Below are 57,671 nucleotides of genomic sequence, written 5' to 3' on the forward strand. Positions count from 1 at the left end.
GGCGCAGCACCGGACGCCATCCGATCTCGGAAACATTGCTGCGGCGCGAGGTCTCCCATGACCTCGAAACGCTCCTCAATACGATCGCTCTGGAATCAACGCTGGACATGACCGGCCGGGATTGCGTGCGAATGTCGATCCTGAACTATGGCTTTCCCGATATTGCCAATCGTTCGATCGACGAGGTCACGGACGATGAACTCAGCGACGCGCTGCGCGAGACCCTGACGACTTTTGAGCCGAGGCTCGATCGCAAAACAATCCGCGTCCGCCGCGACGGCTCGGTCGGCCCTGAGCAGCTCAAGCTGCGCTTCATCGTTCACGCCGACATGAAAGCCGAACCGCTCAACGTTCCCGTGGAATTCGTCGCCGACGTCGAACTCGACAGCGGCGATATCCAGATCAACCGACTTTAGCATGAACCGCGAATTTCTGGACTTCTACAATCGTGAACTGTCACTGCTGTACGAGCAGGCGGGAGACTTCGCCGAAGAATTCCCCGGGATCGCGGAACGCCTCGGCGGCCTGATCCGGGATCGCTCGGATCCGATGATCACCGGCCTGCTGGAGGGCGCCGCGTTTCTCGCCGCCCGCGTCCAGCTGAAGCTCAAGCACGAATTTCCGGAATTCACGGCAAACCTGCTCGAACAGCTGGTTCCGAACTATCTTGCCCCGACTCCGTCGGCCATGCTGGTCGCGGCGCGGCCACCCTATGCCGACCCGGCGCTGCGCGACGGCAAGAAGATCGCGCGCGGCGCGTATTTCGACGCCACGTACCGCGAGAGAGAACGAAGCCTCGCCTGCCGATTTCGACTTTGCCGCGATATCGTGCTCTGGCCGTTCGACCTCAGCGGCGCCGAATACTTTTCGACAGCCGGCGCACTGCAGGCACTCGGGATACCGGTCGGCGGCGATGTCATAGCGGGACTGAGACTGTCGTTGACCCACCGTACCGCGGCCCGGCTCGATGAGGAACCGCCCGACACCGAGGCCAGGACCAAACCGGAAACCTGGTTTGCAGGCTGCCGCGTGAGCGAACTCCCGATCTACCTCTCCGGCGCGGAGTCGGATTCCATCGCGCTTTACGAGCAATTGATCTCGAATTGCAGGGGTGTCTACTTCCGCCATCTCGACGACTTCGGCGATCCCGTGGTGACGCGTGCGCCGCTCGACTGCGTTCAACAGATCGGCTTCGATGAGAACGAGTCGCTGTTTCCCAACGATAATCGGATCTTCCGAGGCTCGGAGCTGCTGCGGGAGTATTTCGTATTTCCACGCAAGTTCCTTGGGGTCAACCTGACCGGGCTTCGCAGCGTGATGCCGCGCCTGCGCAGCAAGTCGATCGACATCGTCTTCGCTTTCGATGAACACAATTCGCGGCTTGCCGCCGCGGTGCGTCCCGACACCTTCAAGCTCTATACTGCGCCGGCGATCAATCTGTTCGAGAAGACGAGCGATCGCATCCCCGTCAAATCGAATACCCACGAATACCACGTGGTGCCCGATCGTAGTCGCTATCTCGAATACGAACCGCACCAAGTGATCGAAGTCTACGCGCATCTTCCGGCGGAGAAGGACAAGCGGCTGGTGCGCCCGCTGTATTCGGCTGTCGTCGACCCGACCAGCGGATCGGTCGAGAATCTCTATTTCACCGTCCGCCGCCTGCCTCGACGCCGCACGGTGGAGGAGAAGACGTATGGCTCATCGTCCGACTACACCGGGACCGACATGTTCCTGTCACTGCTCGAGCCCGGTGAGCTGAGCGGAGAAAACCCCGTTGCCGAACTCAGCGTCCGGGCGCTGTGCTCCAATCGGCACCTCACGGAGCACCTGCCGGTTGGCCACGGCGGCGCCGACTTCCGCCTGCTGGATGATACGTCCCTCGATCTGGTGTGCGTCGCCGGTCCCACACGTCCACGGGAGCCGGTGGTGGCTCAGTTGCGCAGCCGCAGCGAGATCGCCAATAGCGGAGTTGTCAGTTGGCGGCTGATCAACATGCTGAGTCTGAACTACCTTGGCCTTGTCGAGCGTGGTGGCGGCAAGAACGCCGGAGCGCTGCGCGAAATGCTGTCTTTGTTCGCCGACCAGTACGACGACGCCACGGAACGTAAGATCCGCGGCGTGCGCACGATCGAAAGCCGGCCGGTGGTGCGGCGGGTGCGAGAGCGCACGGGCAGCGGCGCAGCGCGCGGGCTGGAGATCACCGTCACACTCGACGAGAAGGCTTTCGAGGGGAGCGGCGTGTTCTTGCTCGGAGCCGTACTGGAGCGATTCTTCGCCGACTATTCGGGTTTCAACACGTTTACCCAGACAGTCATCTCCACACCGGAGCGCGGCGAGATCATGCGGTGGCAACCGCGCATGGGCACGCGGAGACCGTTGTGACGCTGATCGACCAGATGAAGTCCGAACCCTGGCGGTTCGATTTCTTCAATACGCTGCGCCAGCTGGAGCGAGCCAACCGGGATCGACCGCGGATCGGTGACAGCGCCGCGCGCCGCGAGGAGTATGTCGACCTCGGTCAAGTCCCTTATCTGGAGTTCCCCGCCTCCAATCTTGCTGCGGTCGACGACCAGGACGGCCGGCTCAGGATACTCGTCAAGTTTCTGGGTCTGCTCGGGCCGCAGGGCGCGCTGCCGCTTGCCACCACCGATGAAAGTCTCAGCTGGTGGCTGATGCGGGATGACGCTTTCCCGCGATTTCTCGACCTGTTTAACGGGCGCTTCCTGCAGCTGTTCTTTCGCGCCTGGGCCGATGCGCGGCCGATCGCGCAGCACGATCGGCCGGCAGAGGATCGCTTCATCGCTTATGTCGGCTCCTTCGCGGGCCTCGGCTCCGACGTCTTCGCCAATCGGGACACCGTACCGGACATGGCGAAGCTCGGCTTCGCCGGGCTTCTCGCCCCCAGGGCGAAGTGCGCGTCACGACTGACGCGGTTCCTGCAGGGGCTGTTCGATGTCGAAGTCGAGATCGACGAGTTTGTCGGCACCTGGCTCGCATTCGACCCAGATCACTGCAGCCGGATCGGGCAGGCACATGCCAGCCTCGGTCGAGACGCTCTTCTCGGCTCACGGGTGTTCAGCGTCGAGGACAAGATCAGGGTTCGGGTCTTCGTCAAGAATTTTGCTCAATACGAGCAGTTCTTGCCGACCGAAAGCCGCAACTTGTCGGAGCCGCTGGCGGACGCCGTCTTCTTTTATATCGGCGACGAACTGGAGTGGGAGGTTGAACTCGCCATTCCAGCGGGAGAGGTCGCCCCGGTCAGACTCGGCCAGAGCGGACGACTTGGATGGACCACCTGGGTCTCGCCGAACTGGACGTCCACGGAAGAATATCGCCGCGATGCCCGCTTTCAGCTTGGCGAGCGCTTGAGAGCCCGTCGGAGCAGCGCAGCGGATGCCGCGGCGATTTGAACCTATCGGCCGCCCCTGTCGTCCTAACATCATGGGATTCGAGGCAATTCCGCCAGGTGCGAGGCATCCGCGGAGCAATTGAGCAGGAGGGGCCGCCGTGACCGACATCAGCCTTGAAGCGGTAACCGGCAAATTGAACCGGGCTGGCTATGACGCCTTCATACAGGCTCTCCGCCACGCCAAGAGCGCCGGCAACCGCAACGTCGAGCTTGCGCACTGGCTCTTTCATATCCTGCAGCAGGACCGCACCGACCTCAGCCTCTCGGTCGACCATTACAAGCTCGACCGGTCACGGTTGCTGTCGGACCTTGCTGGCGTCATCAACGGCTTCCGCAAGAACGAAACCGATATGCCGGGCGTCGCCAATCCGGTCATCGATCTTCTCGATCGCGGCTGGCACTACGCCACGCTCTTCTTCGGCGAAACCCAGATCCGCACCGGCCATCTGCTGGTGGCCGGGCTCAAGTCGAATGACATCCGTCGCACCCTGAACAACCTCTCCCAGGAATTTGCAAAGGTGAACGTCGACGCATTGGCCGCGGAGCGCCGCGCCGTCTGGGCCGGCTCCGACGAGGAGTCCATGCGTCCGATGGACGGCTCGGGGCTGGTCGGCGCCGGCGCGGAGGGCGCGGATCAGGCGAGTCCCAAGGGGACGACGCCGCTCGACCGGTTCTCGCAGGATCTCACAGCCAAGGCCAAGTCGGGCGAGATGGACCCGATCCTGGGTCGTGACGAAGAGATCCGCCAGCTGATCGACGTTCTGATGCGGCGGCGGCAAAACAATCCGATCCTCACTGGCGAGGCCGGCGTCGGCAAGACGGCCGTGGTGGAGGGATTCGCCCAGCGAATTGCCGCCGGCGACGTGCCGCCACCGCTACGCGGTGTCAGGCTCTGCGCGCTCGACATCGGCCTGATGCAGGCCGGCGCCTCGATGAAGGGCGAATTCGAGCAGCGGCTGCGCTCGGTGATCGATGAGGTGCAGAGTTCACCGACCCCCATCATCCTGTTCATCGATGAAGCCCACACGCTGATCGGCGCCGGCGGCGCAGCCGGCACCGGCGATGCGGCCAACCTCCTGAAGCCTCCCCTCGCCCGTGGCACGCTGCGCACGATCGCCGCCACCACGTGGGCGGAGTATCGTCAGTACATCGAGAAGGATCCCGCGCTCACACGGCGCTTCCAGCCGATCCAGATCGACGAGCCTGACGTCGAGACCTGCTGCGTGATGCTACGGGGCCTTCTCGGCCCGATGGAAAAGCACCACGGTGTTCGCATCTCCGATGCTGCAATCGTTGCAGCCGTCAACCTCTCGCATCGCTACATTCCCTCTAGACAGCTACCGGACAAGGCCGTCAGCCTGCTCGACACCGCTTCGGCCCGCGTGGCGATCAGCCAGAGCGCGACACCGGCCTTGATCGAGGATACGCGCGTCGCGATCACCGCTCGCGAAGCCGAGAAATCGGCGCTGGTCAACGACAGCGACCTCGGCATCGAGGACAGCGAGCGCGTTGCCGCGATCGACAGCGATATCGCAACACTGAAGGACAAGTTGACGAATCTCGAGGCCGACTGGGCCAAGGAGCAGGAGCTGGTCAAGGACATCCGCAGCATTCGTGACATCCTGTCCGAACCCAAGGAAGATCAGGATCCGGCCGCCAAGCGCGCGGAGCTGCGCGGCAAGTTCGAGACGCTGGAGGGCATCAATCCGGAAAAACGGATGGTCTACGCCCATGTGGACCAGCAGTCGGTGGCGTCCGTGGTGTCCGACTGGACCGGCATCCCGGTCGGCCGGATGATGCGGGACGAGATCGAAACCGTGCTGAAGCTGCCGGAGATCCTCAACCGCCGCGTCGTCGGCCAGTCCCATGGCTTGACGATGATCGCCAAGCGAGTTGAGACCAGCCGTGCCAAGCTGGACAACCCGTCGAAACCGATCGGCGTGTTCATGCTGGCCGGACCGTCCGGGGTTGGTAAAACCGAAACCGCCCTGGCGCTCGCCGAAACCCTGTACGGCGGCGAGCAGAACATGATTACGATCAACATGTCGGAGTTCCAGGAGGCGCATACCGTCTCGACCCTCAAGGGAGCGCCTCCCGGCTATGTCGGGTATGGCGAAGGCGGTCGCCTCACGGAGGCTGTCCGGCGCAAGCCCTACAGTGTCATCCTGCTCGACGAAGTGGAGAAGGCCCATCCCGACGTCCACGAGATCTTCTTCCAGGTGTTCGATAAAGGGGTCATGGAGGACGGCAACGGGCGACGGATCGACTTCAAGAACACCTTGATCATTCTGACCACCAACGTCGGCACCGATCTGATCATGGGGCTTTCGCGCGATCCGAAGTATCGCAATGAGCCGGAAGAACTCGCCAAGATGCTGAGGCCGGAATTGCTCAAGGTATTTCCTGCCGCGCTGCTCGGGCGCATCGTCTCGATCCCCTACTTCCCGCTCTCGGACGAGATGCTCGCCGGCATCGCCCGGCTGCAGCTCGATCGCATCGGACGGCGACTGCGCGACAATCACAACGCGGCCTTCAGCTACGACGATGCAGTCGTGGAGCACATCGTGTCACGCTGCAACGATCCGGATTCCGGCGGACGCATGATCGACAACATCATCACCAATACCCTGCTGCCGGAGCTGTCGCGCGAATTCCTCAGCAAATCGCTTGCCAAGGAAGAGATCAGGCAGACACGCGTCTCGATCGCCGACGACAAGTTCGCATATTCGTGGAGCTGAGCACGATGAACATTCAGTCGGAGCATCGCCATCCCGCTACCGGCCCCACACCGTATGACGAGGTCTACTACCCCGGCCACGTCTACGGGCTCACCCACCCCAATCATCTCGCAACGATCGCCACCGTTTACGGCATGCAGCCTGCTCCGGTCGAGCATTGTCGGGTGCTGGAGCTCGGCTGCGGCGTTGGCGGCAACCTGTTGCCGATGGCCTTTCAATATCCGGACAGTGAATTCGTCGGCGTCGACCTGAGCGGCGTGACGATCGAGCGCGGCCAGCAGAATATCGCGACCTTGGGTCTGAGCAACATCAAGCTTCTGCACTGCGACATCATGAATGTCGACACAAGCTTCGGGAAGTTCGACTACATCATTGCGCACGGCGTTTACTCCTGGGTACCGCCGCAGGTGCGCGAGAAAATGATGGCGATCTTCAAGCAGAATCTGGCGCCGCGCGGGATCTGCTATGTCAGCTACAATGCGCACCCGTTCTCGCATCTTCGCGACATGGTCCGCGACATGATGCGGTATCACACCCGCCGCCTCACCGGCATGAAGGAGAAGGTCGGACAGGCCCGCGCGATCCTGAAGTTCCTGAGCGAGGGCTCCAAGGCCAACACGGTGCACGGCGCGATCATGCGGGACCAGTACAATCGTGTCCTCAAGGCTCCGGACGAATTGTTGTTTCACGACGACCTCGACGACGGCGCAACCGCCTTCCTGCTGCACGAGGTCGCCGAGGATGCCGCCGGCCACGGCCTGCAGTATCTCGGCGATGCCCATTTCGCGCGCCGCTATCTCGCCGGCCATTCCGAGGAGGTCCGCGCCACGCTGCAGCGCTTCCCGGAGAGCGAGTTCATGGCGCGCGACCAGTATCAGGACTTTGTCGACGGCAACGGCTTCCGTCGTACCCTGTTCTGCCACGACGACGTCTCCCTCAACCGGCAGATCGATGTGGATTTCGTCAGGCGATACCACCTACTCAGCACAATCAGCCCGCTCGATCCCGAGGCCTGCCTGACCGACGAATCCCCGATGGAGTTCGAGAACCACGACGGCAGCAGGATTACGGTGACCAATCCGATTCTGAAGGCCGCGCATTTGTGCCTCGGCCGGGCTTGGCCGCGGGCGCTGTCATTCAGTGAACTGCTGGATGGTGCGCGCGCGCTGCTAGACGGCCGCCGAGCCGATGATGACGAACGGGCACTGACGGATGCGATGTACATCCTGGCCTGCAGCGGCGAGGTCTCCTTCCTGGTCTCGCCGCCCTTCCTCTTGAAGGAAGTTACCGACCACCCGCAGGCGAGCTTGCTGGCCCGCAAGCAGTCGCAGACAGGTCCGCTGGTCACCAACCTGCTCCACCAAACGGTACAGTTGGAGGATGACCGGACGCGGCATTTCCTGCAACTGCTCGATGGCGCTCGTACCATCGACCAGATCACGGCCGAAATGACCGAAGCATTCGGGTCGACCATCCGGATCGAACAAAAAGACAAGGACGGAAATCCCGCCGAGCCGCTGTTGCTGTCAACCCGAGAGAGCGTCGAACGCTCGCTTGCGATGGTTGGCAAGCTGGGCTTGTTGGTCGCGTGATGCGATAGCGATCCAACTCAAGACGACGGCGCCAGATCACCGCCGTGGACGGCGAGCATTCAAGTGCTCTCCCCGTCCCTAATAGTAGCGCCCCGTTCGGCGATGTTTTCGAACCGGTTTGCGGCCGTCGGCGCAGCTCAGACCGATTACTGCATCAAAGCTAGGCGTGGGTCGTCACGACGGGAGCTGGACCAGTGTCTCGCATGGGATAATTATGTTGTTCAACTGTACGGTCGGGTTCATCAGGAATCCTGTGTTGTTCTTTGTCGTGATGTGGCCCAGACCCAGGGCATGCCCGATCTCATGCGCGGGCACAATATTGGTGTTCACGCTTCCCGGCGTTGCGGGATTGAACCATAGCATCCGATTGCCGGGATCGCCGCGCCCGGCAACGTTCGAGTCTTCGTCATCGATGATCTGTGTTGAAATGAACATGGTGATCGCCGCACGATTAGTGACGAGCGACTTAAGATCGTCAAATCGAAACTCCTGTGCCGTGCTCAGTGGGCCGAAGCCGGAGCGGATGCTGAGTTTCTTGTTCGGATCGATCGGCACTGCCCGGCCTTCGGTGGTCACGGCATCGACGATTCGGCTTGTGCCAGATGTGAACGTCAGGTTTGCCTGATTGTCGTAGATCCGACTGACGACGCTGGCAACGGCGCGCTGTGTAGCGATCATGAGGCCGTTGGCGAGCGTCGCCCGACCGAGATGAACCACGTCGATCGGAATCGATGACGCCTTGCGCACCTGGAGGCGAACCGGGATCGGACCCCTCTGGCCTTCGACGATGACGCTCAAGTCGGCATCACCCTCCAAACGTCCGATTACCGTGACGGTGTCGCTCGTTCGTTCGAGGATCTCCACCTTAGGGCTCTCGAGGGCAAATCCCACCGCGGCGCCGTTTGTCCCTTTCAACTTCAGCTTCCGCGTCTTGCCGATTGGAACCATCTGGCGAACCGGCGCAAGGCCGTCGAATGCCGACCATTCGCCGCCGACCAGCCTGAGCCTTGCGGCACTGAAGCCGCGCGCATCGCATGGCCCGAATATCGGACCGTCCGGCGTAATCGTCACGTTCACGTCGAGCCCGCCGCCCTTGCGACGGTTGAACATCAGACGCATGCGCTTGATCGTATTCTTTTCAGGGTCGACGCGACCGTCGTGCAGCAGACCGGTTTGGGCATTCTGAAACACGAGAATCGCGTCGATCACCGACTCCATGGCTTCCGGCGTGTTGGTCAGATCGTTGATATCGAGCGTTCCATCGGCCCCGCCGTCCTGGGGCGCGATGCCGTTCAACAGCGTCTTGATCACGAAGATATCGTCCGGCTGGTTCGAACCCTTCAGGCCAACGGATTCCGCGATGGAGAAGCCGATCACGTTGATGGGTTTCAGGTTGATCACCATGATCCGCTCCGTCCGATGATCTCCGCGCTTTCCGATGGGTCTCATCGGGGCCAATGAGGTTCAAAGGGCACGGCAGCGATCGCGACGACTTCCCTTTCTATCGTACCTTGCCCGCCTCTGACCAAACTGCGGCATCAAACAGCATCGCATGCTGCCCGAGCCTTCAACTCGGTCCAGTCCAATGGGAAGGATTCGAGACGTACATCTTTCCTCGCGTCACGAAAGCGGACAATTCAAGTCCTACACCCAAAAGCGGCAAGTCAAGCACAATGACGCCCGAGCCCTTGGCTGCCTCGAGTCCTCCGTACAGCGTGTGAAGTGCATTTCTCACGTTCTGAAGTATTCCAACAGCCGTAAAGGCGTTTCGCGCATTTAGCGTGGGCGCCACGTATTTACCGTTCTTCAAGCCATCGATGAAGTACTTGCTGTGATGGATGGATTGTAGTGCCGATTTCGAGATCAGCTTTTCGGTAAATGCGACGTTGACGCCCCAGTCATTCAAGGATTCATGGTCCAACTCATATGGAACCCTGAACCCAAAGCCGATGACAGCAACGGCCCCTCCGCTGCCTCCAAGACCCAGTCCCCACCGACTGCTAACAATCTGGAGATCAAAGGTCTCCAAATCTCCCAGGTTCACGACGTACGCGGTCGTGCTCTCGACGCCGCCGATTAACAACTGCCCGCCTGACTTAACGCCGAAGCCAAGCCAACGCTTGAAGAATTTGCGTTCCGCCGGATAGTATTGAGGTCTCGTTTGAGGCGGCGGTGGGGGCGGTGGCGGCGGTGGGTTTGGTTTATTCCAAACTGAGATGATGACACCACGCCAGGTCTCGTTTTCCACCCCATCCATTTCACCTGCATACATGGCCGCGCGTTCCCCTTTCGCCACCTCGAACGCAACTTTGAAATTGTTGGGCACTTGCTTGCGAAGCAAATCAACTACGGCCCGCAGCCTATTGTGCGACAGTAGCATGTTGAAATCGTCGCTGCCGGTACGACTTGCAAGTCCTATGATTGTAAGGCTTCCTCCGTCCCTCAATTTCGGAGCGACGACACTATTCAGCCAATTGGAATGTTCCGGCTTTATGGCGAACTTGCCGACGTCAAAGTTGAATAACTTCGCCGCAATCGTATCCGATGCCTGCGATCCGTACTCCTGGATTTTCCCGGGTGATGCCATGTTGTTTATCTCCCAACGGAGAGACCGACTGCGAAACGGGTAGAACTCAGATTGAAAGATACGCGTATTGATCGGTCGCTCTGGACGTTTTGGCGGTTCATCGTCGCCCTCAGATTTCGCGTCGGCTACTTGAAGGTGCCATCGACGCCGTCGACGTTGGTGAAGGCGAAGCCATAAGACACTCCGTGGTTTTGAGCGGAATGAGCGTACGCGGCGTTGGCTTCATCGCGATGTCGCAGCGAAGCCATTCGGTATCGCCTGTGTCGCGAGAGGAACCCTGCCGAGCAAACCGCAGCATGTCGCCTTTTGGCCTCTTCGACGAACCGACGCCTCGGCTAGCGAGCGTCCGTCATCGAGCTATGGCGGGCGACAGTTTGCCCAGGTTGAGCTCTTTGCAGTCTGACCTAAAGGCGAAATTCAACGCTTGGAGTGCCAGCTTCCATGTGATCTTCGGAGTGTTAGCCGGGGAAGTCGCGGAACTCCTTGACGAGATTGAACGGAATTTTCCACCCGGCGCCTCCCCCTCGCATCAGCATCTTGATGTCTTCCGCCCTGTTTTCTTTTCCGGTTCTCGGATCGGTCTCCAACGTGTGGCCTTGGCTGTCCCAAGGTTTGCTCGCGCTCTTCGAGTAGTAGCCGAGAAAATGCCCAGCTTCATGGGCAGACGTGTTAGGCCCGCGTTGTGAGCTGATGAAGGCAAGGTCTAACGATCGAGCAAACGATCCATTGGGATAGGAGCCGTTGGACAAAAGCTTGTCGACGCAGAAAATGGTCAGATGGGCGCCCTGAACTTTGTATTTGACGAAGAAGCTCTTCAGTTTCTCGACCTCGATCACATCAGGAAAGGCCGCTAGGCTCGCATCCTTCATGCCAGTGGCATTGGCGAGCTCCTGTTTGACGGCAGCCTGCGAGTCGTCGATGACCAGCCAGTCGCTTGGCACCCGCTCGAAACGGATGTTGGCCTGCGGCCTCCATATACTGTTCATCGTCATCAATTCATCTTGCTCGTTGCAGGGCTTCTTGGCGTGAAACGCCGGAGCGCTGCCGATCCCCGGAACCATGACGTTGCGGAAGGCCACCTTAATCTTGATTTCTGGCAGCACGGCCACATGGAGCCTGGCTTCGATCTTCCGGCCAGCCGACCGAGCCACCACCTCCAGGCCGGGAAAGCCAATCGGCTTAATCCGGCCATTGATTTCGAAGAACCGTGCATCGCCGTTGAAGGTGGCAGGAAGTGACGCCGCCCTGAGCTGCGGATCGATATCGGGTTCGGAGAAGGTGTCTCTGGCTTGAATTACGCGTCTAAGGGTATCGGCGCTATCGATCTCCTTGATCCCGAGGGCATGGGGGTTAGGATCGACTTTGAGCTTTCTGCCAGGGTCGATCAGCGCCACGATGTTGGAGCCCCCGAACGGCACCACCATGCCCGGCGGGCTACGCCGCTCATCGATGCCGGAGCGGCGGAAAACCTCTTGAAAGGCGGCCATTTCTAGTTCTCCTGTCCTCGTTCGGTCCGTCAACGGGAGATTCGCGCGCGGAAATGAGAGCCTCCGTCCTGTGGGAAGTGGCTAGATCGTCCCGCCGCCGGCGAAGATTTCGACGACCACGGCGCGATTGGCGGCCCTGTTCATCACGGTCGTGTTGTCCTTCAGATACTCGTAGTGTGAAGCGGGCTTGACGGAGAAGACGCGCGAGCGGGCGCTTGGGCCGAACAGGTGAAAGACGTTCCTGGCCCGCCCCTTGCGCAGGAAGATGTTGTTGCGTTCGCCGCCGGCGCTGTCGCTGTATCCGACGATCTGAAACTGCAACGACTTGTCGGTCTCGAATCGGATGAGCTGCGCTGCCAACAGCGGATCGCGCTTGGCAATGTTCTTGAGATGCCGCCAGTCGACGCCGAAATCCCAGATGATGAGATATTGGCAGATGCCGGTCGGCGGAACCAGACTGACGTCCACACCGAGATGGCCGACCTCGGTACGGGACGTCGCGACTTCATTGGCCAAGTAGGGAAAGATGGCGGCGCTGTGAACCTTGGCAAGCGGCGAGCACTGCGGTTGCGTCGCCATATTCGGCATCTGTTCCACCGGGCCCGGCGGCGTGTATTGCGGCAGTGGCTGCGGCGCGCGTCCCATGGCCATTTCTCCCGTTGCTGGCGTGTCCTGCGCAAAGCCGAGCACTGGAGGGAGCCTCAGTTCCCACCACGGCTATGACTAGTAGTGACGCGAGCGGTCGGGGAAGTTCAAAGGCGAGGTACGGGCGCCCTCAACAGTCATGTCGGGGCGATGCGCAGCATCAAGCTATTGTTCCGATGCTGACGGATGATTCTCTCGATGTCATTCCGGGGCGCCCGGGGCAAAAGTGGTCGCGTGGCCAGATGGAGGCGCGGCTCGCCAATATGCCGCCTTGCCTGATCGGCATGGAAGCCTGCGTCGGCGCACATCGTTGAGCCGCTGAATCCGACTCGTTTCAGATTTCATCGATTGCATTGAAAACATTGATTTTTTCGAGCGAGTGGACTCCAGACTTCCATTAGGAGCACACTGTTGGCCAGATCTCGCGCACAGTGAATTCGTACCGCCTCCTGCAACGCAGGACTGCAGCCTCCGACGTGGCGGGGTTTGCTGTGCGACTCGGCACTGCATCGGCGAGGGCTAGTCCGCCAAGAGCGAACGCAGCCAGGCCAACCTCGAGATCGCTTGCTCAGCAAGTTGCTGCAGGCTTTCGACGCTTACCGCATCGCTCGCACGCTCGGCGCCGTCGAGGTAGACATCGACGAGAGCTTCCGCGATCTCCAGCGGGTCCTCTCGTTCCATGGAGGCCGGAAAGGTGCCGAAGCCGGCGGTGGCGCCCGCCATCTTGCTTGCCTGCTGGCGAATGTCTCGTGCCCGGACGGCGGCTGGGCCGCTCAAGCGTTGTTCGAGCTCACCAAGTTGCGCAACCAGGCGAAGCTCGAGCCTTCGCGCATCGATCGGCGGCTGAGGAGCGGCGGATGCCTCGGCGCTATCCTGTTCGTGTTGACGATGATACGCGCGGCGCCTCTCCTTTCGCAGCGTGGCGACATGGCCGAGTTCCTCCTTGGCCATTGCCTCGGACGCCTTCTTGACCTCTGGATCGAGCGAGTATGCTGCCAGATAGGACCAGAAGGCGAAGGCGCGTTCCTCGTTGCGGACCGCCATGGCGAGCGCGCGGTACGGCGTCATCAAACGGGATGTTTTCACCTCGGCGGCAACTTCCGGATCGAGGGCTTCCGGCGCTTCCCAGCGCACCAGAGCGGGATCCGGGCTCTTGCCGCGCCGCATTTGCGACCACTGTGTGACGCTGTCGACGTGCTCGCGCTCGGCGGCAGCGAGTCGCGCGAACACGTCAGCAAGATCGTCCTTGCCCTGCCTGCGCATATCTTCGGCAAGAGCATCATACCTATTGGCTGCCTCCTGCTCCATTGCGTGCGCCAGCGCAAAGAGCTCATCGAGAGACTTCAGTACACCGCGAGGCTCAGCGCTCAGCAATGAAGTGCGTAGAAACGGCATGGCGATGGCTCCAAATGCAGACTTCTGATCCGGTTCCGCGCGAATACAAATATTTCCGCAGGGTTGACAGATGCGGTTGCTCGCGATGAGCTTGGCACGTCAGCGGCGACAAATCATCGAAGAAGATTCTCGAGGCACGCGCGGCCGCCTTGGTCGCGCAGATCGCATTTGAATCGACATGTCGAAGCGGCCGAACGACGACGTCGTCTTTGCAAGGCGTGCAGCGCGAGCGCTGGCAGGCTTGCTGCTGATGTGCCTGACGTACATTGCGCCCGCACGCGCTGCCGGTGATCTGCAGACATACCTGCCGAAGGTCGCGCCCGCCGACTTCTTCCCGGGTGCGGATCGTTTTGGCCCGTCTCAAGGCGATCCGCCTATCGTGCCGGTCTACCGTGGCGATCAGCTCCAGGGATTTGTCTTCCTCAACTCCGATCTCGCGAATTCCGTCGGCTACTCGGGCAAACCGATTCACCTGCTGGCTGGGATCGACCCGAAAGGCGTCATCACTGGAGTCAGACTCGTCGATCACAAGGAACCGATCGTGCTGGTCGGCATTCCGGAAGCCCGAATCGTTGCCGCCATGAACTCCCTGATCGGCAAGGACATGAAGCCGGTCGCAAGTGGCGCCGAGAGGCCGCCGCAGGTCGACATCGTGAGCGGCGCGACCGTTACCGTGCTGGTGATGGGTGACAGTATCGTACGTGCGGCGTCCAAGCTCATCCGGAGCGGCCGGGTCGGTGGCGGCGACGGGGCCGCGGCTTCGGCAGCCCTGCCCCCGGTCATCAAGACGCTCGATCTCCAACACAGCGAAGTCCGTGACTGGGAGAGCCTCATCGGCGACGGCTCGATCCGCCGGCTTCATCTCGGCATTGGCGATGTCAACGAAGCCTTTGCAAAGTCCGGCAGCGCGGCGGCGGCCCAGTACCCCGAACCAGGTGACGCCAGCGACACCTTCATCGACCTCTATGTGGCGCTCGTAACTGCGCCCACGATCGGCCGCAGCCTGCTCGGCGACGATGGCTATCGACGGCTGAAGGACAGCCTGAAGCCCGGGCAGCAGGCGATTGTCGTCGCCGGCAACGGTCCCTACTCTTTCAAGGGTTCGGCCTACGTGCGCGGCGGCATCTTCGATCGCATCGAGATCCTGCAGGAAGGCAACAGCACCCGCTTCCGCGATCGCAACCATACCCGCCTCGGAGCACTGGACGCGGTCGGCGCGCCCGAGTTCAGGGAAATCGGCCTGTTCGTCACCCCTCCCGAGTTCACCCTGGATCCGACGCAGCCGTGGCAGCTTCAACTGCTGGTGCAACGCAGCCTCGGCGGCCGCGACAAGGCGTTCCTGAACTTTGATGTCGCCTACGCCCTGCCCGACGGTTATCTACGCCGCGAGCAGCGTGCGGTGACGGTGCCGGAGAATGCGGCGCCTCCTGCCTCGCAGGCTGCTTCTGCCGCCGCCGCCCCGTCCCCGGAGGCGGATGAGCCGCTCTGGGTGCGAATCTGGCGATCGAGCACGGTCTCGATCGGCATCACGGCGTTCATGCTGGCCGCTCTCACCGGCATTTTCTTCTTCCAGAATCTGCTTGTGCGCCGCCCGGCGTTGTACACCTGGGTTCGGCGAGGCTATCTCGCCTTCGTTCTGGTCTGGCTCGGCTGGTACGCAAACGCCCAGCTCTCCGTCGTCAATGTCGTCACCTTTTCCAATGCGCTGGTGACCGGCTTCCGTTGGGAATATTTCCTCGCCGCTCCGCTGATCTTCATCCTGTGGGCCGCGACGGCCGGTGGGCTTCTGTTCTGGGGCCGAGGCCCGTTCTGCGGCTGGCTGTGTCCCTTCGGCGCGCTGCAGGAGCTCACCAACACGGCCGCGAAATGGCTGAAGGTGCCGCAGATAACGGTGCCGTGGGGACTGCATGAACGGTTGTGGCCGATCAAGTACATCATCTTCCTCGGACTGTTCGGCCTGTCGCTCTATTCCGTCGACATGGCCGAGCGATTTGCCGAGGTCGAACCGTTCAAGACGGCAATCATCCTGAAGTTTTCGCGGGGCTGGCCGTTCGTGGCCTATGCAGTCGCCCTGCTCGTCATCGGCCTCTTCATCGAGCGCTTCTTCTGCCGCTACCTCTGTCCGCTCGGCGCGGCGCTCGCGATTCCCGGCCGCATGCGGACGTTCGAATGGCTCCGCCGCTGGGAAGAATGCGGATCACCCTGCCAACGCTGCGCCAAGGAATGTCCGGTTCAGTCGATCCATCCCGAGGGGCACATCAACGTCAATGAGTGCATCTACTGCATGCACTGCCAGGAACTCTATTACGACGATCACCGCTGTCCGCACATGATTCAGGTGCGGCTCAAGCGCGAGAAGTTCGCGGCCATGTCCTCGCCCTCGATGCGCTCAGGCGGCAAGGGTCCGGCGACCGTCATCACCGCCGGCGGCAAACCTGTCGGCGCATCAGCCCCCATCTCTTTACCCCCAAACTGAAACCGGAAGCCGAGGAGGCAATCATGAGCGAGAACGAAACCAAGGGCGTCAGCCGACGAGCTGTGCTGGGAACGACGGCGGCCGCAGCGGGCGTGGGCCTGGCCGCCGGAGTGGCGATGAAGGACGGCGGCGGATTCATCTCGTCCGCCGATGCTCAGACGAAGACAGCAGCACCAAAGGTGCCGGCGGCGCGACCGGCGGTGCAGAAGACCGAAGTGGCGCCCGGTGAGCTCGACGAATACTACGTGTTTTTCTCAAGCGGCCAGTCCGGCGAGATGCGGATCATCGGCCTCCCTTCGATGCGCGAGTTGATGCGGGTTCCCGTCTTCAACCGCTGCAGCGCGACCGGCTGGGGCCAGACCAATGAAAGCATCAAGGTTCTGACGGAAGGAATGCAGCCTGCCACCCGCGAATTCCTCAAGAACCGCGGCGGCACCTACCTGAACGGCGACCTCCATCACCCGCACATCTCGTTCACGGACGGCACCTATGACGGTCGCTATGCCTTCATGAATGACAAGGCCAACAGCCGCGTGGCGCGGGTGCGGCTCGATGTCATGAAATGCGACAAGATCATCGAACTGCCGAACCAGCATACGGTCCACGGCCTGCGACTGCAGAAATATCCGCGCACCGGTTATGTGTTCGCCAACGGCGAAGACGGGGTGCCCCTGCCCAACGACGGTAAGGTGCTTGACGATCCCAAACAATATCGCTCGATGCTCAGTGCGATCGACGGCGACACGATGAAGGTGGCCTGGCAGGTGATTGTCAGCGGCAACCTCGACAATGTCGACGCGGACTATCAGGGCAAATACGCTTTCTCGACCTGCTACAACGGCGAGGAAGGCGTCACGCTGGCGGAGATGACCGCCAGCGAGCAGGACTGGGTCGTCATCTTCAACCTCAAGCGGATCGAGGAGGCAGTAAAGAAGGGCGACTTCAAGGAAATGAACGGCGTGCCCGTGATCGACGGCCGCAAGGGGTCGGCCTACACCCGCTATGTTCCGGTCTCGAACAATCCGCACGGCATGAACACGGCCCCGGACGGCATCCACATCGTCGCAGCCGGGAAGCTCTCGCCCACCGTGACCGTGATGGATGTGCGCCTGTTCGACCAACTGTTCGACGACAAGATCAAGCCGCGCGACGTCGTCGTCGCGGAGCCGGAGCTCGGCCTCGGGCCGCTGCACACCGCCTATGACGGCAAGGGCAACGCCTACACGACCCTGTTCCTCGATAGCCAGGTCTGCAAGTGGAACATCGACCTCGCCAAGCGGGCCTTCAAGGGTGAGAAGGTCAATCCCATCATCCAGAAGCTCGACGTGCACTATCAGCCCGGCCACAACCATACCTCGATGGGACAGACCAAGGAGGCCGATGGAAAATGGCTCATCTCGCTGAACAAGTTCTCGAAGGACCGTTTCCTGAACGTCGGACCGCTCAAGCCTGAGAACGATCAGCTGATCGACATCTCGGGCGATCAGATGAAGCTGGTGCATGACGGCCCGAGCTTCGCCGAGCCGCATGACGCGACCATCGTCCACCGCTCCAAGATCAACCCGATCTCGATCTGGGACCGCGCGGATCCGATGTTCGCGGACGCCGTCAAGCAGGCCAAGGCGGACGGGATCAATCTCGAGGCGGATTCCAAGGTGATCCAGGACGGCAACAAGGTGCGGGTCTATATGACGTCGACCGCGCCGGCCTATGGCCTCGAGCAGTTCCAGGTCAAGCAAGGGGACGAAGTGACCGTCTTCATCACCAATATCGATGCGGTCGAAGACCTGACGCACGGCTTCTGCATCGTCAACTACGGCATCAACATGGAGATCGGGCCGATGGCCACCTCGTCAGTGACGTTCACGGCCGACAAGCCGGGTGTCTACTGGTACTATTGCTCCTGGTTCTGCCACGCCATGCATATGGAGATGAAGGGCCGGATGCTCGTCGAACCGAAGTCAGTCTGATCGGAGCGACCTCGTGCGTCTCTTGTCACCCATGTTTCCAGCGGCGCTGGTCGCCGCCGGATTGTCCAGCTTCTCTGAGGCGGAGACGCTGACGGCTGCGCCCGGCCAGCCGCTGCAAGCGGTGCTGGATGGCGCGCGCGCAGGCGACGTCGTTAAACTTGCACCGGGTGACTATCACGGCTCGATCCGGATCGACCGTCCTTTGCAGCTGGTTGGGACCGAAGGTACGGTGCTGGACGGCGACGGCGCTGACAACGTCGTCACCGTCAGCGCGCCGGACGTCACCGTCCGCGGCGTGACCATTCGCGGGTCCGGCCGCGATTTGCAGGCGATGAATTCCGGGATCTTCCTGCAGAAGACAGCCGCGCGCGCAACGATCGAGGACAACCGGCTGGTCGGAAACCTGTTCGGCGTCTATGTGCATGGCGCGAGGGGCTCCCGGGTCGTCCGCAACGAGATCGAGGGACTGCGCGGCGGGCGTCTCAGCGAGGCGGGCAACGGCGTCTCGCTGTGGAATGCGCCCGACGTCACCATCGCGAACAACACCTTCCGCTATGGCCGCGACGGCATCTTCTCGATCTCCAGCAGCAAGGACCGATTCGTCGACAACCGCTTCGAGCAGGTTCGCTTCGCGGTCCACTACATGTACACCAACGATAGCGAAGTCAGCGGCAACGTCTCGATCGGCAACCATGTCGGTTACGCCATCATGTATTCAAACCGCCTGGTGATCCGCGGCAACAGCTCCGATCACGATCGCGACTATGGATTTCTCTTCAACTACGCGAACTACGCCGAGATCGAAGACAACCGGGTCACGGGCGGCCTGCTGAACCCGACGATGCAGAAACCGGACGATGGTCCGGACGACGAGCGAGGCATGCTTCCGCAAGCGAGGCGGGAGAACGCTCTCAGGACTGGCCCGGAAAAATGCGTCTTCATCTACAACACCAATCACAATAAATTCCGCAACAACTGGTTCGAACGTTGCGCCATCGGCGTGCACTTCACGGCCGGCTCCGAAGGTAACCAAATCACGGGCAATGCTTTCGTCAGCAACGCCAATCAGGTGAAATATGTCGGCACCCGGCATCTGGACTGGTCGATCGGGGGGCGCGGCAACTACTGGAGCGACAACCCGGCATTCGACCTCAACGGCGATGGAATCGCCGACACGGCGTACCGGCCGAACGACCTGATCGATCGCGTGCTGTGGACGGCGCCCGCTGCAAAGGTCCTGATCAACAGCCCTGCCGTCCAGGTGATCCGCTGGGCGCAGGCACAGTTTCCGGCACTGCTGCCGGGCGGCGTGGTCGACAGCCATCCGCTGGTGTCGCCGCCAGCGCGCCGCGCGAAGGAAACCCGATGATCGGCACGGTACGCGTCAGCAACGTCACCAAGGCGTATGGCCGGGTCAACGCCGTGCGCGATGCCTCGTTCACGCTTGGCCAAGGCGAGTTGGTCGCCTTGATCGGCCACAATGGCGCCGGCAAGACCACGCTGATGAAGCTCATGCTCGGCTTGATCCGGCCGACCTGCGGCTCCATCGAGGTTCTCGGAGACAATCCGGCCGCCGGCGAGTTTGCCGGCCGACGGCAGCTCGGCTACCTGCCGGAAAACGTCTCCTTCGACCCTGCCCTGACCGGCCGCGAGACGCAGGCCTTCTACGCCAGGCTGAAGCGGGAGCCGGTCGCCAAGGCCCTGGAGCTGCTGGACGCCGTAGGCCTGGGCGCCGCCGGCCGCCGCAGGGTCAACACCTATTCGAAGGGCATGCGCCAGCGCCTCGGGCTCGCGCAGGCGCTGCTCGGCGAGCCGCGTGTGCTGCTGCTGGACGAGCCGACCACCGGTCTCGATCCGGAGCTGCGGCAGACCTTCTACGACATCATCGTACGCCTCGCCGCTGCTGGTGCAACCGTACTGCTGTCGTCGCATGCGCTGACCGAGCTCGAGGAACGTGCCGGCCGGGTCATCATCATGAACCGCGGGATCAAGGTCGCGGACGGATCGATCGACGAACTGCGTCGACTTGCCCGGCTGCCCACCAGGATCCGCCTTAGGGTCGCAGGGCTCGCTCCGAGCGAGTTGCCGGGCTGGGCGCCCAAGGACGCGACCTGCCGCCGTTTGAACGGCCACATCGTCGAGATCGACGCCGCGCCGGAGCGCAAGATCGAGCTTCTGCATCGCGCGACGGCCGCCGGCAATTCCGTCGAGGACGTCGACGTGGTCCCGCCGACCCTCGACGAGCTTTACGCTCACTTTCTTCGGCAATCGGAGCAGGCGCCATGAACGTCATGATCATCGCCGCCAAGGAGATCCACCAGGCCATTCGCAATCGCTGGGTGCTGGCCGCAACGCTCCTGCTCGCAGGGCTCGCCCTGTCGCTGACCTTTCTCGGCAGCGCGCCGACCGGCAACGTCGGCGTTCGCACGCTGGATGTGGTCATCGTCAGCCTGTCGAGCCTGACGATCTTTCTCGTTCCGCTCATTGCGCTCCTGATCTCCCACGATGCCATCGTCGGCGAGATGGAGCGGGGGACGATGCTGCTGCTATTGAGTTATCCGGTAGCACGCTGGCAGGTGCTGCTCGGCAAGTTCCTGGGCCACCTCGCCGTCCTCGGCTTTGCGACCTGCCTCGGCTATGGCGCGGCTGTCGGGGCGCTGGCGGCGACGGGTAGCGACATTGACGGCGATAGTCTCCTGGCGTTCACGGCGATGGTAGGCTCCTCGGTGCTGCTTGGCGCCACGTTCGTCGCGATTGGCTATCTGGTCAGCGCGCTCGTGCGGGACCGCGGAACGGCGGCCGGCATCTGCATCGGATTATGGCTGCTGCTGGTGCTGATCTACGACATGGCATTGCTGGGCGTGCTTGCGCTCGACCAGGGACGCAGCATCTCGGCGACCATGCTCAACGCCCTGCTCCTGTCTAACCCGACCGACGCCTACCGGCTGATCAACCTGACCGGGTTCGCCAATGTCAGCACCTTTGCCGGCATGGCCGGCCTTGCTCAAAACACCTCCCTGACGATACCGGTCCTTCTGACGGCCCTGCTCGGCTGGACGCTGCTGCCGCTGGGCCTGGCCGCACTCGCCTTCTCGCGGAGGGAGCTATGAGGCGGCTGGCCATCGCTTGCGCCCTGCTGCTGCCGCTGGCGCTCGCGGGCTGTAACGAGAAGCAGGCGGCGAAGATCCCGCTGCCGCATCGGATGACGGCAGAGGACATCGGCCATTACTGCGGCATGAACGTGCTCGAGCACCCAGGACCCAAGGGGCAGATTTTCGCCGCGAGCCTCATTCAGCCCGTCTGGTTCTCGTCCGTACGCGACACCCTCGCCTTCACCATTCTGCCAGACGAGCCCAAAGACATTCAGGCGATCTACGTGTCCGATATGGGCAAGGCACCGAACTGGGACCAGCCCGGCGCCGACAACTGGGTCGAGGCGCGCAAGGCGTTGTTCGTCATCGGGAGCCGGGTCAAGAGCGGCATGGGCGGGGACGAGGCGGTCCCGTTCTCGGACCGGGCGGCCGCGGAGAAGTTCGCAGGTGAAAACGGCGGCAGAATCGTCGGCTTCGACGAGGTGCCCCGCGACTATGTCCTGTCGTCGGCGAATGCCGCTGGCGACGCTGCGTCCGTCGAAGCGACCGAAGGCTCGCCGGGTGACCGATCGAGGAGGACGCCATGACGCAAGCGCTGACCCGCCGACGGTTCATCCGGATCAGCGCCGCGGCGGCGGGGCTCGGCTCGCTGTTCGTCGGACATCCCGTTCGTGCCGAGGTCGCCCCGGTGACGTGGCGGGGCACGATGCTGGGCGCGGTCGCGACGTTGGAGATCCACGACGAAGATCGCCGCCGGGCCGAACGGCTGATATCGCTGGCATGCGCCGAGGCGCGACGGCTCGAGCGGCTGTTCAGCCTTTACCTGGACGATTCCACCCTGGTGGAGCTGAACCGGAAGGGCATCCTGATCGATCCCCCCGCCGAAATGGTCGATCTGCTTTCGACCTCGCAGCACTATTCCAGGCTGACAGGCGGTCTGTTCGATGTCACGGTGCAGCCGCTTTGGGACCTCTACGCCCGCCACTTCGCGCAGGCTGACGCGAATCCAGCCGGTCCTGCGGCAGCCGAAATCGAAGCGGCGCTCGCGCGCATCGGCAGCGGCCGGCTGTCGATATCCCGCGACCGGATCGTGATGCCTCGGGGCATGGCCGTCACCCTGAACGGGATCGCGCAAGGTTACGTCACGGACAAGGTGGTCGACCTGCTGCGCGCGCAGGGCATCTCTCATAGCCTCGTCGACATGGGCGAGGCCCGCGCGATCGGCCCGCGTCCGGACGGACGTCCCTGGGACATCGGCATCGCCAATCCAGACATCGCGGACCACACGAAAAAGGTGCTGCCCATCGTCGATCGTGCCGTGTCCACCTCGGGTGGCTACGGCTTCCGGTTCGATTCCAAGGCATGCTTCAACCACCTGTTCGATCCCCAAACGGGCGGCTGCGCTCTGCGCTATCGCAGCGTGACGACGGTATCCCGCAGCGCAACCGCCGCAGACGCATTGTCCACGGCGTTCAGCTTCATGCCGGAAGACAGGATTCGATCGTTGTTGCCGCGTGTCGACATCGACAGCGTGCATCTGATCGACGCCGCCGGCAAGTCGGTCGAGTTGGCCGCCTCGTCTGCTCCTTCCGCGCTCCAATTTAGCGCAACGGCAGCAAATCCAGCTGGCTCTGCGCCTTCTTGACGGCGGCTGCGAACCAGCTCTGGCTTGGCGCTTCCTTGGCAAAGCACTTGGTGTAGGCGTCCATCGCCTGGTCTTCACGGGCCATGGCGTCCTGCGGGGTCTTCCTGGCCATCATCTGCTTCCAGACCTTTTCGCAGGCCGGGATTTCGGCCGTCTTCACGGCGTCCGATGTGGCGATGAAGAAGACCTTGGCATCCTTTATGGCGATGACGTCGATTTCATGCGGTGATCCCTTGAGGCCGCCATTGCCGCGCACACCCAGCACGGCGACCGCGGTGGTGGCGGATGCGGGCTTGGTGACCGGCAGCTCGGCATATTTGGCGAAGGCCGCGTCCTGGATGGCGTAATAGTAGAAGCGGTCCGACTTGAACGCGGCATCTCTCTCCTGCGGCATGCCGTCCTCGCGGTGCTCGCGCAGCCAGTGCTTGAGCAGCCCGGTCGTGGTCACCACGGCCCGCATCTTGTCGCCCTCGGAAGCGAAGCCGAGCCCGTCGAGATGGCCGAAGCCGACATCGTTCCTGAACAGCGTGTCGACGTTCGACTTGCCCTCGGCCGGCAGCCCCTTGATTGCCACAGGTCCCACCAGGCCGCGCAGCACGCCGGTCAGCTCGTTGAGCGCGGCATCGTGCTGCTTGTAGATCTCGTCGTTCTCCTTGGCTGTCGAGAATTTTGCGATGTAGCGATCGCGCAGGTCGAGATAGTGCTGCTCGGGCGCGGCTGCATGGACCGGCGCAGCCAGGAGAAGCAGGCAGAGCAAGGCGAGCGATCTCATTGCGATGTCCGGAAGACTGGGAGCGGTCTCCAGTCTTTGTGCCGTCGCCGGGCGGGAAGGTTCATCCGTCGACGGAGTGCGGGAGCCCTACTCCGCCGGCGTGAGTTGCTGCCGGTTCAGGCGCATAGCGGCGGTCTCGCGCACGCGGACGCGGGCGCGGCGCTTGCGCCACCAGATCACGACGCCGGTCACAGAGAGCGCCGCCACCACCAGTCCCATGACCGAGATCAGGATGCGGCCGAACAGCCCGACGATTCGGCCCGAATGCAGCGGGAACTGCGCCTGCACGAAGATGTCGGCGGCGGTGCCGACCCAGGGCAGTCGCTCGCCGATTGGGCGGCCGTCCTCGCTGTCGTAGTAGAGCTGCGCCGGGCCGACGCCGCCTGCGCCGTGGTCGTCGCCGGGGTGGAAGAAGGCGGCGGCATAGACGCCATGGGCCGGGCCGTAATTGATCGAGCCAACCGGGGTCGTCCATCCGCGCGCCTTGCCGTCGGCCGCCGCGCGTGCGGCGATGTCGGCGAACGTCACCTTGGGCTCGATCGGATCGTCGAGACCGCGATAGGGCCGCTGCTCGTAGGGCGTCGGCGTGTAGTTCGACACCATCTTCATCAGCGGCGAGAACACCTCGAAATAGAGGTTCAGCGAAAATGCGGTGAAGGCGATGATGAACAGCACACCCCAGGTCCAAAGGCTGAAAGCCCGGTGGATGTCGAAATTGATCCGATAGCCGCTGCCCGAGGTCTTGATGGTCCAGGCCGGCGCCCAGCGCGCCCAGAAGCCGCGCTCGAGCTGGCGCGTGACTTCAGGCGCCCGCGCCGCCTTGGCACGCCGCCGCGAGGGCAGCGTCAGATAGAAGCCGACGAAGCAATCGATGGTCCAGATGATGGCGATCACGCCGAGCACGCGCATGCCCCAGCGGTCGCTGCCCCAGAATTCCGGGATGTGCATCGTGTAGTGGAGCTTGTAGAGGAACGAGACGAAGTTCTCCCGCGTCACCGGCCAGACCGCGCCCCAATAGCGGCGGCCAAGCTCGGCACCGGTGTTGGGATCGAGGAAGACCTGGTTGTAGTCGAGCGGGTAACGCTTTCCGGTCGCGGGGTCGATACGCGGCATGACGAAGAACCACAGCGAGTGGCCCTCTTCCGGCGTCATGAAGAGGTAGACGACGCGCGCACGGGGATCGCGCTGCTCGATCATCTTGGCAAGCTCGATCGATGGAATGGCCGGGCCCTTGGTCGCGACGTCGAACAGATGGCCGTTGAGGACGTCGTCGAGCTCGTGATCCCAGGAGATGATCGCGCCGGTGATGCCCGAGAAGAACAGGAAGGCGGCCGTCAGCAGTCCTGCCCAGCGATGCAGTTTGCCGAATATCGCTCTCATCGCTCAGATCTCATTCACGGTGGGCCCGGCCCCCCATGTGCCGGACCGCTTTCGATTGGACTCATCGCCGGCAGGTCCGCCGGTGGGCCCTCGGCCTAACGCAGGGACCATTTCAGTGCGAGAGGCCCGACATTAGAATTTATCGAGACTGGCGCATGAGCTGCGCGACAAGGCGTCCATGCGGGATCGGCTGTCCGCGCAGCCAAGTGCGTCACGGCCAATCGGCAAAATTCAGCGTCGGCCTCGATCGCCCCGCTCTCACACGTGCCGCAACGCGCCGGCGCCATACCCCCGGTGCCTCGCCGGTGTGCTTGCGGAAGAAGCGGCTGAAATAGGCGGTGTCCGTGAAGCCGAGCGCGAATGCGATCTGCTTGACGGCGATGGTTCCAGTCTCCAGCCGCGCAGCCGCTTCCCTGACGAGGCGCTGCTGGATCAGCTCGCTCGGCGATCGCTTCAGCTCGCGGCTGCACAGCGCGTGCAGCCGATCGGGCGTCGTGCCGAGCAGCCTGGCGTAATCGCTGACGCGCAGGTGCTGCTGATAGCGCTCCTCGAGCAGCCTGCGGAACCGGCTCAGGATCTCGGTGCTGCTGCTCTCCTCGTTGCGGTTGCCGTCGCCGGCGAACAGGCGCCAAAAGCGCAGCGCGCACAGCGTCAGCTCCGCCGACATGATCGACGCTGCACCACTGCGTGCGGGCGAGGCGATCTCGGCGGCGATCGCCGCGATGGAACGGGCCATCGTGGCCGCGAGATCGGCCTCGACCTGCAACGCCAGGATGCCGCCCGCGCCTTCGAGCGCCAGATAGGCCGCCTCCGCCGATGGCGGGAGATAGCGATGCCATGTGCCGGCACGCAATTGCAGCAGCTGCGCGGTCGTGCCGGCCGGCATCTCCAGATAGTCGGCCGATCCCGCCGGTAGCCAGACCATCGCGGGTCCGACCGACTGAATCATCTTGCCGGCCTGACCGATCTCGGCGGTTCCGCCGCCGGGAAGGCAGAGCAGATGAATGAACGGACGGGCCGCTTTCGAGGTCAGCGACCATCGCCGCGCGACGTAATGCGCTCCGATCAGCTCGGCGCCAACAGGGACGGCCCCACTCGGGACGGTTGCCGGTGCCGGATCCGGGCCCGCGACGCCTCGACGCACTCGGCCATCAAGACCAGAAATGTCCAACCTTTCGCCGGATTTGTCCATTGTGCGAGCAAAGCTTGCGATGCTTGCTAGGTCAAGTCCCGGTGGCGGCCGGCTCAATGATGCCGCTCCGAAAGAAGGGGACCAAGAGGAAACGACCAACCACTCGATGCCAACAATCGCTTGAGTGCAACAGGAGGGAGACACGATATGTTTTCAGCGAACCGTCGAACGTTGCTGCGCGGCGCTGGCCTTGCGGCTCTGGCCGGCACGCTTTGGACCTTTCCGTCCACGGCCGATGCGCAGGAGAAGATCCGGATCGGCTACGCGATTTCCAAGACCGGGCCTTATGCCGGCGGCGCCGGCATCACCACCCTGCCCAACTATGAGCTGTGGGTGAAGGACGTCAATGCCGCCGGCGGCATCAAGCTCGGCGACAAGAAGCTGCCGATCGAGGTGGTCGAATATGACGACCGCAGTAGCTCGGAAGAAGCCGTCAAGGCGATCGAGCGCCTCGCCAACCAGGACAAGGTCGATTTCATTCTTTCGCCCTGGGGGACGGGCCTCAACCTCGCGGTCGGCCCGACGCTGAACCGCCTGGGCTACCCTCACCTCGCGGTCACGTCGGTGACCGACAAGGCGCCGGAACTTGCCAAGCGCTGGTCGAACGCGACGTTCTGGCTCGGGACGTCGGCGCAGATATCCGAGGGGCTTGCCGACCTCCTCGGCAAGCTGAAGAGGGAAGGCAAGATAGGGGCGAAGATCGCGATGGTCAGCATCGCCGACCAGTTCGGCATCGAGCTGTCCGCTGCGGGCCGCGAGGCCTTCAAGAAGCACGGCTTCACGCTCGGCTATGACAAGACCTATCCGATGGGGACGCAGGATCTCCAGCCTCTGTTGAAGGATGCGATCGCGTCAAACCCGGATGCGTTCATCGCCTTCAGCTATCCGCCGGATACGATCGCGCTCACCGAGCAGGCGCAACTGTTGAAGTTCAACCCGAAGGTCTTCTATGTCGGCGTCGGCACCGCGTTCCCGCTCTACAAGGGCAAGTTTGCCGCCAACAGCGACGGCGTGATGGGCATCGGCGGTTGGAATGCCGAGTCTCCGCAGCTGAAAGAGTATCTCGCGCGCCACAAGGCCGCCACCGGCAAGGAGCCGGATCGCTGGGCGAGCTCGATCACCTATGCGAGCTTGCAGGTGCTCCAGCAGGCGATCGAAAAGGTCGGCAAGCTCGATCGCACCGCCGTCGCGGCGGAAATCCGCGCCGGCACGTTCGAGACCATCATCGGCAAGGTCAAGCTGAAGGACGGGCTGCTTCAGGAGGTCTGGAGCGTCGGACAGTGGCAGAACGGCGAGTTCTACGCCCTCGCGCCGACCTCGCTGCCGGGCGCACGTGCCGCGGTCGTGCCCAAGCCGCAGTGGCAATAAGGCTGGCTGCAGGCGAGGCCTGCGTGCCGTCCGCTCAAGGGGACGCCGTTTCATGCTGCTTGTGGACATCATCCTGCCGGGCCTCGTGCTCGGCGGCATGTACGCGCTGATCGCGCTCGGGCTGACGCTGCAATATGGCGTGGCGCGGATCATGAACCTCTCCTATGGAGAGTCGCTGGTCGCGGCCGCCTTCGGCGCGTTCTCGCTCTACGGCGGCCTTGGGCTGAGCCCGCTTGCGGCGCTACTGCTGGCGGTCCCGGTCGCGATGGTGCTGAACTGGCTGCTGTATCGCTTCCTGCTGGAACGGCTGATGCGTCGCGGCAAGGACCGGGGCGCGCAGGAGATCGACAGCATCCTCGTCACCTTCGGCGTGCTGTTCGTGATCCAGGGCGCCATGCTGGTCGCCTTCGGCGGCCAGTATTACAGCTATAGCTATCTCTCCATTCCGCTGACGATCATGGGCTCGACGCTTGCCGTCAATCGGCTCGTCGCGCTGCTGTTCGCGGCCCTGGTCGGCGGCGCCGTGTACCTCGCCCTCACCCGCACCCGGATCGGCACTGCGGTACGCGCCATCGCCGTCGATGCCAACGCCGCGCGTCTCGTCGGCATCGACGTTGCGGCCCTGTCGGGGCTGGCGTTTGCCTTTGGCGGCGGCCTCGTCGCCGTCGGCGGCGTTCTGATCAGCATGTTCCTCACCTTCAATGCCGCGATGGGCGTGGTCTTCACGATGAAGGCACTGGTCGTCGTCATCATGGGCGGTGTCGGCAACGTCATCGGCGCGCTGGTCGCCGGGTTGCTGCTTGGTGTGGTCGAAACCGCGGTGGCGCGGCTGGTCGATCCCGGCCTGACGCTGGCCGCGACCTACACGCTGTTTCTCGGCGTCCTCGTGATCAAGCCGACCGGCCTGTTCGGCAGGGCCGCGTCATGACGGGGGCCGTCCGGATCTTGCTGTGGTGCGCCGGCCTCGCCCTCGCCGCCGGCCTCGTCACCTATCCGCTCTATGCCAACGGCTATTATCTCGCGCTCGGCATCAGCGTGCTCTATTTCACGATCCTGGCGACCGCGTGGGCGATGTTTTCGGGCCCGACGCGCTACATCTCGCTTGCCACGGTCGCGTTCTTCGGGCTCGGCGCTTACACGGCTGCGGTGCTCGGCGAGACCATGCCCTGGCCGGCCGTGCTGCTGGCCGCAGCCGGCGTGGGCGCACTTACCGCCGCTGTCACCGGGCTTTCGACGCTGCGGCTGTCCGGTATCTATTTCGTGATCTTCTCCTTCGGCCTGGCCGAGCTGATCCGGCAGCTCGTGATCTGGTACGAGGTCAACATCCACAAATCGGTCGGCCGCTATCTCTTCAGCGCGGTGACGCAGGACGTTCTCTACTGGCAGCTCCTGGGCTTGACCGCGATTGTCTTCCTGGTGGGCTGGATGCTCGGACGCTCGCGCTACGGGCTGGCCCTGCGTGCCATCGGCGCCGACGAAACCGCGGCGAGCCATTCCGGCATCGACGCCACGCGGGTCAAGCTCGGCGTCTTCATTCTGAGCGCGACCTTCATGGCGGTGACCGGCGCGGTCATGGCGCCACGCTGGACCTATATCGATCCGGCCATTGCATTCAATCCGACCATCTCGTTCCAGGTCGTGATCATGGCCTTGCTGGGCGGCGCGGGCTCGTTGTTCGGGCCCGTGCTGGGCGTCATTCCCCTCGTCCTGCTGTTCGAGGTGCTGACCGCGACGCTGCCCAACCATTTCAGCATCGTGCTCGGCGTCATCTTCGTGCTCATCGTGATGGTGTTGCCGAATGGCGTGATCGGCTTGTTCGGGGCGGGCCGCCGCTGGCGCGTTCCGGCCGGCGGTCCCGCCGCCGCGCCCCCCCGCACCAGCGATGCACCGCTGCTCGCGGTCGACGGCGTCAGCAAATCGTTCAGCGGATTGCGCGCCGTCGACGGTGTCAGCTTCACGGCCGCGCCGGGCGAGATCATCGGCATCATCGGCCCGAACGGATCCGGCAAGACGACGCTGCTGAATACGCTGTCCGGGGCGTTGCGGCCCTCCTCGGGCACGATCCGGCTGGGTGGCATCGTCCTCAACGGCCTGCGCGCGCACCAGATCGCGCGCCTCGGCCTGGCGCGCACGTTCCAGCTGGTGCGCGTGATGCCGGACCTGACGGTGGCCGAAAACGTTGCAGCGGCGCGGCTGTTCTCGACGTCCAACGGCTCGGGCGCAACGGCGAGCGAGCTGCTGGACCTGGTCGGGCTCGGCAAGATGCAGGAAGCGCCCGCGAGCGAGCTGACCTATATCGACCAGAAACGCCTCGAGCTCGCCCGCGCGCTGGCGCTGCAGCCGCGCCTCGTGCTGCTCGACGAATGGCTGGCGGGCCTCAATCCGAGCGAACTCGAGACCGGCATCGCGCTGATCGCGAAATTGCGCGACCGCGGCCTCACCATCATCATGGTCGAGCATGTGATGGATGCGATCCGAGCGCTGTGCAGCCATTGCATCGTCATGAACGCCGGCAGCGTGATCGCGCGCGGCGCGCCGGAGGCCGTGTTGTCCGATCCGAAAGTCGTTGCAGCCTATCTCGGAGGCGACGATGCTTGAGGTCGCCGCCCTCTCCCACTTCTATGGGAAGCACCAGGCCCTCGCCGACATTGCGCTCGGTATCGAGCAAGGCGAGATCGTCGCCATCCTCGGCGCCAACGGCGCCGGCAAGTCCACCTTGCTCAAGAGCATCGCGGGGCTGGTCAAACCGGCGCCGGGCGCAACGATCCGGTTCGCGGGACATCACATTGGCGAGCTGCCCGCCCATCTGATCGTGGAGCGCGGCATCGCGCTGGTGCCCGAAGGCCGCGGCGTGTTCGGCGATCTGACGGTTGCCGAGAATCTGCAGCTCGGTGCCTACCCCGCCCGTGCCCGCGCAGGCGAGGCGGACCGGCTCGGAAGGATCCTCCGGCTGTTCCCGCGGCTTGCCGAGCGTATGGCCCAGGCCGTTCGCACCATGAGCGGCGGCGAGCAGCAGATGGTGGCGATCGGCCGGGCGCTGATGTCGAACCCGCTGCTGCTCCTGCTCGATGAGCCCTCGCTCGGCCTGTCGCCCCTCCTCAGCCGCGAGGTCTTCCGCGCGCTGGCGGAGATCCGCAGCAGCGGCCTCAGCGTGCTGCTGGTCGAGCAGAATGCGCGGGCCAGCCTCGACATCGCCGACCGTGTCTACCTGATCGAGTCCGGCCGCAACGCCGGCAGCGGACCGGCCAGTGCGATGAAGAACGATCCGAAGGTCCAGCGCGCCTATCTCGGCAAGGCGCGCGCGGCCCCGTCCCCACCATAATCACTCAATCCGCCTGCAACCTTTGGAGTGCTTCATGAACGCGATCGACCTTCTCATCGGCGGCAAGGACCAGTCGGCCAGCAACCAGCGCACCTTCCAGCGCCACAACCCGATCTCCGGAGACGTCGCGACCATCGTGGCGGCGGCCTCGATCAACGACGCGATGCGGGCCGCGGACGCTGCGGCCGCCGCCTTCCCGGCCTGGTCGCAGCTTGGTCCGTCCGAGCGCCGCAAACGGCTCAATGCGGCCGCCGACATCCTCGCGCGCCGGGCGGCGGAGTTCACCGCGCTGATGGTCGCCGAAACGGGCGCCACCGCGGGCTGGGCCGGCTTCAACGTGCATCTCGCCGAAGGCATGCTGCGCGAAGCCGCGGCCATGACGACGCAGATATCCGGCGAAGTCATTCCGACCGACAAGCCCGACAACCTCGCCATGGCGTTTCGCCAGCCGGTCGGCGTCGTGCTCGGCATCGCGCCGTGGAACGCCCCCGTGATCCTCGGCGTGCGCTCGGTCGCGATGCCGCTCGCCTGCGGCAACACCGTGGTGCTGAAGGCATCCGAGATGAGCCCCGGCGTGCACCGGCTGATCGGAAGCTGCCTGGCGGAGGCCGGCCTCGGTGACGGCGTCGTCAATGTCGTGACCAACGCGCCCGAGGATGCGCAGGCGGTGGTCGAAGCTCTGATCGCCCATCCTGCGATCCGTCGCGTCAACTTCACCGGCTCGACCCGCGTCGGCCGCCTCATCGCGCTGGCATGCGCAAAGCACCTGAAGCGCGCGCTGCTGGAGCTTGGCGGCAAGGCCCCGCTCGTGATCCTCGACGATGCCGACCTCGACGCCGCCGTGAATGCGGCAGCGTTCGGCGCCTTCATGAACCAGGGTCAGATCTGCATGTCGACCGAGCGGATCGTCGTCGACGACAAGGTTGCGGATGCCTTCATCGCCAAGTTCGCCGCCAAGGCCAGGAGCCTTCCCTTCGGCGATCCCCGCAAGGGGAATGTGGTGCTCGGCTCGCTGGTCAGTGACGCTGCCTGCGAGCGCGTCCGGGGCCTGATCGACGATGCCGTCGCCAAGGGCGCCGTCCTCGCTGCCGGCGGTCACGGCAGCGGCACCATCATGCCCGCCACCATCGTTGATCATGTCACGCCGGCGATGCGGATCTATGGTGAGGAGAGCTTTGGTCCGGTCGTGACCGTTGTGCGCGTGAGCGGAATAGACGAGGCCGTGCGCGTGGCCAATGACACCGAATACGGCCTCTCCTCCGCCGTGTTCGGCCGCGACATCGCCCGTGCGCTCGGCGTGGCCAGGCGGATCGAGGCGGGCATCTGCCACGTCAACGCCCCGACTGTGCATGACGAGCCTCAGATGCCGTTCGGCGGCACCAAGGCGTCAGGCTACGGCCGCTTCGGCGGCAAGGCCGCAATCGACGAATTCACCGAGCTGCGCTGGATCACCGTGCAGACCGGGCCCCGGCACTACCCGTTCTGATCGGTGAAAGGAACAGGTCCGGCCTGCAACGCCGGACCGCTCTCGCCTCGTGCTCACCAGCGGTAGGTCAGCCTGGCGATGGCTTTCCGCCTTTCCGCATAGAAGCAGCCCGACAGGCTGTAGCATGCGGCGACATAGCGGGTGTCGGCGAGATTGGTGACGTTCAGCGACAGGCGCCAATTGTCCTTGGTGTAAGCGAGCAACGCATCCAGCACGGTCGAGGCTCCCACCTTGAACGTGTTGGCGTCGTCGCCCCAGGTTGCGCCGACATAGCGGATGCCGCCGCCGAACTGCAAGCCCGCCAGTGGGCCGTTCTGGAGCGTATAGTCGCTCCACAGCGAGGCGCGGTTGAGCGGCACGGTAACCGGGGCCTTGCCGACATTGACCGGATCCTGCGTGACCACGGCATCGACATAGGCATAGGCCGCGCGCAGGTTCCAGCCGTCGGCGAGCGACATCGTACCTTCGAGCTCGATGCCGCGCGATTTCACCTGACCGGTCTGTTCCGCGAGATAGCTCGGAGGCGCGTAGGTGACGACGTTGTCGCGCGTCAGGTCGAAGGCGGCGAAGGTGAACAGGGCATTCCATCCGATCGGTTGGTACTTGATGCCGACTTCGTACTGGACTCCGGTCTCTGGATTGAGCAACTGACCGGAAGCCGTCGCGAGCACCGGCAGGAAGGATTCCGAATAGCTGAAATATGGCGCGATGCCGTTGTCGAAATTGTACATCACGGCGGCCCGGCCGGTGAAGGCCGACGCGTCCTTCGAGACCGAGGTGTTGGCGAGACCATTATCGACCTGCGTCGTCACGAAATCCTGGCGGCCGCCGAACTGGAACGAGAGCCGGCCGAGCTTGATCTGGTCCTGCGCGTAAAGGCCGACCTGCGACTGCTTGACGCCGGTATTGTCGCTCATGGCGCCGATGGTCCAGTCGTAGCTGTAGACCGGATTGAAGACGTTGATCTCGGGGGCCGACGTCGTGACGCTATACGCGGTATCGCGGAACGTGGTGTTGCGGTAGTCGATCCCGACCAGCGTGGTGTGACTGAGGAAGCCCGTGGTGAACTTGCCCTGGAGCTGATTGTCCACCGCGAAGGAGTTGATGTAGGAGTTGCTGTAGCTGCCATAACGTGCGAGCTGTCCCGCGGCCTCGTTGGTATAGCCGCCGCCGTAAAACACCTTCTCCTCGTTGTGCTGATAGGCGTATCGCAGGTTCTGGCGGAACGTGATGTTGTCGGTGAAGTTGTGCGCCAGCTGGTAGCCGACGGTCGCAATCTCGGTGTTGAAGGCATCGAAGCTCGGCACGCCCGCGAAGAACGAGACCGGAATGGTGCGGCCGTTGTTCGGCCACACCGTACCCGCGGCCGGCAGGAACTGGAGGCCCCACCCTGCCCGATCGCGCTGGTAGTTGGCGAGCAAGGTGATGGTGGTGTCCTTGTTCGGCTTGAAGGTGACGGCGGGCGCGATGAAGACGCGATTGTCCTTGCTGAAGTCGACCTGCGTCTCGCCGTCGCGAACCACGCCGGTGAGACGCCACAGCACGGTCCCTTCCTTGTTGGCGGGGCCGCCCATGTCGAACTGGCCCTGATAGCGGTTGAAGCTGCCGCCGGAGATCGAGACCTCGCCGAACTGCTGCGCGGTCGGCAGCTTGGTCACGTAGTTGAGGATGCCGCCGGTGCCGCTGCCGCCGTACATCGCGGAGGACGGGCCCTTGAGCACCTCGATGCGCTCGGCGCCATAGGGATCGAGGCCGTTGAAATGCACGTAGTTGCTGGACGGAATCCGCAAGCCGTCGATGTAGAGGCCCGGCATGGTCATGTCGAAGCCGCGGATCTGGAGTCCGCCGAAGCGGGTGTCCGAGCCGCCATTGACGTCGCCACTCACGCCGGCGGTGTAGCGCAGGGCCTCGCCGATCGAGACCGCGCCCTGGTTCCTGATCTGATCGGTGGTGATGACGGACACCGACTGTGGCGTCTCGATCAAGGGCGTATCGGTCTTGGTAGCGGTGCCGCTCCTTGTCGCGACGAACCCGCGCACCGGACCATTGGCGCGTTCGCCCGTGGCGCCGTTCGATGATGCCGACTGAGTCAGGGTGGCCTGGTGCGCCGGAGGGCGACGATTGGCGCGTGCGGTGCGAGTTGCCGCCGCCCTTCGCGACGAAGCAATTGCCGCCGAACGGGCGCGCTCTGCCGGCGCTTCCACGGTGACTGCGGGAATTTGCGTTTGCGCCTCCACGGAACCGAAGGGAACGACGAGGGACAATGTGCTGACCGCCCCGAGGAAAAATACCTGAATCTGCCGACGACGTGTGTCGTCACGCGAAGAGAGTTGGAAGTCAGTCACGTCTTTCGAGGCCCCACGCACCGCCGGCTTCGCCGGTATCATTTTTGATGTCCCGCCCTAACGCAGGCAGGTCCGGAGTGCGAGAGATGCGGTGTTAGAATTTATCGAGACTGGGGAATAGACTCTGCGACCAATGCGCCCAACGTCGCTTCTTTAGAATTGGAATATTTCTAGACCGAAACTCGGCGGTCGGTTCGGAATGCGACCGCATGCGATGGCTGCATCGCGCGATCAGCGCCGCGAGCCGAAGCCGAAGGCATAAGCCGCCGAATGTTACCCCGGGTCCGCATGACAACAGGTTGCGGCGGTGCTCTTCCCGCCAGCCAGCACGCTGCGGCTGTTGCGGTCCGGCGGGATGTCGCCAGCCGCATTCGCCGCAAAGAATCCGGTCGGCTTGAGCATGAAGCCGGCATATTCGACCGGCATGATCGGAAAGTCCTCGGGTTTGCAGACATGGGTGTGGCCGAAGGAGTGCCAGACCACGATGTCGGCATTCTCGATGTTGCGGTTTTGCGCGGCGTAGCGCGGCAGGCCGTCGCCGCCGGCATGGACGTTGGGATAGTCGCCGCTGGCGTATTTCTCGTCGGCATCGAACGCAGTCACCCAGACATGCTTGGTGGCAAAGCCGCCGCGCTTGCGCACATAGCTCCCCTCCTGCGCCAGCATCAGCGGGCTCGGATTGACCACGAGCTTGTAGGCCGGCGCGTTGCCGACCGAATTGGATTCGTTCGGATTGCTGATCTTCCAGAACCGGCCGGTCTCGCCATTGGCGATCGCCGCCGCGTCGCGCTCGCGTGACAGCACGCGCGTCGTGGTGGTGAAGGCGTTGCCATGGGGATTGTCGTGGCCCCATGGCCGCGGCACGAACTCGTGCTCGGTGACGGTGTTGCCGCCGCCGTCGAGATCCATGTGCAGGCGCACGTTGAAGAAGTGCTGGTGCGTCGGTCCGCCCAGATTGTCGTCGACCATGCCACCCCATTTGTAGGTTTCGCCTGATGGCACGGCAGCGGTCTGGATGATGCCGGTGAGCTTGGTCTCGAGCTGGATCGTGCCGTCCTGGTAGAGATACCAATAGAAGCCGTAGTCGTAATTGCCGACCGTCGCGAAGAACGAGATCACGAGGCGCCGCGAGCGGCGGACCTCGAACAGGCCGTTGCGAAATTCGTAGTGTTTCCAGGCAATTCCGTAATCTTCTTCATGCATGCAGATGGCGTTCTGCATGACGAAGGGCTCGCCCTTGCTGTCGGCCGCCGGCACGTCGAAATAATGGATGTTGCCGAGGCAGTCGCAGCCGAGTTCGAGCGCGTTGGCGAGCACGCCGAGGCCGTATTCGCCGGCATCGAACGCCGATTTCCAGAAATGGTTCGCGGTCGGATCGGCGTAGGGCACGACCATCTCAGTGACGCTGGCGCGGTGGATCAGCGACCGTTTGCGCGCGCCGTCCTGGTAGGCGAGTCGGTGCAGCACCAGGCCCTCGCGTGGCGTAAAGCCGACGCGAAAGCTCCATTTCTGCCAGTCGACCTTCCAGCCATCGACCTTGAAGCTCGCGCCCTCCGGCTGCTCGATATGCAGCGGCTTGATGTCGGTGCGCGGGTTGGTGACCTCGTGAGCGCCGTAATTTCGCTTCTTGCGCGGGATCGGTACGATCGGATCTGCATCCGTGAGATCGATGACCTTGCCGCCGATCAGATCGACCACGGCGACGACGCCCTCGATCGGGTGCGCATAACCGTTGTCCTGCAGATGCTCGCGGAAAAAGCTGACGGCGCGTACGATGCGCGCGCCGCGCTCGAATTCCATGTCGAAGAAGCCCGAGGAGAACGGATCGACCTGCACCAGTTCGATGTCCGTGTCGGCAAGCCCGCGCCGATGCATCGCCGCGCGCCAGCCGGGATCGGCCTTCACCACGGCCTCGCACTTGAAGAACTCTTCCAGCATCACCGGCGGCTGCCCGTAGGGCACGTCGCGGTTGGCGAGGAGTTTCCGATCGACGAGCTCGCCGCGGCCAAGATCGACGATGTGCTCGATGGCCTCGCCGGTGGTGATGTCAAGTGTCAGCACGAAGGCACGGCGCCCTGCTCCGCCCGCGGCCAGTTCCTGCTTGGTCGGCTCTTCCAGCCGTACCGTCGGGAAGCGGCAGTTCTCCGGCGAGGTTGCGGCGGCACGCACCAGAGTGCAGGCTGCCGTGATCTCCTCAGTCGTCAGAGGATCGAGCGGATGCGCCGTGGCGGCATGGGCGGGCGATCGGGCTTTGGCGGGATCAAGCATGATGATGTCCAGAAGTCAGCGCGGGGCGAGATGGGCGGTGATGGCGCCGAAGGCGGCGAGCCAGCGATGGTCAAGCGGAACGTCCATCGCCTTCGGCTGCGTCGCGAGCTTGACAATGACGGTGTCGGAGGCCGCATCGATGTAGAGCCACTGGCCGTGGATGCCGATCGCGGCAAGATCGTTGCGCGCGGGATCAAGTGTGTACCATTTGCTGCGGTAGCGGGCACCCGGGAAGATGTCGGCGAGGTCGCCGTCGGCCCAGGCCTGGGGATCGCCGTTCTCGTGGATGTCGTCGATCCACCAGCCCGGCACCACCGGCCGGCCGTCGACGACGCCGCGATTGCGGATCATCTCGCCGAAGCGCAGCAGATCGCGTGCGGTGACCGAGAGCCCGCCGGCGATGCGGCCCATGCCGTGGCTGTCGAGCGTGAGGGAGCCGTCCTCCTCCGCGCCCATCGGCTGCCAGAGATATTCGGAGAGGATGCGAGGGTAAGGCATGCCACAGGCGCGCTCATACACCCAGCCGAGAACTTCGGTGTTGGTGGAGACATAGTGGAACACCTTGCCGTGCGGCTTGCCGGTACCGCGCAGCGTGGCGAGATAGGCGCGCTGATGGCTCGGCTCGACACCTGAAGGCGGCACGTCCCAGCCGGAGGAGAAGCGGTAGCGCGCAACGTCGCCGGCTGGGTCCTCGTAGTCTTCCTCGAACTTGATGGCGACGGCCATGTCGAGCACGTTGCGGACCGTGCAGCTGCCGTAGACGGAATTCTCCAACTCCGGCACGTAACGCACCACCCTCGCCTCCGGATCGAGCAGCCCGCGCGCGGCCAGCACGCCGCCGAGCGTGCCCGCGACCGACTTGCTGATCGAGCAGACCAGATGCGGCGTGATCGCACTCATGCCGTCGCCGTACCATTCGTGGATCAGAGTGCCCCGGTGCATGACCAGCAGTGCATCGCCAAAGGTCTCGCGCAGCGTGGCCTCGATCGTCGTCGGCTGGCCGTCCGGGGCTTTGAAGCCGAGCTTTGACAATTCGCGCGGCGCGCATCGAATCGGCGTCGGCTGGGCCGAGCGGCGCACCTCCGCGGTGGGCAGCACTTCGCGGGTGTGGGTGAAGCCCCAGCGGATGGCGGGAAAGCTGCGCCAATTGGCGCGCGTCACCTGGGCCTCGGGCACGGGCGGGCTGCCGCGCATGACATGGGTCGGTCGCATCTCGATCCTCCGCAAGGCCATCCCGACTGCGATTGTCGGAGCGGCTGGAAGGAAATCTGCACTGCGGCGCTATCGGGCGTTATCGAGATCCGGCAATATTCTGCTGGACTCGGCCGTCCGGCGGGTCAGTCTTGGCACACTTATTGCTGGTCTTGGCTGGAAACTTTCGACGTATTATCATGGCCTTGAACGTAATTCCTCCGATTCAGGACTCGGCTGCCGGCCTGATCGAGGCGAGCAGCACGGATGTCGATGAGCACTGCGCCGCGCTTGGCCGCTGGCGGCTGCGCTACGACCAAATCAGCGCCGGCGCGTTTCGCGGCAGCTTCACCCAGCTCTCTCTGCCCCGTGTCGAGGTGTTCCGCGAAATCACCAGCCAGCAGGTTCGCCAATACGGTCAGCTTGGCGCCGACAGCTTTGGCATTGGTCTACCCTGGCGCGGTGACAGCGAGGTCAATTGCAACGGCGCCAGCGTTGCAGGCGCCCAGGTCATCGCCTGCGTCGATGCCGAGGTCGATCTGTGCACGCCGAAGTCATTCGAGCTGCGCGGTGTCGTCGCCAGTGCGGCGCTGATCCGGGATCTCGCCGCCCGGCTCGAGATCGATCTGCCGCGCGCGGTCTGGCACCAATTGCGGGTGATCGAGATGGCGCAGGCGCCGGTCGCACGATTGCGAGCCCATCTTGAGGCCATTCACGAGGCCATCGCGACCGCGCCCGAACGGTTTGAAGATCCGGCCGTCCGACAGGCGCTCGAAGACGCCCTCCTCGTCGAGATCATGGACATGCTGCCGACCGCACGCCCTACCGATCCCGGCCGCAGCGCCAACGCGCGCAAGCGTACCGTCGATCGCGCGCGCGAGCTGATGCACGGCAACGGCAACCATTCGCTGTCGCTGCTGGAGGTCTGCAAGGCGGTCGGCGCCAGTCCGCGTAAGCTCGGCTATTGCTTCCAGGCGGTTTTGGGCACGAGCCCGATGCATTATTGGCGTGCGATGCGGCTGAACCGCGTGCGGCGCGATCTGAAGCGCGCCGGCGGCGCTGGGACATCCATCTACGACGTCGCCGTGCAGCACGGCTTCTGGCACTTCAGCCAGTTCTCGCTCGACTACAAGCGTCACTTCGCCGAGCTGCCCTCGGAGACGCTGCGCCGCGCGAGGCTCGCGGCCTGACGCGCGCGCTTGCCGCCTACCAGGTCGGCAGATACGTGCCCTTGAAGCGCGTCTCCAGGAACGCCTTCACCGGCTCGGAATGGTACGCCGCGATCAACTGCCTGACCCAGGGCTTATCCTTGTCCTCCTCGCGGACGGCGAGGATGTTGACCCAGGGACCATCGGGGTTTTCGCGCGCGATCGCGTCGGTGGCCGGGTTGAGGCCGGCCTGCACGGCGTAATTGTTGTTGATGGAGACGGCGTCGACGTCCTGCAGCGCGCGCGGCAGCTGGGCCGCATCGAGTTCGACGAAGCGCAGCTTCTTCGGGTTGTCGGCAATGTCGGCGACGGTCGAGGCGACGTAGTTGGGGTCCTTCAGCTTGATCACGCCATGCAGGGCCAGGATCATCAGGCCGCGCGCGCCGTTGGAGGGATCGTTGGCGATGGCGACGCGGGCGCCCTCCGGAAGGTCGGCGAGCTTCTTGTATTTCTGCGAATAGACGCCCTGTGGCGAGCCGATGGTGTTGGCGACCTTGACGATCTTCCAGCCGGTCTTGGCGATCTGGTTCTTCAGATAGGGCTCGTGCTGGAACGAATTGGCCTCGAGATCCTTCAGCGCCAGCGCCTGGTTCGGGATCACATAGTCGGTGAACTCGACCACCTTGATGTCGAGGCCGCGCTCGGCGCCGACCTTCTTCACGACGTCGAGAATTTCGGCGTGGGGACCTGCGGTCACGCCGACACGGATGGTTTCAGCCTGGGCGGTGGTCGCGAGCAAGGCCGCAGCCGCAAGGGTTGCCAGAAAACGCATGGAAGTCTCCGATATTGAACGAGAAGGATCAGCGATGCCGCAGCCGGCGGTTGACCCGGCGCGCCAGATAGTCGCCGGCGCTCTGGACGAGTTGCACCAGTGCGATCAGCACGACGACGACGGCCAGCATCATCTCCGGCATGAAGCGCTGGTAGCCGTAGCGGATGCCGAGATCGCCAAGCCCTCCGCCGCCGACCGCGCCCACCATCGCGGAATAGCCGAGCAGGCTGACCACGGCGAGCGTCAGCGCCAGCAACAGGCCGGGCAGCGCCTCGGGGATCAGCACCTTGAACACGATCTGAAGCGGCGAGGCCCCGAACGAGGACGCAGTCTCGATCAGGCCGCCGTCCACCTCGCGGATCGCAGCTTCGACCAGGCGCGCAATGAACGGCGTCGATGCAATCGTCAGCGGCACGATCGCGGCGCTCGATCCGATCGAGGTGCCGGCAATGAGGCGCGTGAACGGGATGATGGCGACGACGAGGATGATGAACGGCGTGGAGCGCGTTGCGTTGACGACGATGCCGAGCACGCGATTGACGATGGGGGCCGCGAACAACTCGCCTTTGCCGCTGGTCGCGAGGAAGACGCCGAGCGGCAGGCCGAAGGCGGTGCCGAGCAGCGCGGCGATGCCGACCATGTACAGGCTCTCGAAGGTCGCCTGGATGATCAGGTTGATGAGTTCAGGCGACATAGCCGAGATGCTCCGCTGGGAATTGATGTTGAGACATAAAGGCCAGCGTTCGCGTCACCGCGTCCGCGCCGCTGGAAACACCGAGAGGAATACCGAGAACGAGCGAGCCGACATGCTGGCCGCCGATCTCGTCGATGCGCGCCGACAGCAGCGACACGTCGCGGCCGATTTCGCGCGCAAGCCGCGCCACCAGCGTGTCGCCGGCCCCTGCCCCGCCCACCTGGATGCGGATCACGGCGTGGCCGCCGGCCGAAGGCTCCGGCACGATCCGGCTCGACAGTGACACTGGCAGGCTGTCGCCGATCACCTCGGCCAGGAAGGACTGTGTGATGGGATGCTTGGGATGGGTGAAGATGTCGGCGACATGGCCGCTCTCGACGCCGTGTCCGGCGTCGAGCACGACGACCTCCTTGGCGAGTTGGCGTACCACGGACATTTCGTGGGTGATCAGCACGATAGTCACACCGAGCTCGCGGTTGATGTTCGCGAGCAGGTCGAGGATCGCGCGCGTGGTCTGCGGATCGAGCGCCGAGGTCGCCTCGTCCGACAGCAGCACGCTCGGCCGCGTCGCCAGCGCGCGGGCAATGCCGACGCGCTGCTTCTGGCCGCCGGAGAGTTCGGATGGATAGCGATCATGCTTGTCGGCGATGCCGACGAGCGCGAGCAGCTCAGTCACGCGGGCCTTGATGTCGGCCTTGGCCCAGCCGGCGATCTCGAGCGGCAGCGCGATGTTGTCGGCAGCGGTGCGCGACGACAGCAGGTTGAAGTGCTGGAAGATCATGCCGATCGAGCGCTGCGCCAGCCGCAGCTCTCGACCAGTCAGTGCCGAGATGTCGCGGCCGTCGACGATCACGCGGCCCGTGGTCGGCTTCTCCAGGCCGTTGATCAGCCGCACCAGGCTGGACTTGCCCGCGCCGGAGCGGCCGATCACGCCGGTAATGGAACCGCGCGGAATTGCAAAGTCGATATTCTGCAGCGCGTTGACGCCGGGCTTGCCGCGATAGGCCGGATAGGTTTTTGAGATGCCCTCGAAACGGACCATCGCATCCACGGCAGGGGGAATCGCTTCAAGCCTTTCGATCGGCTGTCCGATTGCGAGCGATTGGTAGGCGTTCATGGAGACGGCCTTCATGCACAATAGTTCGCTTGCCCGCGCCGCTCATGGGCGTGCGGGGATCAGGTCGCATGGAGCGACGGGGATGAAATTGCGATGCCGGCCGGGTGAAGCGCGCTGCACCGCAGCACGCACCATCGCCGTTTCCGGTCTTCCTTGCAATGTCAGATATTTGCGAGGAGTTGGACGAAGTTTTCCCAATCCGTTACGTCCGAAGAAAATTCATCTTCCGACGGGATCATCGTCCTGCCGCGCCTGATCTACCGGCCCCTGAAGCGTGGCTTTCGGCGGGCCAGGAATGCTTCGACGCCCTCCTTGTGATCCTCGCTCAGGCTGGCGAGCGCGAACTGATCGACATCCATGTGGCTGGCGAGATCGTCAAGCGCGTGCGCGAGCCGGTTGACGGTCAGCTTGGTCATGGCGACCGACAGCGGCGGCTGTGCGGCGACCTTGCGGGCAAGCTCCATGGCCGCATCGAAGGAATGGCCGGGGTCGGTCACCTGTTCCACCAGGCCCCATTCATAGGCCTCGTCCGCGCTGATGCGCTGGTCGGCCAATATAACCGCCTGCTTGGTGCGGGCCGGCCCCATCAGATGCAGCATGCGCGGGATGCTCTGCCAGCTCATGTTCATGCCGAGCCCGATCTCGGGCACGCGCAAATGCGCGTTGCGGCCCATGATGCGGAAGTCCAGCGCGACAGCGAGGGCCACCCCGCCGCCGACGCAAAAGCCCTCGATCGCCCCGATCGTGATTTGCTCCATCTCCTGCCAGGCGTGCGTCAGGCGCGGCCCGAGCTTGAGATGCCGCCGCAGCGTGCCGAGATCCATCTCCTTGCGCGAACGTCCCTCCGCATCCTTGAGGTCGAAGCCGGCGCTGAACGCGCCCGAGCTGCCGGTCAAGACGACGACCGACGTCGCGGCGTCATCCTCGAAACTGCGCGCCGCCGCGGTCAGCTGCCGCAATGCCTCCGGCGAGAGTGCGTTGATGCCATCGCCGCGGTCGAAACGGACCACCGCAATCCGGCCCTCAGGCCCAAGGCCCTTCTCGATCTTCACGTAGTCCGTCACCATCATCTCCACGCTGCTTTCGGCGATGTTAGCGCACAATTGTCGTCACGAATATGGGACCCGATCACGATGCAAGGAACACTCGACAGGCCTGGGCCATTGCGCATATCTTTGCTGCCATGAGCCACGATCACGACCATCACCACGACCATTCCGAATTGTCGGAGACCGAGCTGCGCGTGCGCGCGCTGGAGACGATCCTGACCGAAAAAGGCTATGTCGAGCCGGCCGCGCTCGATGCCATCATCCAGGCCTACGAGACCAGGATCGGCCCTCACAATGGTGCGCGCGTCGTCGCCAAGGCCTGGACCGATCCGGCGTTCAAGAAGGCGCTGCTGGAGGACGGCAGCAAGGCGATCGGCACGCTCGGCCATGTGAGCCGCGTCGGCGACCATCTCGTCGTGGTCGAGAACACGCCTGAGCGGCACAACATGGTCGTGTGCACACTGTGCTCCTGCTACCCCTGGGAAATGCTGGGACTGCCGCCGGTCTGGTACAAGGCTGCGCCCTACCGCTCCCGCGCCGTGAAGGACCCGCGCGGCGTGCTCGCCGATTTCGACGTCACCCTGCCCAAGGACATGGAAATCCGGGTGTGGGATTCGACCGCCGAAACGCGCTTCCTGGTGCTGCCGATGCGCCCTGCAGGCACGGAGGGCTGGACCGAGGAGCAGCTCGCCGAACTCGTCACCCGCGACTCCATGATCGGCACCGGATTTCCGCGGAAGCCGGGAGAGCCGTCATGAACGGCGTGCACGACATGGGCGGCATGGACGGGTTCGGCAAGGTCGAGCCCGAGCCCAACGAGCCGATGTTCCACGCGGATTGGGAAGCGCGCGTCCTTGCCATGGTACGCGCGATGGGCGCGGCCGGCGCCTTCAACATCGATACCTCGCGCTTCTACCGCGAGACGCTGCCGCCGCACGTCTATCTCGCGAGCTCCTACTATAAGAAATGGTTCCTCGGTCTCGAGGAGATGCTGATCGACAAGGGCTACCTCACCAGGGAGGAAGTCGCCGCCGGCCATGCGATGCAGCCCGCAAAAGCGCTCAAGCACGGCAAGTTCGACCTCGCCAATGTCGAGCGCGTGATGGTGCGCGGCAAATTTGACCGCCCTGCCCCGGCTCCGGCGAAATTCGAGATCGGCGACCGCGTGCGCGCAAAGAACATCCATCCGACCTCGCACACAAGGCTGCCACGTTACGTGCGCGGCCATGTCGGCGTGATCGAGCTGAACCATGGCTGCCATGTGTTTCCTGACACGGCGGCGATGGAGCGCGGCGAGAACCCGCAATGGCTCTACACCGTGGTGTTCGAGGGCCGCGAACTCTGGGGCCCCGACGGTGATCCGACCACAACGGTCTCGATCGACGCGTTCGAGCCCTATCTGGACCCGGCGTGATGAGCACGACGCTTGCTGCGGCCGCGACGGCGGCCATACCGAGCATTCCCCGCGACGATGACGGCCCGGTTTTCCGCGCGCCCTGGGAGGCGCATGCCTTTGCCATGGCGCTGACTCTGCACGAGCGCGGCGTGTTCACCTGGCCCGAATGGGCCGCCGCACTCGCCGACGAGATCAAGCGCGCGCAAGCGGCGGGCGACCCTGATACGGGCGAGACCTACTACCTGCACTGGCTGGCGACGCTGGAAGGCCTCGTGGCGCGCAAGGGCGTCGCATCGGCCGAAACCCTGCACCGCTATCGCGACGCCTGGGACCACGCCGCCGATCGCACGCCGCACGGCAAGCCGATCGAGCTGCGGCCGGAGGATTTCGGGTAGCTTGCGGCGATTGCGGGTCGAACTCCTCGTTGCCCAATCCATTCGGCGCCATGCTTCTAGCGGCGAAATGGATTCTCTCTCTTCCTTGTATTCATAGGAACGGAAGGGCCTCGCCGCCTGATCGCGCTTTGAACTGAATCTAAGTTTGGCTTGTTGACCTCGGGCAAAAGCGCGGGGTAACGCATGCGAGCTACCAGCCGCCTCGTCATGTGAGAACTCTGTGAACACGCCAGCAGGAAAAGAATCTGCGATCACCATCATGGCCGAGGAGGAGCCCGTCGAGATTGGTTTCCCCATGGTGGCCGCCTACCATGGCCAATCCGCGCTTGCCATGGCCGCGATCGTATTCCAGGCGCAGCGGGCAGCGTTCGCCGTGCTGTCGCCCGAGAAGCCTCCGGCGCGGCGTGACATCAGCATCGTGAGCGGGCACCCAGGTCCGGGTGTGCGGGACGCGTTCGAAGTGATCACGCGCGCCGTGACCCGCGGCGCCTATAGCGTAGACCGCACGCTGCCCGAAGCGAGACTTGTGCCTGGGCACGACATTTCCTACAGCTTTCGAATTACGCTCGGAGAGCGAACCGCCGAGATGGCGTTGCTGCCTGGGGTGTTGCCGGAGCGATTTTTCGAGCTCGTCTTCGCCAAGAATCGCAGCACAGCACAGGAGCGCGAGCTGAGTGCATTGAAACGGTCCATCGCCGAGGACGTTCTGGCGAAGGAGCCAGGCGCTCTCTTCACCATGCGTGCGAGTTGATGACGAAGCCCGGACTTGCTCTCAGCTTCGGTTATGACGACGGGTCGCTACGTGCCCTGGCGAACGTCAAAGCCGAGCTGCGGGACATCTATGCGCTGCCCGACATCGATCTGAACGATTTCAGTGTGCTGTTCGTGAGCATGCACAGCGACCAGCGTTTCCTGGCGGCCCGCGCTGGCCAGATCGAGGAATACCTTGTTCGCGGCGGTGTCGTCGTTGCGAACGGCCATCACGCCTATCCCTACCTACCGCGCATGGCAGGTTTCCACACCATCGACAATTACAAGCTGAGCGACATCACGGTGCTGCGGCTCGCCGCGCATCCCATCTGGCACGGCATTGACCCGCATGATCTGACTTTCCGCCGCGGCGTCTCCGGCTTCTACGGCCGGGTCTGGCACGACGCGCCGCCGGATGCGCTGATTATCCACGCCCTGGGCCAGCCGAACCTGCCACTCGACTTCATCTATCCGGTCGGTCGAGGTCATGTGCTGTTCCACGGCGGAAATGACCTCTGGACGTTCGGCAGCGAGGACAAGCAGCTGCCGCCCCGGATCATGCAGTGGGTCACAGAGGGACGAAACGTTCAATGAGCCTCGCGATCCTCGACGGCGGCACGTTTTATCACCACGCGGCTATTCACGGCCGCCGCTATCGAGAGCTGTTCGACAAGATCATCTACGCTCCTGAACTGACAACGGATGCCTTGGCCGGCGTCACTTTCCTGATCGTGCCGGATCGCATCAATCCGAACATTCTTCGCGCCCGCCGCGATGTCCTGATCCATTTTGCGAAGGCCGGGCAAACGCTGGTCGTGTTCGGCGAGAATCGCGCCGACACGTGGCTGCCAGGCGTCACCTGGGCGGCGCGGCCGACAAACTTCTGGTGGTGGCTCGACAAGACAGCGCGTCCGCCGAACCGCCTGCTGGCGCCCGACCATGAGCTTTTCCAGGCGGTGCCCTTCGAAAGCACGATATGGCACTTTCACGGCGTATTGACCCCGCCTGCAGGGGCTCGGGCGCTGATCGACGTGCCGGCCGATCCTGAGGGTCGCGACAGTGGCGGAGCGCTCCTTTACGAGGATTGGGTCACGCTGCCGGGGCGCTTGTTCGTCTCGACACTGGATCCATTCTATCATCATGGCAGCAACTTCATGCCCGCAGCCACGAAGCTCCTCGACGGCTTTCTGCCCTGGGCGAAGCGAAAGGCTGCGCCGCAAATCGATCGCGGCGGTCGCTGATCTCAGGGGACCAGAGGCTGATCCGGAGCCCTGCTCCGCAAGCCGTGCAACGGCACGATCGCCGAGGCCGTCTCCTCGCCTGCATGGACATCGACGCGGCGCACCGGCACGCCATACATCCGAGCGAGATTGCCTTCGGTCAGCACCATTTCTGTCGGGCCGGAGATGTGCATGCCATTGCGCTGCATCAGCAAGGTCGTATCGGCGATACCGATTGCATGGTCCGGATGATGCGTTGTGAACAACACGGTCAGGCCCAAGGAGCTTGCGAGGCGCAGGAGCAGGCGAAGAACGACGCCCTGATTGGCGATGTCGAGCGCCGAGGCTGGCTCATCCAGCACGAGGACCTTGCAGTCGCTGGCCAGTGCGCGGGCCAGCAGGACGAGCTGCCGCTGCCCGCCGCTCAGCCGGTCGTAACGCTGCTCCGCGAGAGCCCCCAGACCGACTTCCTCGAGAGACTCATACGCACGTTCCCTGTCCTTGCGGCCCGGTGAGCTGAACCTGCCGAGATAGCGGCTTCGACCCATCAGAACCATATCGACGGCACTGTAGGACTGATCGGCCGTCAATGCCTGCGGCACGAAACCCACATGGCCGTCGATGTCGATGATTCCTTCCTTGAGGGTCAATGTTCGGCTGATCGCGCGCAGCAAGGTTGTCTTGCCGCAGCCATTCGGCCCGAGGATTGCGGCGATCCGGGCCGAAGGAAAGGTGACGGACAGCTCGCGAAAGAGCCAGTGCTGGGATCCGTACCTGTGGCCTGCATTCTCGATGCGGATCATGCTGCGCCGCTCCTGGTGGTGCGCCGGAGGAGCAGCGCGAAGATCGGAGTGCCGATGAGCGCCGTGATGATCCCGACCGGAATCTCGGCCGGCGTGAGCGACCGCGCCAGCGTGTCCGCTGCAACCAGGAAGATGGCGCCCAGGAATGTCGATACCGGCAGCAGCTGGCGGTTGTCCGCCCCAACGATCATGCGCGCAAGGTTGGGAACGATGAGTCCGACCCAGCCGATCGTTCCGCTGACCGCAACTTGAGACGAGATCGCAAGACAGGCCGCGGCCAGAAGGATCAACCGATCGCGCCCCGGATTGACGCCGAGGGCTCGAGCCTCTTCATCTCCGAGCGAAAGAACGTTGACCCGCCACCTCATCCCGATGAGTACGGCGGCTGCGACCGCGGTGCAGACTGCAATCAGACCGCAGTGCAGCCACGTCGAAGGCGCGAAGCTGCCCAGCAGCCAGAACACGATGACCTGCAATGTCGTCTCGGGATCGGCCAGATAGGTCACAAGTCCGACCAGAGCGGTGCAGAACGCGCTGACGACCACGCCCGCAAGCACGAGCGTGAGGATGGGCGAGAGATTGTCGCTGCGATGGAGCGCAAGCACGGCGACGAGCGCCAAGGCGGCGCCTCCAAAAGCACCGATCTGGACGAGTGGCCCGAACCCGACCAGGTAGATGACGATGACGCCGCCGAGGGCAGCTCCGGAGGAGGCTCCGATTGTCTGGGGGCCAACCAGCGGATTGCGGAAGATCGCCTGAAGCACTGCGCCGCACAGAGACAGGCCTGCGCCTGCGATAGCGGCGGTGAGCACGCGTGGCAGCCTCACCGTTTCGACGACGACGGCTTCCGTGGTCGTCCACGTCGCTTTCACTGCGACCAGGTGCGACACGATGATCGACAAAACCGTGCCGAACGGGATCTGATACCGTCCCGATGCGATCGCCCACAAAAGGACGAGGATCAGGCCCGCAGCGAGCGCAACGTAAAGCAGGGCAAAGGATCTTTCACTTCGCGAGGGGAGACTCGTCGCCGATCCGGAGATAGCGCTTCCCATCAATGAGCCCGATAAGCTTCGTAGCCGGCCGACCCGGCGTTGTCCTTGAGAAACAGGATGCCGTCTATCTCCTCATCGGTTGGATTGTAATTATAGAGAAAGCCGAACCAGCTCTTCACCGAGGTACGAATGCTCTCCTGAGCACGTTCGGGATGCAGCAGACCGGCCAGCCAGAGCCAACCAAGTGCCGATTCGTGACTCGGCGGATCCCAGCGATAACCCCCGAGAGGAACGCGGTACACGCGGCGAGCCTGAACGGCCTCGATGCCCTGCCAGCGCGGATCGCGATACAGATCCGACGGCATCGCCGGATCGAAATTTCCAAGCAGGATGACTTGCGGATTCCACGCGAGGATCTGTTCAATGGTGATGGTGCTGATCGAAGCGGTGCCGACCGCGTTCTGTCCGCCCGCCAGCTCAATGGCGAAATCCTGCGCCGTTCCTTTGCCGCTGACGCGCAGCATGTTCGTGACTCGATTGAAGTACAGCACGCGTGGTCGCTGCGTCGACGATAGATCGGCAAACCGCGACGTCAGCGACTGACGAGTCTCTTCCTGCTTTCGGAGCAATTCGCTCGCTCGGTCTTCCCTGCCCGCAATCTTACCCATCAACTTCACGTAGTCGACGTAGTTCTCGAACGAACCGACACGCATGCCGACGACGGGAATCCCGGTCCGGTCCAACGGCCCGATGATCTCGTTGTTGTTGGCCCATTGGAAAACCGCATCCGGCCGCAATGCGAGGATTGCCTCTACATTCGGAGCGAAGTTGGAGGCATCTCCACCGGTCGTTATCGCCGTCTGGATCTGCCTGAAGCCAGGAAACAGCTTGCCGAAAATGCCCTCCTGCATCCCGCGTGCAGCGTATTCGTTCATACCGACGATCTTCCTGTCGCTCCCATCGATCGTCATGAAGGTCGATGGTGCCGGGATCGGAATGATGACCAGGCGTTCCGGCAGTCGGCTGAACGAGAGCTTGCGGTTGCGCTGGTCGGTCAGATCGATCGCGTTCGCAGCACTGAGCTCGCCGAACGCAATCACAAGGATCGTGGCCAAGCCCAGTGCTGATCTTCCCCAACGCAACAGCGGCAGCATGAAATGCAAGAACCTCGTCGGCGCGGGGATTATCGACCCGGCGCTGCTGACACGGCTACATAGTCCAATGGAAGGAAGATTCAAAAGCAAAATGCTCGTCGTGTGCTGGAGGTGTGGCTGTCCGAAATTAGAATCGCTCGAAGGACGATGTGTCGTTCGATCGCGACGACGAGTTGCTGAATGTCGTGCATCAAACGCTTGATTGATGAGCAGAGCATCCAGCGCAATTTGAATTCCTCGAAACTGGACTTCGGAAGATGGCACAAGAGATTGTCGCAAGATAAGACGCCTGAGGCTGGCTGAATGCTGAGGGATATCGTCGATGTTTTCGAGAACGATCGTTTCTGACTTTGGGAGAAGTTCGCTTTTTTCGTCGACTTGGAGATTGAGTGTGGGGCTTGCTTGCGTGGCGGCCACGGCATCGAGCGTAGTCGCGGAAGCCCAGACGGCGGGTAGTTCATCACAACAATCCGTGCTGCCGACGGTGACCGTCGAGGCCGGAAAACCGTCGAAGCCTCGTCGCACGGCACGGCAGAATGCAGCGCGCGCGGCGCGACAAACGCAGTCGCAGGCTGTGCAGCCGGCACGAGGCCCGCAAACCGCGCAAACAGCTCCTGAAGGCACGAACAGCGATTCCCTGAAGCCCATGGGCGGCAGGCTGCCGCAAGCGGGAATTCCTCATCTTGCGGAGCAGAGCATCACGGTTGTTGACCGTGCCCAGATCGAGGCGACTTCGCCAACTGGCCTTCTCGATATTCTTGCTTCGGTCCCGGGCGTCTCGGTCGCCCGCTCCGGCGGTATCGGTGGTCAGATCTACTTGCGAGGGTTCTCCTCGAACAGCTTCCGCTCGCCGATGTTCATCGACGGCGATCGCTTCCGCGGCCGCAATACACTGCAGCTCAATTACCTCGCGCCTGACGAGGTCGAGCGCGTCGAAGTGATCCGCGGTCCAGGCTCCGTGGTCTATGGCAGCGAGGCGCTGACCGGACTGGTCAACGTCGTGACCCGCTCGTACACCGGCGATACGTCGGGGCCATTCCGGTTTACGGGTGGCGGCTGGTCGACCGGCTACGGAAGTGCCGCCAACTCGTTCACCACCTACGACTGGGTCAAGGGCGCCGGACAGGGCTTCGATTTCATCGGCGGGTTCGCCGGGCGCTGGGGCGGCGACTATCAGACTTCGCTCGGAACGGTGCCGAATAGCGACTATCAGAGCGTCGGCGGCAATATCAAGCTCGGCTACTCGCCCGATATCGGACAGAGGCTGGAGCTCTCGTTGCGCTCTTACAGCGAGGTCGATGGGCGAGCCGGCGGCGTCGGCGGAGCGCCGGGTGCGCCGTATCTCCAGGTCCGGCAGGACCCCAATCAGGTGCATTCGGCGCGCATCGCCTATACCGGCGAACTCGACGGCCTGGTGAAGCACGTCGAGAGCTCCTTCTACGTCAACTATTTCGACACGAAGCTCTCGACAATCAATAACACGATCAACGCTGCCGGCATCACCACCAGGACCGTCAAATCCACCAGCCACGTCATAGGCCCCCTCGTAATCGGCGGGCGCTCACTGGCCGAGATTCCCTGGCTCAGTCCGTGGGGTGCAACGAAGACCACGGTCGGCCTCGACGGCTTCCGGGAAGCGCGGCCGGGCAGCGAATTGACGTCCGAGACCATCACCCGCAATGGGACGACGGGGATCGTGACGAGCGATGTGTTTTCGCCTTACACCAAGCAAGGCCCCGACACGACGCAATCCAACATCGGCACGTTCGTCCTGCATGAATGGAAGCCGACCCAGCCGCTGACGCTGTCCGCAGGGGGCCGTTTCGACTGGTTCAACACGACCACTGACACCTCGCCGCTCGCGTCCACCATTCCTGCAAATGTCAGAGCATTGTATGCGAGCAAGACCAACGTGGATCAAACGGCTCCGACCGGAAGCCTTGGGTTCGTCTACGCCGTCCTGCCAAGCGTCGACCTGATCGGCAACGTGGCGACCTCGTTCCGTCAACCGACGAACTCCGAGCTGTTTGCCGTGACGGCCACTCAGCTTCCCAATCCGGACCTGAAGCCGGAACGCGGCGTGACGTACGAAGGAGGCGCACGCTTTCATACGACCAATGCAGAGCTCAAGGTCACGGCGTTCGATACGCACTACGAGAACTTCCTTCAAACGGTCGCAGTGACGCTCAACGGTGTCGGCGGATACACCCAGTCACAGAACGTCGGCAAGGCCGAGGTGACCGGCGTCGAACTGGAGGCGCGCTGGCAGATGACGCCGTCCGTCAACCTGTTCACGAACTTCACCCAGCTGCGCGGTACCAACACGGCGACCGACAAGCCGCTGCCTTTTCTCGCTCCGTATCGCGGGCGGGTGGGGATACAATATGCGGACCCGGATGGCGCCTACTCGATCCTCGGCGTGATCGATTGGGCCGCCAGCAAGACCCGGATCGATCCGGCGCAGGAGTATACGACCTCGGGATACGCCATTCCCAAGCTCTATGCGACGCTTCAACTCGGCAAGCTGGTATCGCCGCAACTCGGCGATACCAAGCTGATCCTCGGCTTGGAGAACATCTTCAACACGGCCTATGTCGACGCCTCGACCTTCGTGAACCGCTCGTATCCACGGAGCTTCACGAACCCTCTCGTGGAGACCGGTCGAAACGTCTCGATGAAACTGCAGCACACTTTCTAGCGGGCCTGCCTGCCCGCCACATACTCCGCCCATCCCTTTGCGCGCAGGCTGCACGCGGGGCACTCGCCGCAGCCATAGCCCCAATCGTGCTGCGCGCCGCGTTCGCCGAGATAGCAGGTGTGCGAGTGCTCGCGGATGAGATCGACCAGCCCCTCGCCGCCGAGATCCTGCGCCAGTTTCCAGGTCGCGGCCTTGTCGATCCACATCAAGGGCGTATGCAATTCGAACTTTCTGGCCATGCCGAGTGAGAGCGCGGCCTGCATGGCACGGATGGTCTCGTCGCGGCAATCGGGATAGCCGGAATAGTCGGTCTCGCACATGCCGCCGACGATGTGGTTGATCCCGCGTCGATAGGCCAGCGCCGCGGCGAAGGTCAGGAACACGAGGTTGCGGCCGGGCACGAACGTATTGGGCAGGCCATCGGCCCCCATCGCGATCGCGACGTCGCGCGTCAACGCGGTCTCGGACACCGCCGCCAGCGTCGGGATCGACAGCGTATGGCTCTCGTCGAGCTTTGCGGCCCAATCCGCGCGCAGCCCCTTGATGCCGTCGAACAACCGCTCGCGGCAGGCGAGCTCGATGGCATGGCGCTGGCCGTAGTCGAACCCCAGCGTCTCCACGCGGGCAAAGCGGCTGAGCGCCCAGGCCAGGCAGGTGGTGGAATCCTGGCCGCCGGAGAACAGCACCAGCGCGGTCTCGGAGGAAAATGCGTCATTCATGGCCCGCGCTTTAGCATTGCGCGCCCTGCTCGCCAATCGGTGGAAATCGGCCTGTTCCGCCGTACCAGGCTGGGAACGCCGGCCCGGTTTTGGCATAAGGTTGCGGAGCCAGGAGACTGCCCCGCAATGACCCCTTCCCGCGAGATTTCCCGCCTGATCGAGATCATGGCGGCGCTACGCACGCCGGTCACCGGCTGCCCCTGGGACCTCGAGCAGGATTTTGCGACGATCGCGCCCTACACCATCGAGGAAGCCTATGAGGTGGTCGACGCCATCGCCCGCGGCGATCTCGACGATCTGCGCGAGGAGCTCGGCGATCTCCTGCTCCAGGTCGTGTACCACGCCCAGATGGCCTCGGAGCGGAACGCGTTCGATTTTGGTGACGTCGTCGAAGCCATCACCCGCAAGATGATCCGGCGGCATCCCCATGTCTTCGCCGACAAGGACGGCAATCTCGCCTCCTCCCACGTCAAGGAGGTCTGGGACCGCATCAAGGCCGAGGAGAAAGCCGAGCGCGCCGCACGCCGGCCGCCGGAGGACGCGCCGTCGCACAGATCGCTGCTGTCGGGGGTAAAGGCCGGCCAGCCGGCGCTGACGCGCGCGATGGAGCTCCAACGCAAGGCCTCCACCGTCGGCTTCGACTGGAACGATCCGCGCGCGGTGCTGCAAAAGATCCGAGAGGAGGTCGACGAGATCGAGGCGGCATTGGATCGCAACGACAAGCAGGAGATTGCGGAAGAGACCGGCGACCTGATGTTCGCTCTCGTCAACCTCGCCCGCCATGTCGACGCCGATCCGGAAAGCGCACTACGCGTGACCAATGCGAAATTCGAGCGGCGCTTCGCCTATATCGAGCGGACGCTGGAGGCGCAGGGTCGGACCCTTGAGCGGGCGTCGCTGGCGGAGATGGACGCGCTGTGGAATGCGGCGAAGGGTGAGGAGAAGCCGGCGTCAGGGGGAGGCAAGGAAGCCAGCCGGTAACCTCGCTGTCGTCCCTGCGAACGCAGCGACCCATAACCACAGGCAGCAATTTGGCGAAAGCTCGAAGTCAAGCGTTCGTCGGTACGAAGACCGCCCGACGTGGATAGATCACGCGGTATGGGCCCCGGCGTTCGCCGGGACGACAGCGGTCATGTGGCGTGATGCGGCACCGCGTCGAACCTCGACACCACGATATCCCGCTTGGTCTCGTCCACCCGTACGGTCATGTCGAAGCGGCCGTCGTGCAGCTCCTTAGACAGGACCTCGGCGTTGCGGTGCAGCCAGCTGATGCCGGCACCGTCCGAGGCGTCGATGGAGAGATCGAGCGTGGTGCGTTTGGCGGCGAGGCGTTGCTCGATCGCGGCGAGCAGTGCGTCGATGCCCTCACCTGATACGGCTGAGACCAGCATCGCCGGATGATCCTCCGGCCTGCGCGCCGCGATATTGAGCAGCTCTTCCCGCTGCCCGGCGTCGAACCGGTCGATCTTGTTCCAGACTTCGATGATGCGGCCGGAATCATCAGGGTTGATGCCGAGCTGGCGCAGCACCGCGTCGACATCGCTCTGCTGCGCTTCGGCGTCCTCGTGCGAGATGTCGCGGACATGCAGGATGACGTCGGCCTCCAGCACCTCCTCCAGCGTGGCACGGAAGGCGGCGACGAGTTGGGTCGGCAGATTGGAGATGAAGCCGACGGTGTCCGACAGCATCGCCTTGCCGCCATGCGGCAAAGTGAGTGCGCGTAAGGTGGGGTCGAGCGTCGCAAACAGCATGTCGGCCGCCTGCACGTCGGCCCGGGTCAGGCGGTTGAACAGCGTCGATTTGCCGGCATTGGTGTAGCCGACCAGCGCGACGACGCGATACGGTACGCGCTGGCGGCCGGCACGATGCAGACGCCGCGTCGCCTGCACCTTTTTCAGCTCGCTCTCGAGCCTGGAGATGCGCTCCTGAATCAGGCGGCGGTCCGCCTCGATCTGCGTCTCGCCAGGACCGCCCATGAAGCCGAAACCGCCCCGCTGGCGTTCGAGATGGGTCCAGGAGCGCACCAGGCGCGAGCGCTGGTAGTTGAGATGCGCAAGCTCGACCTGGAGCGAGCCCTCCCTGGTCTTGGCGCGGCGGCCGAAGATCTCCAGAATGAGACCGGTGCGGTCGAGCACCTTGGCCTGCCATTCCTTCTCGAGATTGCGCTGCTGGATCGGCGATAGCGCGCAATCCATCACCACGAGCTCGACCTCCAGACTCTTGATCAGCCCTGCGATCTCTTCGACCTTGCCCTTGCCGATATAGGTCGCGGGCCGAATCTGGCTGACCGGAGCGATGATGGCATCGGCAATGACGAGATCAATCGCGCGCGCGAGGCCCGCGGCCTCGTCGAGTCGGGCCTCGGTGTCGCGCAGGACATGGCCTTCCGATTGCGCGTCAGCATTCCCTGCACGCACCCGCAAATAGGGGCCGATGACCAGCACCCGCCCCGTATTGGCCCCTGCCGACCGCGGACGGTCGGCATCCCCGTCGAAATTCCGGGGTTCCAATCAGATCACTCTCAAGTCGGCTGATCCTCGCCGCCTTCGAACAACTGGATCGGTGCGCCCGGCATGATGGTCGAGATCGCATGCTTGTAGACCAGCTGCGAATGACCGTCGCGCCGCAACAGCAAACAGAAATTGTCGAACCAGGTCACGATGCCCTGGAGCTTCACTCCGTTGACCAGAAAGATCGTCAGTGGCGTCTTGGTTTTGCGAACGTGATTAAGGAAGGTGTCCTGTAAGTTTTGTGCGCGGTCTGCCGCCATTGTTTTTTTCTCGCTTTGAGTTTCTTTTTATTGCGCCGGTTGCGGCCCTCTTGTGACGTTCGGGGCCTCTCCCGGTTGCTGTCCCTCATGAGATCCCCCTCGGAAGGAACAGCGGTTCGATTAGAGGACAGGTCGGGATATTAGGCAAGCCGCTTCACGCGGCAGGCCACGCCCTATTGTCCCGGAAAACTACGGAAATCGATGATCTTGCTCACTTATTCCTGACGCGTGGCCGCAAGGTCGCGCGCTGCTATTGTTTTGACGCGTCTTCTTGACGCGAACCGGTCTCCACCCCGCTCGAAAGCACGTTAGCCGACGCCGAGCGCTTTCAATTTGCGGTGCAGCGCCGAACGTTCCATGCCAACGAACTCGGCCGTACGAGAAATATTTCCTGAAAAACGGCTTATCTGCGCAATTAAATAGTCGCGCTCGAACACCTCGCGCGCCTCACGCAGCGGCAAGCCCATGATGTGCTCGCCATTGTTGCTGGTCGGCATCGCCGGCACCATCGAGCCGACGTCCTGCGGCAACATGTCGGCCGTGATGATGACCTCCGGCCCGCCTGCCGCGAGAATCATGACCCTCTCGACGTTGTTGCGGAGCTGACGCACATTGCCGGGCCAAACATGGGATTGCAGCACCGCCATCGCGTCCTGCCCGATCTGGCGCTTGGGCAGGCCGCTGCCGGCGGAAATCTGCTCCATGAAATAGTCGATCAATTCCGGAATGTCCTCGCGCCGCTCCGACAGCGCGGGCACGCGAATCGGCACCACCGAGAGCCGGTGGTAGAGGTCCTCGCGGAAACGGCCGGCCGCGATCTCCTCCTCCAGGTTGCGCGCGGTCGAGGAGATGATGCGCACGTCGACCTGCACCCTGGCGGTACCGCCGACGCGCTGGAACGACTGCTCCACCAGCACACGCAAGATCTTGTTCTGGGTCTCGCGCGGCATGTCGGCGATTTCGTCGATAAACAACGTGCCGCCATGGGCTTCCTCGAGCGCACCGGGCTTGCGCGGCTGCTCGCCATTGGACTGCTCGATGCCGAACAGCTCGTGCTCCATGCGCTCGGGCGTGATCGCCGCCGCGTTGATCACCACGAAGGGACCGTCGGCACGGCCCGAGGCCGTATGCAGCGTGCGTGCGGTCAATTCCTTGCCGGCGCCGGCGGGGCCTACGATCAGGATGCGGCTGTTGGCCTTCGCCGCACGCTCGATGGTCTGGCGCAGCTGGTTCATGCTGGGCGAGCGGCCGACGAGCTGGCTCGCGCTCGGCGCGAGCTGCTTCAGCTCCTTGACCTCGCGCTTGAGTCGCGAGTTCTCCAGCGCTCTGGTCGCGACCAGGATCAGCCGGTCAGCCTTGAACGGCTTCTCGATGAAGTCGTAGGCGCCGCGCTTGATCGCGGCGACCGCGGTCTCGATGTTGCCGTGGCCGGAGATCATCACGACCGGCAGATCGGCATTGTCCTTCTTGACCTGCTCCAGCAGCTGCAAGCCGTCGAGCTTGGAGCCTTGCAGCCAGATGTCGAGAAACACGAGATGCGGCCGCCGATTGGCAATCTCGGCGAGCGC

At 63.6% G+C, this 57,671-nt stretch carries 49 protein-coding genes (2 of these 49 cut by a window edge); 26 read left to right on the plus strand and 23 right to left on the minus strand.

Annotated elements, in window-relative coordinates; genetic code table 11:
• The 5 genes from tssE to ACM42_RS13385 form a co-directional block, all read left to right on the plus strand.
• Window positions 1–416: the 3' portion of a type VI secretion system baseplate subunit TssE gene (gene tssE / locus ACM42_RS13365; RefSeq protein ID WP_271528473.1), read on the plus strand. The gene continues 133 nt to the left of window position 1, outside the view; 416 of the gene's 549 nt are visible here — the last part of the coding sequence; its start codon lies beyond the left edge, outside the window; the stop codon is at window positions 414–416.
• 1 nt (window position 417) lies between these two features.
• Window positions 418–2,385, plus strand: a complete 1,968-nt coding sequence (gene tssF / locus ACM42_RS13370; protein WP_271528357.1) for a type VI secretion system baseplate subunit TssF — start codon at window positions 418–420, stop codon at window positions 2,383–2,385.
• Window positions 2,349–3,413 (plus strand): type VI secretion system baseplate subunit TssG, encoded by a 1,065-nt coding sequence (gene tssG / locus ACM42_RS13375; RefSeq protein ID WP_271528358.1) that lies wholly within the window; start codon window positions 2,349–2,351, stop codon window positions 3,411–3,413. Before tssF ends, tssG begins: the two co-directional genes overlap by 37 nt.
• A gap of 97 nt (window positions 3,414–3,510) precedes the next feature.
• Window positions 3,511–6,150: a type VI secretion system ATPase TssH gene (gene tssH, locus ACM42_RS13380; protein WP_271528359.1), complete on the plus strand. Its 2,640-nt coding sequence runs from the start codon at window positions 3,511–3,513 to the stop codon at window positions 6,148–6,150.
• Window positions 6,151–6,155: 5 nt separating this feature from the next.
• Window positions 6,156–7,742 (plus strand): class I SAM-dependent methyltransferase, encoded by a 1,587-nt coding sequence (locus ACM42_RS13385; RefSeq protein ID WP_271528360.1) that lies wholly within the window; start codon window positions 6,156–6,158, stop codon window positions 7,740–7,742.
• A 174-nt stretch (window positions 7,743–7,916) separates the two neighbouring features.
• On the opposite strand, the gene ACM42_RS13390 is transcribed toward ACM42_RS13385, so the two are convergent.
• The 6 genes from ACM42_RS13390 to ACM42_RS13415 form a co-directional block, all read right to left on the minus strand.
• Entirely contained in the window at window positions 7,917–9,146 is a 1,230-nt protein-coding gene (locus ACM42_RS13390; RefSeq protein WP_271528361.1) for a matrixin family metalloprotease, read from the minus strand.
• 163 nt (window positions 9,147–9,309) lie between these two features.
• Window positions 9,310–10,329 (minus strand): hypothetical protein, encoded by a 1,020-nt coding sequence (locus tag ACM42_RS13395; RefSeq protein WP_271528362.1) that lies wholly within the window; start codon window positions 10,327–10,329, stop codon window positions 9,310–9,312.
• A 125-nt stretch (window positions 10,330–10,454) separates the two neighbouring features.
• The gene (locus ACM42_RS13400) at window positions 10,455–10,577 is read right to left on the minus strand and encodes a hypothetical protein (protein WP_271528363.1); all 123 of its coding nucleotides are present in this window, start codon (window positions 10,575–10,577) and stop codon (window positions 10,455–10,457) included.
• A 210-nt stretch (window positions 10,578–10,787) separates the two neighbouring features.
• Window positions 10,788–11,816, minus strand: coding sequence for a hypothetical protein (locus tag ACM42_RS13405; protein ID WP_271528364.1), 1,029 nt, complete (start codon window positions 11,814–11,816; stop codon window positions 10,788–10,790).
• A gap of 81 nt (window positions 11,817–11,897) precedes the next feature.
• Window positions 11,898–12,461 (minus strand): hypothetical protein, encoded by a 564-nt coding sequence (locus ACM42_RS13410; protein WP_271528366.1) that lies wholly within the window; start codon window positions 12,459–12,461, stop codon window positions 11,898–11,900.
• A gap of 519 nt (window positions 12,462–12,980) precedes the next feature.
• The gene (locus ACM42_RS13415) at window positions 12,981–13,856 is read right to left on the minus strand and encodes a ferritin family protein (RefSeq protein WP_271528367.1); all 876 of its coding nucleotides are present in this window, start codon (window positions 13,854–13,856) and stop codon (window positions 12,981–12,983) included.
• A 250-nt stretch (window positions 13,857–14,106) separates the two neighbouring features.
• Here ACM42_RS13415 and ACM42_RS13420 point away from each other — a divergent pair, with 250 nt between their 5' ends.
• Genes ACM42_RS13420 through ACM42_RS13450 form a run of 7 tightly spaced genes read left to right on the plus strand, consistent with a single transcriptional unit; the run spans window position 14,107 to window position 23,039 of the window.
• Window positions 14,107–16,332, plus strand: coding sequence for a NosR/NirI family protein (locus tag ACM42_RS13420; protein ID WP_271528474.1), 2,226 nt, complete (start codon window positions 14,107–14,109; stop codon window positions 16,330–16,332).
• Window positions 16,333–16,355: 23 nt separating this feature from the next.
• On the plus strand, window positions 16,356–18,302 hold the full coding sequence (gene nosZ / locus ACM42_RS13425) for a TAT-dependent nitrous-oxide reductase (protein WP_271528368.1): 1,947 nt from the start codon (window positions 16,356–16,358) through the stop codon (window positions 18,300–18,302).
• A 13-nt stretch (window positions 18,303–18,315) separates the two neighbouring features.
• A complete protein-coding gene (locus tag ACM42_RS13430; protein WP_271528369.1) occupies window positions 18,316–19,671 on the plus strand; it encodes a nitrous oxide reductase family maturation protein NosD in 1,356 nt (451 codons plus the stop codon).
• Complete coding sequence (locus ACM42_RS13435; protein ID WP_271528370.1) at window positions 19,668–20,588, plus strand: ABC transporter ATP-binding protein; 921 nt, start codon at window positions 19,668–19,670, stop codon at window positions 20,586–20,588. The genes ACM42_RS13430 and ACM42_RS13435 overlap by 4 nt, the downstream gene beginning before the upstream one ends.
• Window positions 20,585–21,412, plus strand: coding sequence for an ABC transporter permease (locus tag ACM42_RS13440; RefSeq protein WP_271528371.1), 828 nt, complete (start codon window positions 20,585–20,587; stop codon window positions 21,410–21,412). Before ACM42_RS13435 ends, ACM42_RS13440 begins: the two co-directional genes overlap by 4 nt.
• Window positions 21,409–21,981, plus strand: coding sequence for a nitrous oxide reductase accessory protein NosL (locus tag ACM42_RS13445; protein ID WP_271528372.1), 573 nt, complete (start codon window positions 21,409–21,411; stop codon window positions 21,979–21,981). Before ACM42_RS13440 ends, ACM42_RS13445 begins: the two co-directional genes overlap by 4 nt.
• The gene (locus tag ACM42_RS13450; protein WP_271528373.1) at window positions 21,978–23,039 is read left to right on the plus strand and encodes an FAD:protein FMN transferase; all 1,062 of its coding nucleotides are present in this window, start codon (window positions 21,978–21,980) and stop codon (window positions 23,037–23,039) included. The genes ACM42_RS13445 and ACM42_RS13450 overlap by 4 nt, the downstream gene beginning before the upstream one ends.
• On the opposite strand, the gene ACM42_RS13455 is transcribed toward ACM42_RS13450, so the two are convergent.
• The 3 genes from ACM42_RS13455 to ACM42_RS13465 all read right to left on the minus strand — a co-directional run bounded on the left by ACM42_RS13455 (window position 22,996) and on the right by ACM42_RS13465 (window position 26,335).
• Window positions 22,996–23,811 (minus strand): hypothetical protein, encoded by an 816-nt coding sequence (locus tag ACM42_RS13455; RefSeq protein ID WP_271528374.1) that lies wholly within the window; start codon window positions 23,809–23,811, stop codon window positions 22,996–22,998. The two genes, ACM42_RS13450 and ACM42_RS13455, sit on opposite strands and share 44 nt — an antisense overlap.
• An 87-nt stretch (window positions 23,812–23,898) precedes the next feature.
• A complete protein-coding gene (fsrB, locus tag ACM42_RS13460; RefSeq protein WP_271528375.1) occupies window positions 23,899–25,191 on the minus strand; it encodes a siderophore utilization protein FsrB in 1,293 nt (430 codons plus the stop codon).
• A 211-nt stretch (window positions 25,192–25,402) separates the two neighbouring features.
• Window positions 25,403–26,335, minus strand: coding sequence for a helix-turn-helix domain-containing protein (locus ACM42_RS13465; protein WP_271528376.1), 933 nt, complete (start codon window positions 26,333–26,335; stop codon window positions 25,403–25,405).
• A gap of 195 nt (window positions 26,336–26,530) precedes the next feature.
• Between ACM42_RS13465 and ACM42_RS13470 the strand changes: the two genes are divergently transcribed.
• From ACM42_RS13470 to ACM42_RS13490, 5 genes are read left to right on the plus strand one after another with little or no spacing between them, the layout of a single operon-like run.
• The gene (locus ACM42_RS13470) at window positions 26,531–27,751 is read left to right on the plus strand and encodes an amino acid ABC transporter substrate-binding protein (RefSeq protein ID WP_271528377.1); all 1,221 of its coding nucleotides are present in this window, start codon (window positions 26,531–26,533) and stop codon (window positions 27,749–27,751) included.
• 52 nt (window positions 27,752–27,803) lie between these two features.
• Window positions 27,804–28,679 carry a branched-chain amino acid ABC transporter permease gene (locus ACM42_RS13475; protein ID WP_271528378.1) on the plus strand — a complete coding sequence of 292 codons (876 nt, stop codon included), beginning with the start codon at window positions 27,804–27,806 and terminating at the stop codon, window positions 28,677–28,679.
• Window positions 28,676–30,349 (plus strand): branched-chain amino acid ABC transporter ATP-binding protein/permease, encoded by a 1,674-nt coding sequence (locus ACM42_RS13480; protein ID WP_271528379.1) that lies wholly within the window; start codon window positions 28,676–28,678, stop codon window positions 30,347–30,349. Before ACM42_RS13475 ends, ACM42_RS13480 begins: the two co-directional genes overlap by 4 nt.
• On the plus strand, window positions 30,342–31,073 hold the full coding sequence (locus ACM42_RS13485; protein ID WP_271528380.1) for an ABC transporter ATP-binding protein: 732 nt from the start codon (window positions 30,342–30,344) through the stop codon (window positions 31,071–31,073). Before ACM42_RS13480 ends, ACM42_RS13485 begins: the two co-directional genes overlap by 8 nt.
• A gap of 34 nt (window positions 31,074–31,107) precedes the next feature.
• Entirely contained in the window at window positions 31,108–32,559 is a 1,452-nt protein-coding gene (locus ACM42_RS13490) for an aldehyde dehydrogenase (RefSeq protein ID WP_271528381.1), read from the plus strand.
• 53 nt (window positions 32,560–32,612) lie between these two features.
• Here ACM42_RS13490 and ACM42_RS13495 read toward each other — a convergent pair whose 3' ends face one another.
• The 3 genes from ACM42_RS13495 to ACM42_RS13505 all read right to left on the minus strand — a co-directional run bounded on the left by ACM42_RS13495 (window position 32,613) and on the right by ACM42_RS13505 (window position 38,384).
• On the minus strand, window positions 32,613–34,598 hold the full coding sequence (locus ACM42_RS13495; protein ID WP_271528382.1) for a TonB-dependent siderophore receptor: 1,986 nt from the start codon (window positions 34,596–34,598) through the stop codon (window positions 32,613–32,615).
• Window positions 34,599–35,177: 579 nt separating this feature from the next.
• Window positions 35,178–37,172 carry a primary-amine oxidase gene (locus ACM42_RS13500; RefSeq protein WP_271528383.1) on the minus strand — a complete coding sequence of 665 codons (1,995 nt, stop codon included), beginning with the start codon at window positions 37,170–37,172 and terminating at the stop codon, window positions 35,178–35,180.
• A 15-nt stretch (window positions 37,173–37,187) separates the two neighbouring features.
• A complete protein-coding gene (locus tag ACM42_RS13505) occupies window positions 37,188–38,384 on the minus strand; it encodes a serine hydrolase domain-containing protein (RefSeq protein ID WP_271528384.1) in 1,197 nt (398 codons plus the stop codon).
• A gap of 179 nt (window positions 38,385–38,563) precedes the next feature.
• Here ACM42_RS13505 and ACM42_RS13510 point away from each other — a divergent pair, with 179 nt between their 5' ends.
• Window positions 38,564–39,553, plus strand: coding sequence for a helix-turn-helix domain-containing protein (locus ACM42_RS13510; protein ID WP_271528385.1), 990 nt, complete (start codon window positions 38,564–38,566; stop codon window positions 39,551–39,553).
• A gap of 16 nt (window positions 39,554–39,569) precedes the next feature.
• Here ACM42_RS13510 and ACM42_RS13515 read toward each other — a convergent pair whose 3' ends face one another.
• From ACM42_RS13515 to ACM42_RS13530, 4 genes are all read right to left on the minus strand, one after another.
• Window positions 39,570–40,343, minus strand: a complete 774-nt coding sequence (locus ACM42_RS13515; protein WP_271528386.1) for a MetQ/NlpA family ABC transporter substrate-binding protein — start codon at window positions 40,341–40,343, stop codon at window positions 39,570–39,572.
• Window positions 40,344–40,371: 28 nt separating this feature from the next.
• Entirely contained in the window at window positions 40,372–41,037 is a 666-nt protein-coding gene (locus ACM42_RS13520; RefSeq protein ID WP_028180183.1) for a methionine ABC transporter permease, read from the minus strand.
• Window positions 41,027–42,169 (minus strand): methionine ABC transporter ATP-binding protein, encoded by a 1,143-nt coding sequence (locus ACM42_RS13525; RefSeq protein ID WP_271528387.1) that lies wholly within the window; start codon window positions 42,167–42,169, stop codon window positions 41,027–41,029. The genes ACM42_RS13520 and ACM42_RS13525 overlap by 11 nt, the downstream gene beginning before the upstream one ends.
• 242 nt (window positions 42,170–42,411) lie before the next feature.
• Window positions 42,412–43,218: an enoyl-CoA hydratase/isomerase family protein gene (locus ACM42_RS13530; protein WP_271528388.1), complete on the minus strand. Its 807-nt coding sequence runs from the start codon at window positions 43,216–43,218 to the stop codon at window positions 42,412–42,414.
• 119 nt (window positions 43,219–43,337) lie between these two features.
• On the opposite strand from ACM42_RS13530, the gene nthA reads away from it, so the two are divergent.
• From nthA to ACM42_RS13560, 6 genes are all read left to right on the plus strand, one after another.
• Window positions 43,338–43,961, plus strand: coding sequence for a nitrile hydratase subunit alpha (gene nthA, locus ACM42_RS13535; protein WP_271528389.1), 624 nt, complete (start codon window positions 43,338–43,340; stop codon window positions 43,959–43,961).
• Window positions 43,958–44,617, plus strand: coding sequence for a nitrile hydratase subunit beta (gene nthB, locus ACM42_RS13540; protein ID WP_271528390.1), 660 nt, complete (start codon window positions 43,958–43,960; stop codon window positions 44,615–44,617). The genes nthA and nthB overlap by 4 nt, the downstream gene beginning before the upstream one ends.
• Window positions 44,617–44,994 (plus strand): nitrile hydratase accessory protein, encoded by a 378-nt coding sequence (locus ACM42_RS13545; RefSeq protein WP_028182021.1) that lies wholly within the window; start codon window positions 44,617–44,619, stop codon window positions 44,992–44,994. The genes nthB and ACM42_RS13545 overlap by 1 nt, the downstream gene beginning before the upstream one ends.
• Before the next feature lie 220 nt (window positions 44,995–45,214).
• Window positions 45,215–45,745 carry a hypothetical protein gene (locus ACM42_RS13550; protein ID WP_271528391.1) on the plus strand — a complete coding sequence of 177 codons (531 nt, stop codon included), beginning with the start codon at window positions 45,215–45,217 and terminating at the stop codon, window positions 45,743–45,745.
• On the plus strand, window positions 45,745–46,338 hold the full coding sequence (locus ACM42_RS13555) for a hypothetical protein (RefSeq protein ID WP_271528392.1): 594 nt from the start codon (window positions 45,745–45,747) through the stop codon (window positions 46,336–46,338). The genes ACM42_RS13550 and ACM42_RS13555 overlap by 1 nt, the downstream gene beginning before the upstream one ends.
• Entirely contained in the window at window positions 46,335–46,985 is a 651-nt protein-coding gene (locus ACM42_RS13560; RefSeq protein ID WP_271528393.1) for a hypothetical protein, read from the plus strand. The genes ACM42_RS13555 and ACM42_RS13560 overlap by 4 nt, the downstream gene beginning before the upstream one ends.
• A 2-nt stretch (window positions 46,986–46,987) precedes the next feature.
• On the opposite strand, the gene ACM42_RS13565 is transcribed toward ACM42_RS13560, so the two are convergent.
• Genes ACM42_RS13565 through ACM42_RS13575 form a run of 3 tightly spaced genes read right to left on the minus strand, consistent with a single transcriptional unit; the run spans window position 46,988 to window position 50,564 of the window.
• Window positions 46,988–47,767 carry an ABC transporter ATP-binding protein gene (locus ACM42_RS13565; protein ID WP_271528394.1) on the minus strand — a complete coding sequence of 260 codons (780 nt, stop codon included), beginning with the start codon at window positions 47,765–47,767 and terminating at the stop codon, window positions 46,988–46,990.
• Window positions 47,764–48,822: a FecCD family ABC transporter permease gene (locus tag ACM42_RS13570; RefSeq protein WP_271528395.1), complete on the minus strand. Its 1,059-nt coding sequence runs from the start codon at window positions 48,820–48,822 to the stop codon at window positions 47,764–47,766. Before ACM42_RS13570 ends, ACM42_RS13565 begins: the two co-directional genes overlap by 4 nt.
• Complete coding sequence (locus ACM42_RS13575) at window positions 48,822–50,564, minus strand: ABC transporter substrate-binding protein (protein WP_271528396.1); 1,743 nt, start codon at window positions 50,562–50,564, stop codon at window positions 48,822–48,824. The genes ACM42_RS13570 and ACM42_RS13575 overlap by 1 nt, the downstream gene beginning before the upstream one ends.
• Here ACM42_RS13575 and ACM42_RS13580 point away from each other — a divergent pair.
• A complete protein-coding gene (locus tag ACM42_RS13580; protein ID WP_271528397.1) occupies window positions 50,563–52,614 on the plus strand; it encodes a TonB-dependent receptor in 2,052 nt (683 codons plus the stop codon). The genes ACM42_RS13575 and ACM42_RS13580 overlap by 2 nt on opposite strands.
• On the opposite strand, the gene queC is transcribed toward ACM42_RS13580, so the two are convergent.
• Window positions 52,611–53,333 carry a 7-cyano-7-deazaguanine synthase QueC gene (gene queC, locus ACM42_RS13585; RefSeq protein WP_271528398.1) on the minus strand — a complete coding sequence of 241 codons (723 nt, stop codon included), beginning with the start codon at window positions 53,331–53,333 and terminating at the stop codon, window positions 52,611–52,613. The two genes, ACM42_RS13580 and queC, sit on opposite strands and share 4 nt — an antisense overlap.
• Window positions 53,334–53,459: 126 nt before the next feature.
• On the opposite strand from queC, the gene mazG reads away from it, so the two are divergent.
• Window positions 53,460–54,314 carry a nucleoside triphosphate pyrophosphohydrolase gene (gene mazG, locus ACM42_RS13590; protein ID WP_271528399.1) on the plus strand — a complete coding sequence of 285 codons (855 nt, stop codon included), beginning with the start codon at window positions 53,460–53,462 and terminating at the stop codon, window positions 54,312–54,314.
• A 149-nt stretch (window positions 54,315–54,463) separates the two neighbouring features.
• Here the strand turns inward: mazG and hflX are convergent, their stop codons facing one another.
• The 3 genes from hflX to ntrX form a co-directional block, all read right to left on the minus strand.
• The gene (gene hflX, locus ACM42_RS13595) at window positions 54,464–55,843 is read right to left on the minus strand and encodes a GTPase HflX (protein WP_271528400.1); all 1,380 of its coding nucleotides are present in this window, start codon (window positions 55,841–55,843) and stop codon (window positions 54,464–54,466) included.
• 11 nt (window positions 55,844–55,854) lie between these two features.
• Window positions 55,855–56,103: an RNA chaperone Hfq gene (gene hfq, locus ACM42_RS13600; protein ID WP_028179548.1), complete on the minus strand. Its 249-nt coding sequence runs from the start codon at window positions 56,101–56,103 to the stop codon at window positions 55,855–55,857.
• Window positions 56,104–56,411: 308 nt separating this feature from the next.
• A protein-coding gene (gene ntrX, locus ACM42_RS13605) for a nitrogen assimilation response regulator NtrX (RefSeq protein ID WP_131868639.1) crosses the window boundary here: on the minus strand, window positions 56,412–57,671 show its 3' portion. It continues 111 nt past the right edge of the window; only the last 1,260 of its 1,371 coding nucleotides appear in the window; its start codon lies off the right edge, out of view — the gene reads right to left on this strand; the stop codon is at window positions 56,412–56,414.

The organism is Bradyrhizobium sp. CCBAU 25338 (assembly GCF_028128965.1).
Lineage (GTDB): Bacteria > Pseudomonadota > Alphaproteobacteria > Rhizobiales > Xanthobacteraceae > Bradyrhizobium > Bradyrhizobium liaoningense.

Coding starts and splice junctions, on each gene's coding strand:
- tssF (WP_271528357.1), top strand. CDS start 418: ATGAACCGCGAATTTCTGGACTTCTACAATCGTGAACTGTCACTGCTG.
- ACM42_RS13385 (WP_271528360.1), top strand. CDS start 6,156: ATGAACATTCAGTCGGAGCATCGCCATCCCGCTACCGGCCCCACACCG.
- ACM42_RS13390 (WP_271528361.1), bottom strand. CDS start 9,146: ATGGTGATCAACCTGAAACCCATCAACGTGATCGGCTTCTCCATCGCG.
- ACM42_RS13395 (WP_271528362.1), bottom strand. CDS start 10,329: ATGGCATCACCCGGGAAAATCCAGGAGTACGGATCGCAGGCATCGGAT.
- ACM42_RS13400 (WP_271528363.1), bottom strand. CDS start 10,577: ATGGCTTCGCTGCGACATCGCGATGAAGCCAACGCCGCGTACGCTCAT.
- ACM42_RS13405 (WP_271528364.1), bottom strand. CDS start 11,816: ATGGCCGCCTTTCAAGAGGTTTTCCGCCGCTCCGGCATCGATGAGCGG.
- ACM42_RS13410 (WP_271528366.1), bottom strand. CDS start 12,461: ATGGGACGCGCGCCGCAGCCACTGCCGCAATACACGCCGCCGGGCCCG.
- ACM42_RS13415 (WP_271528367.1), bottom strand. CDS start 13,856: ATGCCGTTTCTACGCACTTCATTGCTGAGCGCTGAGCCTCGCGGTGTA.
- ACM42_RS13420 (WP_271528474.1), top strand. CDS start 14,107: ATGTGCCTGACGTACATTGCGCCCGCACGCGCTGCCGGTGATCTGCAG.
- nosZ (WP_271528368.1), top strand. CDS start 16,356: ATGAGCGAGAACGAAACCAAGGGCGTCAGCCGACGAGCTGTGCTGGGA.
- ACM42_RS13435 (WP_271528370.1), top strand. CDS start 19,668: ATGATCGGCACGGTACGCGTCAGCAACGTCACCAAGGCGTATGGCCGG.
- ACM42_RS13440 (WP_271528371.1), top strand. CDS start 20,585: ATGAACGTCATGATCATCGCCGCCAAGGAGATCCACCAGGCCATTCGC.
- ACM42_RS13445 (WP_271528372.1), top strand. CDS start 21,409: ATGAGGCGGCTGGCCATCGCTTGCGCCCTGCTGCTGCCGCTGGCGCTC.
- ACM42_RS13450 (WP_271528373.1), top strand. CDS start 21,978: ATGACGCAAGCGCTGACCCGCCGACGGTTCATCCGGATCAGCGCCGCG.
- ACM42_RS13455 (WP_271528374.1), bottom strand. CDS start 23,811: ATGAGATCGCTCGCCTTGCTCTGCCTGCTTCTCCTGGCTGCGCCGGTC.
- fsrB (WP_271528375.1), bottom strand. CDS start 25,191: ATGAGAGCGATATTCGGCAAACTGCATCGCTGGGCAGGACTGCTGACG.
- ACM42_RS13470 (WP_271528377.1), top strand. CDS start 26,531: ATGTTTTCAGCGAACCGTCGAACGTTGCTGCGCGGCGCTGGCCTTGCG.
- ACM42_RS13475 (WP_271528378.1), top strand. CDS start 27,804: ATGCTGCTTGTGGACATCATCCTGCCGGGCCTCGTGCTCGGCGGCATG.
- ACM42_RS13480 (WP_271528379.1), top strand. CDS start 28,676: ATGACGGGGGCCGTCCGGATCTTGCTGTGGTGCGCCGGCCTCGCCCTC.
- ACM42_RS13485 (WP_271528380.1), top strand. CDS start 30,342: ATGCTTGAGGTCGCCGCCCTCTCCCACTTCTATGGGAAGCACCAGGCC.
- ACM42_RS13490 (WP_271528381.1), top strand. CDS start 31,108: ATGAACGCGATCGACCTTCTCATCGGCGGCAAGGACCAGTCGGCCAGC.
- ACM42_RS13500 (WP_271528383.1), bottom strand. CDS start 37,172: ATGCTTGATCCCGCCAAAGCCCGATCGCCCGCCCATGCCGCCACGGCG.
- ACM42_RS13505 (WP_271528384.1), bottom strand. CDS start 38,384: ATGCGACCGACCCATGTCATGCGCGGCAGCCCGCCCGTGCCCGAGGCC.
- ACM42_RS13510 (WP_271528385.1), top strand. CDS start 38,564: ATGGCCTTGAACGTAATTCCTCCGATTCAGGACTCGGCTGCCGGCCTG.
- ACM42_RS13515 (WP_271528386.1), bottom strand. CDS start 40,343: ATGCGTTTTCTGGCAACCCTTGCGGCTGCGGCCTTGCTCGCGACCACC.
- ACM42_RS13520 (WP_028180183.1), bottom strand. CDS start 41,037: ATGTCGCCTGAACTCATCAACCTGATCATCCAGGCGACCTTCGAGAGC.
- ACM42_RS13525 (WP_271528387.1), bottom strand. CDS start 42,169: ATGAAGGCCGTCTCCATGAACGCCTACCAATCGCTCGCAATCGGACAG.
- nthA (WP_271528389.1), top strand. CDS start 43,338: ATGAGCCACGATCACGACCATCACCACGACCATTCCGAATTGTCGGAG.
- nthB (WP_271528390.1), top strand. CDS start 43,958: ATGAACGGCGTGCACGACATGGGCGGCATGGACGGGTTCGGCAAGGTC.
- ACM42_RS13545 (WP_028182021.1), top strand. CDS start 44,617: ATGAGCACGACGCTTGCTGCGGCCGCGACGGCGGCCATACCGAGCATT.
- ACM42_RS13555 (WP_271528392.1), top strand. CDS start 45,745: ATGACGAAGCCCGGACTTGCTCTCAGCTTCGGTTATGACGACGGGTCG.
- ACM42_RS13560 (WP_271528393.1), top strand. CDS start 46,335: ATGAGCCTCGCGATCCTCGACGGCGGCACGTTTTATCACCACGCGGCT.
- ACM42_RS13565 (WP_271528394.1), bottom strand. CDS start 47,767: ATGATCCGCATCGAGAATGCAGGCCACAGGTACGGATCCCAGCACTGG.
- ACM42_RS13570 (WP_271528395.1), bottom strand. CDS start 48,822: ATGGGAAGCGCTATCTCCGGATCGGCGACGAGTCTCCCCTCGCGAAGT.
- ACM42_RS13580 (WP_271528397.1), top strand. CDS start 50,563: ATGGGCGGCAGGCTGCCGCAAGCGGGAATTCCTCATCTTGCGGAGCAG.
- ACM42_RS13575 (WP_271528396.1), bottom strand. CDS start 50,564: ATGGGCTTCAGGGAATCGCTGTTCGTGCCTTCAGGAGCTGTTTGCGCG.
- queC (WP_271528398.1), bottom strand. CDS start 53,333: ATGAATGACGCATTTTCCTCCGAGACCGCGCTGGTGCTGTTCTCCGGC.
- mazG (WP_271528399.1), top strand. CDS start 53,460: ATGACCCCTTCCCGCGAGATTTCCCGCCTGATCGAGATCATGGCGGCG.
- hfq (WP_028179548.1), bottom strand. CDS start 56,103: ATGGCGGCAGACCGCGCACAAAACTTACAGGACACCTTCCTTAATCAC.